The sequence below is a fragment of the Marinomonas rhizomae genome, from assembly GCF_003315485.1.
Lineage (GTDB): Bacteria > Pseudomonadota > Gammaproteobacteria > Pseudomonadales > Marinomonadaceae > Marinomonas > Marinomonas rhizomae.
The window spans coordinates 1-43,920 of the sequence record NZ_QNSE01000023.1 but is presented as its reverse complement, the minus strand read 5'-3'; the positions used below and the strand labels follow the sequence as shown (position 1 = coordinate 43,920).

The following is a 43,920-nucleotide window of genomic DNA, read 5'->3' as shown; positions in this document are numbered from 1 at the left end:
CCACCTGATCCCATCCCGAACTCAGAAGTGAAAAGCGCCATCGCCGATGGTAGTGTGGGAGATCCCATGTGAGAGTAGGTCGTCGTCAAGCTTTATATTAAGAGAAACCCCATCCTACTGAGTAGGGTGGGGTTTTTTCGTTTAAGAGAAGTAACGAAGTAACAACGCTTCCCACGTGTGGGGCTCTTTATCAAAGACACGCATGTGAGAGTGACGCTGTTATCAAGCTTTACATTAAGAGAAACCCCACATGACAATGTCATGTGGGGTTTTTTCGTTTAAGAGAGCTAACAATCCTTCCCACGTGTGGGGCTCTTTATCAAAGACACGCATGTGAGAGTGACGTTGTTATCAAGCTTTACATTAAGAGAAATCCCATCCTACTGAGTAGGGTGGGGTTTTTTCGTTTGAGAGAGGTAACAACGCTTCCCACGTGTGGGGCTCTTTATCAAAGACACGCATGTGAGAATGTCGCTGTTATCAAGCTTTATATTAAGAAGGCCCTGATAGGTTATCCTGTCAGGGCTTTTTTACGTCTGTACTTTTTCGTTTGTAGACAAAGCACTTCATTACCAATCATCCCTTTTAGGGAGGTACCGGGTACGGTACAGTCCGATAAAGTGTGTCTTATTCCATTAAAACATGTTCTCTGACCCGTTAATAAAACAGGTGACTTTTTAAAAAACGACTCGCTGGATATTGATAAGTCGGACTGTTCATGTCAATCGCTACTTTACTCAATAGAGTCAAAACAGAGTCTACGTTAGGCATAGAATTTCGAATTTTTAGAATGCGTCTGAACGATTTGTTGAGTCGCCCAATCCAGTTTTTTGCGTACATCATATTTTGAACCTAGGGCTCAAGCTCTAAGTAAGTGGCGTAATATCATAAGATTAGGCGTTTTCTTCTGCATGTCTACCCAAGGGTTTTATGCGTATCCGCGAGTATAGTTATGTATCGAATACCATAAAAAAGTGATCCTTGAAGAGAGCCAAACGACAGAGTGATAAATGAAAAGAGAAGGTGGAAAATGGGTCAGGTTGAGAGGTCTGAGAGTCGAGTATTGCCTAATGCCCAAGATTCGAGTAAAAAGTGTTATAAAAATAAACGTAGATTCATCCTAAATCTTAGAAACATTCTTTATAAGAGTCATGGTTTTGACACGGTATAACCGCTTAATAGTTATGCAATTTAATGGAGTAGTATGATTAATATAATGTTTGCAGAGCATTCACACCTTGATAATCTTGCTGAGATTATGAGAACGACTTTTCATTTGGCTTGCCCAGAGAATTCTAACCATGACTTGCAAGATTTGTACATTTCAAAGCACTTGAATGCAAAATGTTTTGAGCAAATTTTAAATTCAGAAAAGGATAAAGTTTGGGTAGCTCTTTCAGGGAAAAAGGCAATCGGCTTAGCTGTTTTGGAGCACGGCTCCAAAGATATTGCTATTCTCTCAAAGCTTTATGTAATGCCTGATTATCAAGGGCAAGGAATAGCCTATAATCTTTATAGTTCAGTGTTTAATTACGTTCAAGAAACTGGCTATAGTCACCTTCAGCTGTTCGTTTTTTCGGGTAATAATCGTGCAAAAGCATTTTACAAGAAGCAAGGCTTTAAGCTAATTGGGACAGATGAATTTACAATGGAGTCTGAAGTGCATCATGATGAAATTTATGAAATATCCGTTGTATAAATTGCATTCAGATTCTAATTCGATTCCGATGCATAATGACGATTGATTACGTCATTATGCCTTCCTGTTGATATCGTTTTTGTTTTAGGTAATCGATACTATTCCGCTACAATGGCCGCTTAGTATTGAGGCTGAGAAAATCATGTCGCCAGAGATTTTTATTAAGCGGACGTTAGCAGCGACTTCCGTACAACGAGTCGAGCAGATTCAAGCCTTATGGAGTGGATATGGCGAGATTGTTCGTTATCAGGTTACTACTCGAGATCAGTCATACTCATCTGTTATCTTGAAGTCGATTCGTCTAGATCAAGTCATGGCTCATCCACGTGGCTGGCAGTCAGAATTATCTCATCAGCGAAAGTTAGAATCCTACCGTGTTGAAGCTCATTGGTATGCTCATTGGCGTTCTCAAGTAAAAGAGGTGGCGAGAACCCCTCATTGTTATGCTGTGCACCAAACGGAAGACTTGATTTACCTTTTGCTTGAGGACATGGATGAAGCAGGCTTTCCTAGCCGCCACACACGTTTAGAGTGGGACAGCTGTTTGCCTATATTGGATTGGCTGGCGAATTTCCATAGTCGTTTTATTGGAGTCCAATCCACATCTGAATATAGGCTGTGGCCTCGTGGGACGTATTGGCATTTGGCGACTCGTCCTGACGAATGGCAGGCCATGGAAGAGAGTGAGTTGAAGGATTCAGCAAGTCATATTGATCAGACCTTATCACAGGCGCGTTTTCAGACCTTGTTGCATGGTGATGCTAAGGTCGCTAATTTTTGTTTTTCTGAATTGTGCGATCAAGTCGCCGCGGTTGATTTTCAGTACATAGGCAAAGGTGTTGGGGTACAAGATGTGGCGTATTTTCTGGGTAGTTGTCTGGATGAAGCCAGCTTAGCGAATCATCTTTCCTATTTATTAGAGTATTACTACGCAGAGCTCGCTCGTTGTTTAGTGGCGCAAGGCGAATCGGCCGATTTGGCTTCCGAAGTTTGTATGGAATGGCGTTCATTATTTGATATGGCTTGGGCCGATTTTCATCGCTTTATCTTAGGCTGGAGCCCAACTCACGCGAAAAATACGGCTTTCAGCCAAATGGTCTCAGCGCGGGCTTTGGCGTTATTGAGACGCTCGTAAGGCTCGATTGGTTTTAGCCGTGGCTTGAGCAGTGATTGGATCATCGGGCCAAGGGTGTTTTGGATAACGTCCGCGCATTTCCTTTTTCACTTCAGGGTAAGCTTCTCGCCAAAAGAAGGGCAGATCATGGGTGACCGCTAATGGACGTTGGTTCGGAGACAGTAATTCTAGGGTTAAACTTTGTCCTAACACACTGGGCGTTTGTGTCATGCCAAACACTTCCTGTAATTTAACACTGAGCTTTGGCGGTTGCTGGCGGTAGTCAATCTTATGTTGGTTCCCTGAGGCAACGGCTAAGCGATCCGGTACGTATTCATTCAATCTACGTTGCTGCTCCCATGACAAGCTGTCCAGCAAAATCTGTTTAAGCGGTAACTTGTTCAATGCGCCTTGTGTTGTGATGTTGGCCAGATAAGGGCCTAACCATTCCGCTAGCCTATCGAGCAAGCCTTGTTCTGTCATGTCTGGCCAGTCCTGAGAGTCATGATGGGCGGCAAATTGAATGCGTGCTATCAGCTGCGAACTGTCGTCTTGCCAAGGCAAGATGTCGAGCCCCGTCTGGCGAATGTGCTGGAGCATAGCATCGGTGATTTGTTGAGGGTCGAGCTGAGCGGACTTTTTACGATGGAGGCAGAGTTTACCTATCCAAGTTTGTTGTTCACTGATCAGGCGCGCCTCCGATTTGGACCAGGCCAGATGCGAACGAGTTTTCAAAAGGTGCGGCAAGGCTTGTGATAAAGCCGACATATCCAAAGCCTGAGCCAGAAAAATACGATCTTCTTGTTGACCCTGATGACCGCCAATATCCAACGCCAGAAGGTAGTCTACTTGAGCATTTGAGTCGCGATTGTCCAACGTCGCAATGCGACCATTTGCCAATTTAAAACGCGTGCTATGGGAGTCATTTTTACCTTGTGACGGTAAGCGTTGAGCAATTCGATCAGCATACGCGCCTGCCAATAATGTTCCCAATACAACACTTTGTTCAAGGTCAATTTGATGCTTTGTTAGCTTGAGTGTTTGGCTGCGACGTTGCCATTGTTTTAGCGATTGCTGATAAAAATGTTTTGATTTTTGAGCGGATAGAGAGCTTGCGTTGGTTAGCCATTCTAAGCGCATGGAAAAGTCACTATCCTGTTGAGAGAAAGGATCGCCTTCTGACAATATGGCACAGGCTTGGCAGGCCAGCTCGGTCTGTCCCCATTGTTTACCCAACAAGAGAATTTGCGCCAGCCTTGGCTCTAAGTTCAGCTTGCTCATTTGTTCGCCATGAGGCGTCAACGTTAGGTTCGTCGCTTCGATGGCATTTAAATGGCGCAATAGATCAATGGATTGTTGAAAATGGCTTTCGGGTGGTGGCGTGATCCAATCCAGCTCTAAGCGCTCTTGTACGCCCCATTGAGCCAGATTAAGCGTCACCGCACTGAGGTCGACACATTCGATTTGAGGTTGGGCTTGTGGTGCTAAGCGGTGCTGTTGCTCTTCACTCCACCAACGATAACAAACGCCCGCTTGAGTTCGACCGGCGCGTCCCATGCGCTGAATGGTTTCGGCTTGTGTCGCGCGACGAGTGTGCAACCGCGTGGTGGCGGTATTGGCATCAAATCTGGCTTCACGGCTCAGACCACTGTCGACCACCACACCGATCCCTTCAATGGTTAAGCTGGTTTGTGCAATGGCCGTGGCCAGCACTATTTTACGTTCAGGCGGCACAGTGGCTTGGATGACCTTTTCTTGTTGTTCCAAGCTAAGGTCACCGTACAAGGGCAGAATACTTAAATGTGGTTGCTCACTGAGTCGTGCCTGAAGCTGTTTATGGAGTTGTCGAATTTCTTTTTGACCCGGTAAGAAGACAAGAATGTTACCGCTTTCTGCTTGGTAAGCGGTCAAGGTTAAACGGGCCACTTCGTCCATGACCTCGACGGTTTTCAGGGTTTTATTGGCGTAATGCGCTCTGACGGGAAAGCTGCGACCGGTACTGGTCAGACTGGTACAGTTAAGGCGTTGTTCTAATAATGTCGTGTCGAGAGTGGCTGACATGACCAGCAGCTTTAACGGATCTTCATCGCGATACAGTTCGCGTGCCTGTAAACATAAGGCAAAGGCTAGGTCGGAGTGAAGGTTGCGTTCGTGAAATTCATCAAAAATAACAAGTGAAATATCACTCAAAGAAGGGTCGTCTTGCAGCATTCGAGTAAGCACGCCTTCGGTGACCACTAAGACTTGGGTGTGCTTGCTTTCTTTGGTGTCGTGGCGAATGCGATAACCTATGCGTTCCCCCACAGGCTCTTTTAAGGTGTCTGCTAATCGTTTGGCGGCCGCTTTCGCCGCCAAACGGCGAGGTTCCAACATGACTATTTTACGTCCTTGATTCCAGACCTGATCCATCAACGCCAATGGCACCACGCTGGTTTTGCCTGCGCCAGGGGCTGCTTCCAAAATGGCTTGGTGGTGATGCAATAGTTGATGTTTTAGCTGAGGAATCAGTTGGTAAATTGGCAGTTCGCTGGACATAAGACGGCTCATTAATTTGCTGTGCTTATGATAACGTTTTTGGGCTGTTGGCGCAGTCTCACTTTAGGTTTGTCGATGGCGATATCGCTTTTACACGTTGCGATACAAGGCAAAAAGTAGCCTTCGGCTTGTTCTTTGGCGGTGAGGCCTCGTGGTGTTTTTGTACCGTAGAGAATCTCACCCGCTAACAATTTTGTGAGGCAGACTCCGCAGACGCCATTGTCGCAGGCGTGTTTAATGGGCACATGCTGAGCCAATAAGGTAGCGAGGACAGTATCGTCTGATCCACACTCCACCCAGCGAGGCGGGTGTAAAAAGCGGAGCTGGATGCGTTTCATCTGGGGCAAGATGCTTTTCCTTCTGTTAATCTTCTATTAACTTTAACATGATAAAAATACGGCGGTGTCGCAAGGCGATTGTGCCCCGAATCATAATGACAACGGATCCTAACCAATACAATGACAGAGCCAAGTAAAAAAACCTTATTGGTCGTTGATGATGACCAAGACATTCGTCAGCTGTTGTGTGATGCGTTATCACAGAAAGGCTATCAAGTGAGAGAAGCCGAGGATGGTCGCCAGATGTGGGCGCATCTTGAAGCGGAAGCTGTGGATCTGGTGTTAATGGACTTGTACTTGAAAGAGGAAGATGGCCTGAATTTGGCCCGTGACATCCGAGAGCGTTTTGCCATGCCCATTATGATGCTTACAGGGAAGGGCGATGAAACGGATCGAATTTTGGGACTAGAGTTGGCGGCTGATGATTACATGATGAAGCCCTTTAACTTGCGTGAGCTGACGGCTCGCATTCACGCATTACTACGTCGTTCTTATCAAGCACCACCGGTGTCGGCCAGCAGTATTAATCAAGACCATGATTGTCTGAGGTTTGGGCATTGGATGTTGGATTTAACTGCACGCTTGTTGCATGACCCAAGCGGCAAACTAGTAACCTTAACGTTAGGCGAATTTTCTCTGCTGGAAGTGTTGGCTCGTCATCCAGACCGCATTTTTTCTCGCGAACAGTTGATAGAGCAAAGTCGAGGTTTAGAAACGGAAGTGTTTGATCGTACGGTTGATGTGTTGATTCTTCGACTCAGACGGAAAATAGAGGCCAACCCGAAAACACCAGAGTTTATTAAAACTCAACGTGGGCTTGGTTATTTTTTCCAAGGGCCTGTGCGGGTGAATTAAATGCGTTTTACGAGTATTCGGCAAAAAGCTTCTGTGTCTATTTTAGCGATTAGCTTAGTGGCGTTTTTTATGGTCGGTATCGGTTGGCAATCTATGCGAGTCAGTGAAGCCTCTTTATCCGAATTTGAGTCAGAAACCTTACCAGAAATCAGCACCTCTTTAACATTAGCCGAAGGTGTGGCTCAGTTAGCAGCCATTGCTCCTTACACCGCAGGGTCTGGTCGTCCTTTTCAATTACAAACTGAATCTGAACGTATCCATCGACGTATTCTTGAACTTCGTGGTGTTGCTGATAGTTTGGCAGATTCTGTCTTTCAGCGAGACATCGATGACCGCTTAGATGACCTACAAACTACGCTTGAAGAGCTTGTTGCCTTGGTGCGTGAAGAGCTGTATTTGCGTGAAGACAGTTTGGCGCAGCAATTTCGTATTCGTCAGCTGCCGCTTAATGATGCTGTTGCCAGTGTGGGCAGCCAGCAAGGTTTAGTCTGGTTGTTACAGTTATTGGAGTCACCTAGTTTGGTGCCGGAGAGCATCTTGAAGAGCTTAAAGTTATCAGAGCAAAATGAGCAAGTCGCGAGTATTGCTGATGACTTATTAATGGCACATCGACGATTGAATCAGATCCAAGAGCGTAAGAACTATCTATTAATTTCGATTCGAGCCAAATCTGAACAGTTGAGTAAACAAGTTAGCGATTTCGTGGGCGGATTACAAAAGAAAGTGAGTCGTCAGCGACAAGAAGTGTCTTCGTTTGTGGCACGCGGTCAAAATTGGATTATCGGCATTTCTGTATTTCTCTTGTTGGGTTTGACTCGCTTGTATTGGTATAGCCAACGTATGACGAAAGATTTAGGCGTCGTCACCAACGACATGGAACAGCTCTCCTTTGGTCGAGTCGATTCAAAACACACAGGAATACGCCGCAATGATGAAATCGGCACCTTAGCAGATACGTTTGAAGTTTTTCGTCGTGATGCGTTAAGACGCTTGGAAGTCACTGCTGAATTGTCGGAGCAAAAACGTTTGCTCGAAACTATCTTTGATAACATGAACGATGGCCTGAGTGTGTTCTCCTCAAAAGGCACCTTGATTGCTTGGAACTCGGGTTATCAGAAATTGTTTGATTTATCGGATGATGATTTGAGTGTTGGTATGCCCATAGACGAAGTTCAAAGCCTGATAAACCAAGGACAACATAAAAACCTCAATTTAGAGAATCAGCAAGTTCATATGGAAGAAGTGAATGTTTCCCGGCATTTACGCTTTCAAAGTTTCGAGCGTCACTTTGACTCAGGAAAAATTGTTGAATTTCGCTCTAAGCCAATGCCAGAAGGCGGCTTTGTAACCTTATACACGGATTTAACGGAACGTAAAAGTGTGGAAAGTCAGTTACGACAAGCGCAGAAAATGGAAATGTTAGGGCAGCTGACGGGCGGTGTTGCTCATGATTTTAATAATCTATTGGCGGCTATCATGGGAAATTTGCAAATGCTATCTGACTCGCGGCCACAAACCGAGGATCAAGCGCGATACATAGAGCGAGCCTTGGTTGTGTCAGAGAAAAGTAGCAACTTGGTGCAGAGGTTGTTGGCCTTTAGTCGTCGTCAGCAGCTTTTTCCTGTGTCGATTGGTATTGATGATCTAATCGAAGGCATGTTGGATTTGGTTGAATACAGTGTTGGTTCGCATATTGTCGTCGAAAGCGATTTGCAATGCCCTGATGTGATGAGCTTGATTGACCCTTCCCAGCTAGAAAATTCTCTGTTGAATTTATCGTTGAACAGCGCCAGTGCGATGCCAGATGGTGGCCGTTTGGCCTTTTCAACCAAGTTATGTACTTTACCTGACAGTGATATCCCTGCAATTTGTATTCGTGTGGAAGACTCGGGTGAAGGTATTGATGATGAAGTGATTGGTCGTATCTTTGAGCCTTTCTTTACCACTAAGCCTGTTGGCAAAGGCAGTGGTTTGGGCTTGAGTATGATTTATGGCTTTGTCAAACAAAGCGGTGGTGAAATCAAAGTTACCTCTGAAAAAGGTAAATGGACTCGTGTCTGCCTGTTCTTACCTCAACAAGAGACACCACTTGACCTTTTAACAGACGATAGCTCTGCAGTAATAGAGAAAACAAGTAAACAAGACTCTATTCTCTTGCCTGAGTTCAGCTTGGTATGGCTGGTGGAAGACGATGAAGAAGTGTGCCGAGTGATGCGTGAGCAATTAGAAAAAATGGGCTTTATAGTACAAACTTTTGATTGTGCTGAAGCCGTCATGAAGGCGTTGGATAAGGCCATTCTCCCTGATGCTATTGTTTCAGATGTTAACCTTGCTGGTGCTGTGAGTGGCGTTGGGTTAGCACATAGCCTTCATTCTGACTTGTTTGGTTTTACGGGGCCAATATTACTGATGTCTGGTTTGCCCAAAGACGAATTAAAACAAAAGCATCAATTAAAAGACGATGATTTATTTATTTCAAAACCATTTACTATCAAAGAGTTAAGGAAAATATTTCAGATTAAATATTGAATTGTTACAAATATTACAAAAAAAGATTAAATGATGAAATTATTCATTAGTTTTTTATCTTCATAGTGTTTTATTAGAAACAGAGTCGGGGCTTGTTCTGTTTCAATGGCGTTTTTGAATAGCATCAATGTCAATAATAAAAACAAAAACTGGAGTTATAAAAACAATGAAATTTATGCATCGTATTCCGTACAAAAAATTGGCGTGTCTGGTTGCCGCTGGCACACTGTCTACTGTCGCTATGGCAGAAACCCCTATCATAGGTTTAATCACCAAAACCAATACCAACCCATTTTTCGTAAAAATGAAAGAAGGCGCGCAGCAAAAAGCTGATGAGCTTGGTGTTGAATTGCGTACGTTTGCTGGCCGTTACGACGGCGATAATGAAACGCAAGTTCAAGCGGTAGAAAACTTAATTGCCGCGGGTGCCAAAGGCATTCTTATTACACCAAGCGATACGGCTGGTATTGTTCCGACGATTCAAAAAGCACGCGATGCAGGTTTGCTTGTTATCGCGTTAGATACTCCTTTAAGTCCTGCTAGTGCGGCAGACATGACATTCGCGACGGATAACTTTAAAGCTGGCGAAATGATTGGTATGTGGGCAAAAGAAAAAATGGGCGATAAAGCTAAAGATGCAAAAATTGCTTTACTTGACCTGAGCACGAGCCAAATTACCGTAGACGTCGCTCGTGACCAAGGTTTCTTGAAAGGTTTTGGGATCGACCTTAAAGATCCAAAACGCATGGGTGATGAAACGGACTCGCGTATTGTGGGTAACGACGTGACGCAAGGTTCGGAAGAAGGCGGCCGTCGTGCGATGGAAAACCTACTGCAAAAAGACCCAGAAGTGAATTTGGTTTATACCATCAACGAACCCGCTGCGGCTGGCGCATATGAAGCATTGAAATCGTTCGGCCTTGAAAAAGACGTGTTGATTGTTTCTGTTGATGGTGGTTGTCCTGGTGTACGTAATATCAAAGACGGCGTGATCGGCGCTACTTCTATGCAATTCCCTCTTAAAATGGCCTCTGAAGGTGTAACAGCGATTGTAGATTTTGCCAAATCTGGCTCACGTCCTTCTGCATCAAATGGTCTAGATTTCTTCGATACAGGTGTTCAGTTAATTACTGATGAACCCGTGAAAGGTGTTCAATCTGTGTCGTCTAAAACTGGCTTGAGCATGTGTTGGGGCTAATCAATCTCTTGTGATAGATGGGTGTGAAGGCGCCCTTATTTGCCGTTAGTCGAACTTTTGGCTAACGGCACTTTTTCTATCTAGCGCAATGTTTCCTCTCTGGAGTAGTCTATGAGTTCTACCGACACAAAACCGTCTACAGCGGTGCTTGATCATGACAAAGTCGCGGATCAAGCCAGTAGCTATGTTGCCAAGTTCGAGCGTAAAGAAACGCTTGTGCAGCGTTTTCAAAAGTTTCTTCATCATTATCCCATTGCCGCACCAAGTATTGTACTGATCTTGGCTATTGTTGGCTTTAGTATGATAGTTGGTGGACGTTTTCTTCATCCATTCAATCTATCTTTGATCCTGCAACAGGTCACTATTATCGGTGTGATTGGTGTTGCCCAGACCTTAATTATTTTAACCGCGGGTATCGATTTATCCGTGGGGGCCATTATGGTATTGACCTCCGTCGTAATGGGACGGATGGCGGTAAATTATGGTATTGATCCGAGCTTATCTATTCTGATTGGTATTGCGGTGGGTGCGTTGGCTGGCTTTATTAATGGCTTGCTTATTACCCGATTAAAAATCCCGCCTTTTATAGCGACACTAGGATCTTGGAATGTTTTTTTTGCTTTGAACCTATGGTACTCAAAAAGTGAAACGATTCGTTCTCAGGATATTAGTAGCATCGCGCCATTATTACAGTGGACGGGCCAAACTATCGACTTCTTCGGCGCAAGATTGACTTATGGTTCCCTTTTAATGCTAGGGATATTTTTTCTGATCTGGTATGCCCTAAATTGGACCGCTTGGGGGCGTCATGTATATGCAACAGGCGATGATCCGGAAGCCGCGAAATTAGCTGGTATTCGTACAAATCGAATCTTAATGTCAGTCTATGTTCTGGCTGGCGTTGTATGTGCTATTGGGGCATGGGTTCTTATTGGTCGTATCGGCTCGGTGAGTCCACAAGCAGGCACTATGACTAACCTTGACAGTATTACTGCGGTGGTTATTGGTGGGTGTAGCTTGTTTGGTGGACGAGGTTCTATTTACGGTACGCTCATTGGTGCACTAGTTGTTGGTGTATTTAGAAATGGCTTGGCTTTAGCTGGTGTAGATGTTCTATGGCAAGAGTTTACAGTGGGGATATTGATTATTTCGGCTGTGGCTATTGATCAGTGGATCCGAAGAGGGACAGCATAATGGTAGCTCAATACGATAAGACACCTGTGTTACAAACAAAAAACTTGGTAAAACGTTATGGCAGTGTGACCGCGATTGATCATGCCGATTTTGAACTCTATCCCGGTGAGATATTAGCGGTCATTGGTGATAATGGTGCAGGCAAATCCTCCTTGATCAAAGCCTTGTCTGGTGCTTTGATCCCCGATGAAGGTGAGATTTTTTTAGATGGTAAGCCGGTAAGTTTTTCTTCACCGATGGAGGCTCGAGCATTAGGCATAGAAACGGTTTATCAGAACTTGGCGGTGTCGCCTGCGTTAAATATTGCTGATAACTTGTTTTTAGGGAGAGAGTTATTGAAGCCTGGCATTCTAGGTTCTGTCTTCCGTATGCTGGACAAGAAAGAAATGGAAAAACGCGCCCGCAATAAGATGGCTGAGTTGGGTTTGATGACGATTCAAAACATTAGTCAAGCGGTTGAATCGCTTTCTGGTGGTCAGCGCCAAGGTGTGGCGGTTGCTCGTTCAGCTTTGTTTGGCAGCAAAGTGGTGATTATGGATGAGCCAACTGCGGCGCTTGGTGTAAAGGAGTCGCGTCGTGTCTTGAACTTGATCAAAGAAGTTCGTGATCGTGGTTTGCCTATTATCTTGATCAGTCACAATATGCCACATGTGTTTGAAGTTGCAGATCGTATTCATATCCACCGTTTAGGTAAGCGAGCGGCGACTGTCACGCCTCAAACTCATACCATGTCTGATGCTGTTGCCATTATGACCGGGGCGATGGAAGTTAGCGGGTCAGAGGAAGAGGCTGCCTAGGAAAAAACTAAACCGCTATTTTTATCTTCCATCAGGTAGGGCAAAATAGCGGTTCTTTATGCTCTTGTGGCTTAAGATATGTTCATTGGCCATCAATGACGAGCGCGCGATTATTGGGAGAAACAGAATGAGTCTATTTAAAGCGCCCGTGTCGTGTTTACATAAAGTACGGCAGTGGTGGAGGTCCTATCGGCTAATGCCCAGTATTTTGGCGATTTCTATTGTCGCCGTATCGCTGTCTCCCTTGGTGTCACAATCCTCTGAGCCCCAACCCTTAAAATCGATTGGTATTAGTGTTGCCGATTTGGGTAACCCATATTTTGTTCAATTGGTAGATACCGTTTCCTTAAAAGCAGAGCAGTTAGCGGGTCAGCCTGTTAAAATGATCATTCGCTCGGATGCTTATGATTGGCAGCGACAAATCGGTCAAATCAATGATTTTATTGAGCAAAAAGTCGATTTGATCGTATTGACCGCCGCGGATGAGTATAAGGTGGCCGCTGTTGTTGCCAAGGCTCAGCGAGCGGGTATTAAAGTGATTGCGGTGGACGTGAATGCACAAGGTGCAGACGCAACTATTACCACTGATAATGTGCAGGCTGGCGCAATAGCGTGTGAAAAATTGGCGAAGATGATAGGTTATCAAGGCAAATTCGTTATTATTAACGGTGTCTCAGTGTCCTCTGTGATTGAAAGGGTCGCTGGCTGTAAATCAACATTAAATAAATACCCCGATATTACCTTGCTAAGTGACCGCATGAATGGCACTGGCAGTGTGGAAGGTGGAATGGAAGCCATGACGTATTTGATGGAAGAATACGGTCATATTGATGCGGTGTTCAGTATTAATGATCCAACGGCATTTGGAGCTTTGCGAGCGGCGCAACAAGCTAATCGCAATGAGTTTATATTAGCCTCGGTTGATGGGGCGCCATTTGCAACCGATATTATCAAGCAACAGGACAATTCTTGGGTTGCCACTGCCGTTCAACGGCCTATTCCCATGGCTGAAAAAGCCATTGAGATTGGTATGGATTTATTAAAAGGTAAAGAGGTTGCTCAGCGTTTTATTTTGATCCCTTCAACGTTAATTGAGAAAAACTAATTTTCAATCTATCTTGGTCTTTTATGGCAAGACCGTTAAGCTATCGCCTTCTTAAAAGAGGCTATTAATGGATACTTCTACGTTATTCTTACAAATCTTTAATACGGTTTTTCCTCTGGCTAGCATTGTGCTGGTGGCTTTTTTCTACGCACGCGTTCGGCCTACCGATATGACGGTGGCGAACCGTCTCAATATCAGTGTGTTTTGTCCTGCGCTGATTTTTTCTGTTATGGCATCAAAAGAGTTTCATATAGCTCAATACGTTGACTTGATTATTGCGGCCACGGTCGTTGTTATAGGCTCAGGGCTCCTCGTTTGGCCTCTTTGTAAATGGCTAAAAATATCGCCAAAGACGTTGGTTCCGCCAATGATGTTTAACAACAGCGGTAACTTGGGTATTCCTTTGATTGTGCTGGCGTTTGGCGAACCCGCTTTGCCTATCGCCGTGGTGTTGTTTCTAACCGAAAACTTGCTTCATTTCACGGTAGGCATGTATTTGCTTAACCCAAAAGCCAATCTTCTTAATGTGTTGAAGATGCCTATGATCATTGCAACGATTCTGGGCTTAATTTGGAGTTTACAAGGCTGGACTGTCATGCCTGCAGTAAAAGTGTCCGTTGATATGATGGGACAAATAGCTATTCCTCTGATGCTCTTTGCTCTTGGTGTTCGGATGACGAATGTAGACTTTAGTGAATGGAGACTTGGTGTGATTAGCGGCTTTTTGTGTCCGTTAAGCGGCCTGGTTATTGCGGGGATTTGGTATTATGTTGTTGGAATGTCTCCGGAAAATTTTGCCTATTTATTGATCTTCGCTTGTTTACCTCCTGCTGTTTTGAACTACATGGTGGCCGAGCTTTATCAACAGGAACCTCATAAAGTAGCGTCGATTGTATTAATTAGTAATTTGATGAGTGTAGGGATTATCCCTTGTGTATTGTTCTATGTTTTATAAACCCGTATTAGGAGAAAAAGCATGATGGTACAAATTGGCTTAATCGCTTTATTAGTGTTCGCTTATGTCATTGTTTCTCGCATTCTGAAATCCAGTGTCACGTTATTAGGGCAAAAAAAATTCGCCAATGAAGTGCGTATTACCTATGTTTCGAAAATGCTAAACCTAGGTTTTACTGCAATTTTAATTTTATTAATCTGTTTAGTTCTTGGCATTGGGTATGGTCAACTAGCAATCTTTTTTTCGTCTGTATTTGCTGTTGTTGGTGTGGCGTTGTTTGCTCAATGGTCTATTTTAAGCAACATAACTGCCAGCTTGATTATCTTTTTTGGTTTTCCTTATCGAGTAGGGGATTGGGTCAAGGTTGTTGATAAAGATGATGAGATTCTTGGGCAAATTATGGAAATATCGACTTTTCACGTGATTATCCAGAGGTTTTCTGGGGATGTAGTGACTTATCCAAACAGTTTGATCTTACAAAAAGCGGTTGTACGTTTTGAAAGTCGAGAAAGGGCACAAGCAATGAGTCAATACAAAGAGCCTGCAGTGCCAATAGGAGAATCTGAGAAGCAAAGCACTTCTGTCTGATGTTGATTGAAAAACAATCAATTTTTTAAGATTTTAGATATTTGTGTCATACTAAGAGGCCTTCATCTTTAAGAAAGGAAGTCTCTTGTGAAATCCGATCCTGAGTCTTTGTTAAAAAATAATGATGCGCTTATTCATTCAGATGCGCTGAAAGTGAAATCTCATGCCCAACGTCCCCAAGAAGACTGGGTACTGCACACTTTAATGATTGAAGGTTATGACGTTCCTTTTCGTTTTAAGCGCCAAGGAAAATACCGCACTTTGCGCGGAGCTCGCGTCAACCTTACTTATTACCCAACCCAAGAAATGGTCGCGGGAATTCCTGTAGAAATCATGAAAGTGGTACGAGTGAAGCGAACCTAGCCATCAAACGTTATCACTTAGCCTACTTCTGCTTTTCTTCTGCACAATATGAACTTAAGATGGCGTCCCCTGTCTTTATTGCAGGTTTCAAGATTGCTTATTAGGTGTAGAAAATAATGGAAATGAGTCGTTCTGGAAGTTGGTTTGCCACCATGAAGCGCATTGAGCGTAGTGCGTGGTTCCAAGGTTTTATTATCAGTATTATCGTCATTGCTGCTTTGACCGTTGGCGCAAAAACTTACTCTTTACCTTATGGCATTGATAAAGCCATTAATTACTTAGACAACTTTATTACTGTCTTTTTTTTAGTCGAACTTTCTCTACGTTTTATTGCTTGTGATGATAAGCGTCGTTTCTTTAAAGACCCTTGGAATATTTTTGATACCGTTATCGTCATCGGTAGTTTGATGCCGATATCAGAGGCTGAGATGATTCTTATCGCTCGCTTGTTACGCGTATTTCGAGTGTTACGTTTGGTTTCTATTATTCCAGACCTACGTTTTTTGATTAACGCCTTGCTTAAAGCCATTCCCAAAATGGGTTACATTGCTTTATTGATGTTTATTATTTTCTACATCTTCGCGGCCGTTGGATCTATCTTTTTTCATCAAGTAAATGAAACGCTTTGGGGAGATATTGCTATCTCTATGCTGACATTGTTTCGCGTTGCAACGTTTGAAGATTGGACTGATGTAATGTATGAAACGATGGAAGTGTACCCATTTAGCTGGGTCTTCTACATTATCTTCATTTTCTTAACCGCCTTTGTGTTCTTGAACATGATGGTGGGTGTGGTGTTGGATGTCATGACTCGAGAGACGGCCCAAGAAGAGCACGAAAACCAAGAAAACCATCACCAAGCTTTGGTCACCCAAATTGCCGAATTGCAGGCTCAAGTGGCTCGTTTGGCGGATAAAATCGACGAGCAACAAGATCGAAAAGATTAGTGGTTCATTTTTACATGACTTTTAAGTGGCGTGCTGGTTAACTTTCTTTAGCCAGCGGCCACCGAATGTATTCAGCATCAAACCAACAAGCACAATGAAAATCCCCGCCCATTGCATCATACTCACGGTTTCAGACAGAAAAATTTCCGCTGATGTTAATCCGACAACAGGTACACCTAAGGTGAGCGGAGCAACCGTTGCGGCTGGATAGCGAGACAATAAATGACTCCACAAACCGTAGCCAGCTAATGTCGCAAAGATGGACAAATAGGCCAATGACGCTATGGATTTGAAGTTCAACCCAATGAGATTATTCCACATAACATCACTGCCATCGATGAAATACGCACAGATAAAGAAAGGGACAGGCGGCACCCAGCTAGACCAAACGATAAGATTTAAATTGGCATCGTAACCTTTTCGACTGATGATTTTGGTGAATATATTACCCAACGCCCAACTAGACCCTGCGGCTAAAGTTAATCCAAAGCCAAGGGCCGTCATGGTGGTGTCCTCATTGTCTAATCCGATCACAGCTAAACCGCCAATGGCAATGCCAATTGCGAGTACTTGGTAGGGACGAACCGTTTCTTTCAACAATAAAATAGCGAACAGCAGGGTGAAAATCGCCTGAGATTGCAGTACCAAAGAAGCCAGTCCAGCAGGCATCCCAAAAGACATGGCGCTGAATAAAAACGCAAATTGTCCGAAGTTCAATGACAAAGCATAGCCAATACACCAAAGCAGTGGTGTGTTGGGGCGAGCAAAAAAGAAGCAACCAATCATACCGATGACGAGAAAGCGCAATCCGCCTAACATCATTGGCGTGAGTTCATCTAAGCCCCAACGCATGACGATAAAGTTAAAGCCCCAAGCGACGATAATAATTAACGCCAAAAACATATCTTTGCGAATCATGTTGAATCCTTAACTTTGCAATGGTGGGGCGAAAATAAGCCAACCACTTTACGTGTTTTCGACAAGTTTGCACATGGACAGATAACAAAAGAATGAAGGACACAGATCGAGAATGTTCTCTTTAATTGCCAAAAGCAGCGTATTCATTTTCCATTTTATGTATTGATAGAAGAGATATCCCATTCTTTCACGCCGTAATATAGGCTAAATTGATAAGTTCTTAATGAAAATCGAATATCAGCCTTCATCTGACTGACAACAATACAACGTCACAAGAGCCTCAATATTATGCGTATTTTAGTAGTGGAAGATGATCGTATTTTAGGCGAAGCCATCAGTCAAAGAATCAGTCGAATGGGTCATGGTCTTGATCTTGCTCAGACCGGTTTACAAGCCACTCAGATGTTGGCTTTGCAAGAATACGACCTTATGTTATTGGATCTAAATCTACCGGATATGACAGGCAATCAAATTTTACAAAATCTGCGCAAAAAGCACTCTAATACGCCTGTAATTGTACTGACTGCACGTGATGGAATTAAAGATCGTATTGAGTTATTGGATTTGGGGGCTGATGACTATATGACGAAACCAGTGGACTTTGGCGAACTGGAAGCCCGTTGTCGTGCCTTATTGCGTCGTAGCCAAGGACAAGCGCAGAATACGATAGAATATGGCAATGTGAGTTTAGATCTTCAAGCATGCTCGGTGACTGTTGATGGCAACCTTATAGAGCTAAAACAACGTGAGTTTCGTTTGTTAGAGGTGTTTATTAGCCATACAGGTCGAGTGTTAAGCAAAGAATCCTTAATCGAACATATTTATAATTTTAATGAAAATCCAAATTCAAGCGTGATTGAAATCTACGTAGCACGCCTGCGGAAATCTCTGCAAGACAGTGACATCAATATCAGAACCATTCGCGGCTTAGGTTATCTGTTGGAAAAACATCATGGCTAAAGCGACTACATCGATTCGTCGGCAATTGATCCTAATGGTTGCGGCGGTGCTGATCGTCATTAACATTATTGCGCTTTGGAGTGCTCATATCTATGCGAATCGTGCGGCAAAAGAGTCTTATGATCGGCTTTTATATGGTTCAGCTTTGCAGATGGCTGAAAACATCACTATTTTAGACTCGCAAGTTTTTATTGATTTGCCCGTTTCCGCTTTTGAAACCTTAGCCCTGTCTGCCTCTGATCGTGCATTTTATGCCATTATGAATGGGCGATATCAGGTGCTGACAGGCTATAAAGACCTTCCCAATATTCCATTTACTCAGTTACTTCAACAATCTAGCGAAAAAGAAAAATTTATCCCCATTTATTATGAAACCATGTATCACGGTGAAAAGGTGCGTTTTGTTGCGTTAGGGAAGCGTTTGTTAGAAGCGGACAGTGTAAACGATGTCTTTATAATCGTCGGGCAAACATTGGACGCACGCCGCGCAGCCGCGACGGAAGTCAGTCACATGGCATTGCAGTTTGTGGCCTTATTTTTCGTTATTACTTTGCTCTTATTGCTTTTTGTTATTTGGCGAGTATTACAGCCATTACAAGCGATTAAACAAGCTATTACCGAGCGCTCTCCCCAAGAGTTATCGCCGTTGGAGGCCAATGTTCCCAGTGAAATAGCGCCTTTATTAAAGAGTATTAATTACTTCATGGCTCAGTTGGATAATACCTTGAGCCGTTTACAACGCTTCACCGCAGAAGCCGCTCATCAGATACGAACTCCTTTGGCTGGCTTGAACTCGCAAGCACAAAATGCGATCGATGAAACCGATGAAACGCTACGTCAAAAACAACTACAACATATTTTAGAAAGCAGCAATGTGTTGACTGGTACAGTCAATCAGCTTCTTAGTCGCGCGACGCTGACACATCGTTATCAGAGTCATCCTTTTAGCCCTGTGTCTTTGGATCATGTCGTCAAAGAGACATGTCGTGAGCTGGTGGTTTGGGCGCTAGAGCGACAGGTCGAAATTGAATATTTAGGCAACATCCAGGTGACGATTAAGGGCGATGAATTTGCGCTAAAACAGATGCTGCAAAATATTATTGAAAATGCCATCAAATATAGTCCGAAGGGCGGCGTTGTTGAAGTTGAGCTAATGGTGATGAACGAGCTGCCTGACACTTCGATTAGGTTACAAATTCGAGATCAAGGTGTTGGTGTTCCAGATAAAGATAAAGAACACATTTTTGAGTATTTCTATCGTAGTCCTGATAATTTTGCCTCTGGTTCCGGAATTGGTTTATCCATTGCCAAAGATGTCGCAGAGCACCATGATGCTAGATTTCATTTAAAAGATAACCTGCCGTCAGGGTTGATTGTAGAAGTGATTTTCCTTCAACAAAAAGGACTTTCTTATGAAAGTTAATTGTCGACTGGGGCTTTGTTTAATCTTGTTTAGTCACATGGCATTGGCTGGTGCGGCACAATCAGGAACGTCTATTATTTTTCCAAGTTTGAATAAACAGCCAAAGTTTGAAGGGGAAGTGCTAACTGTTTATGGTGCTGTAAATCATCGGGTAATCTCACCTTTGTTTAAGGCATATCAAGAGACATACACGAATGTAGCTATACACTATACCGAATCGAACACTCGTCATCTCTATGAGCAATTTCTTTCAGAGCCTAATGCTCGACCGGACGTGATGCTTAGCCCAGCCATGGACTTACAGTTTAAGTTAGCAAATGATGGCTACGCCTTGGTTTATGACTCACCAGAGCTTGGTCATGTCCCTAAGGATTCACATTGGCGAAGTGAGTTATTTGGTTTTACTTACGAACCAATCGTGACGGCGATAAACACAGATATTTTAGCTAGAGAAGCGTTGCCGCAAAGTCGTGAACAGTTATTGAATTTGATCCGCAGTAAGAATCATCTTCTAGACGAGAAAATTGGCTTGTTTGATATTCAGCAGTCAGGATTAGGGTATTTAGCGTGGGCCTATGATGGACAGCAATCTCGTAGTTATGGACGATTGTTAGAAGCGTTTGGAACGCATCAAGCTCAGCTTTATACAGACACGGCATCTATGCTCGACGGGCTTCTGAAAGGCCAAATTTTCATCGCTTATAATCTGGTTGGTGCTTATTCCTATCAATGGACACAAAAGTATTCATGGATAAAAACCATTATGCCGACGGATTATACGACGATCATTATGCGCACGGCATTCATTCCTCGTGATGCTCAAAAAGTGACATTAGCGAAACGTTTTATCGACCTTTTATTATCCCCTGAAGGGCAGCATATACTGGCGAATCAATCCGCTCTTACGCCAATAAGTACAAAGGTTAAAGGCCCATTTAGTCGTGATGAGTTGAGTAAACTACCGCATGGAATTTTTCGTCCTATACCTTTAGGGCTCGAATTGCTGATTCAAACCGACGATGCGAAAAAAAGGCTTATTTACTCAGAATGGCGTGATGCTATCCAACCAGTATTGAATCGAAAAAAATAGAATTCATTGTTTTGTTGATACCTATGAAAGGTTCATGAAAGGTTTGTTGATTAAAGTGCTAATGCAAACAACAAAAATAACAATGGAGAATCCCATGTTGAGAAAAATCTTTGTAGCAAGTGCTTTGTGTGTCTCTCTGGCGTCGACTGCTGTTGTTGCCGCTGAGCGTGTCTCGATCGGAACGGGTGGAACGGGTGGTTTGTTCTATGTGATTGGCGCAGGTATTTCTGAGACGCTGAACAAGCACATGGAGAACACCACCGCACGGGCGGAAGTAACGGGGGCTTCCGTTGAGAACAACCATCGTGTTGCGGCAGGTCAAATGACACTCGGGCTGTCTTCTTCCTCTACTCTCTTTGAAGCTCAGAGTGGTGAAGGCCCATTTAAAGTGAGTGGCCCATTAGATGTTGCTGGTATTGCTTATTTATATCCCGCTGTACTGCAAGTGGCGACGATCTCCGGTAATGGCGTCGACTCTTTTGAACAGTTAAAAGGCAAGCGTGTCAGCATGGGTCCTCCGGGCAGTAATGCGGCTGTATTAGCCACACGTTTACTACAAGAATATGGTGTATTTGAAGACATTACTCCGCGCTTTCTTTCTTATAATGAAGGTGTAAAAGCCTTGGTTAATGGCCAAGTAGATGCAACGGTTGTTCTAGCGGGTGCACCAACTTCTTCTTTGATTGATCTTGACTCACAAACAGACATGAAACTCTTGTCTGCGAGTATTGAGAAGTTAGACCATTTGATCCAGAAGTATCCCTTTTATCAAGCTTACTCCTTACCTGTCGGAACCTATCCAGATCAAACAAAACAAGTTGTGATGATTAACGATCCAGCGATTTTGTTTACGAGTGGTAAAGAAGATCAGAGTAAGATCTATGACATCACTAAAACCATTTTTTCGAATCTAGAAGAGCTGGGTAAGATTCATCCTCAAGCAAAAGCAATATCATTAGACACGGCAAGACATACTCCCGTTGCTTTGCACCCAGGTGCGAAAAAATATTACGACGAAGTAAGTGGCAAATAGGAGCGTCATTATGTTGAACTCAGGTTCCAGCAATGGCTTTCAAAGCTTGCTACTTGAATCAAAATTCGCTGGTGGCAAGGAACGTCTAGCAGTCTCTTTATTGTTTAGTGTGATCGCCGCTGGAATTGCTGGGCTTGTGCTTTATGGTGCCTATTATGGTGGCATTACCGCGTTGCTATTGAGGTCGTCGTTCTTTTCTCTTGTTGCCGCGGCGGCCATGCTGTTTTATGCGTTGAGGTACAAAAGTGTCGTTGGCCGAGGCGTATTTTATCTACTTGCATTATTGGCACTAATACCTGGCCCTTATTTATGGCATCACTACATTGATATTGTGATGCGTGGTGCTATGTCAGTTGAGCAAGATCGATTTATCTTTATTGCTCTCATTGTGGTGGTGTTTGCCTTTGTTCGTATCGCGGTGGGTCGGGCATTAATTATCTTAATGGCGCTGGCTTTTCTTTATGCGTGCTTTGGCTATTTGGTCCCTGGTAAATATGGTCACGGTGGCTATGATATTAGTCGTTTAACCTCAACTCTGATGTTATCGACTGAAGGCGTTTATGGCGTGCCAATGGGCGTCGCCGTTGAGTATATTTTCCTATTTGGTTTGTTTGGAGCCATCTTAACTAAGATTGGTACGGGTGAGGTTTTTGTTGATTTAGCTCGGGGTTTGACGGGACGCGTGCAAGGTGGCCCTGGTCTGTCGGCTGCTTTGTCTAGTGCCTTGCTTGGTTCGCTTAATGGTAGTGCGGTTGCCAATGTCGTTACTACCGGCACTTTTACGATTCCATTGATGAAGCGTGTTGGATACAGTGCGAAATTAGCGGGTGCGATTGAAGCTGCTGCATCCTCCGCAGGGCAAATTATGCCTCCAGTTATGGGAGCCGCTGCTTTCCTGATGGCGGAAATGATTGGTATCCCGTATGCCGAAGTGGCCATGGCGGCCTTAGTGCCAGCGCTTTTATATATTTTGGCCTTGATGATTTCGGTTCGCCTTGAAGCTGGACGACTTAACCTAGCTCGAGATACGGAAGCAGGTTTGCAGTTGTTGCTAAGAACACTAAGAACGAAGAGTTATCTTTTGCTTCCATTGGTTGTGTTGATTGGTCTGATGATTTCAGGCAAGTCTCCAACTCAAGCCGCCGTTATGGGGATTCTCGCTGGCTTGCTAGTGTGCCCATGGAAAAAAGCCACTCGTATAAATGTGTTCGATTTGATATCAGCATGTAAGGAAACATTATCTTCCACTTTACCTATCGTGGCTGCCGTGGCTGCCGCAGGTGTGATTATTGGCATATTAAATCTAACGGGCATGGGATTAATGCTATCTGGTTTAATCATTGAGCTGGGCGACGGTAATTTGTGGGCCGTATTGTTGCTTACCGCATTGGCCTCTTTTGTTTTAGGGATGGGCTTACCGACATCAGCTGCGTATTTATTACTTGCGGTGTTAGTAGCACCTGCGATGACGCAGCTAGGTATGGAAATCTTATCGGCACATATGTTTATTTTCTACTTTGGTTTGGTGTCTGCCATTACACCGCCTGTTGCATTAGCAGCTTATGCGGCGGCGACAATTTCTGGTGCGGAACCAAATGAAACCGCGGTGGAGTCTATGCGTTTGGGCTTTGTGAAACTCTTAGTGCCGTTTTTGTTTGTTACCATGCCGGGTGTGTTGTTGATTGGTTCTACCGCCAGTGTTATTGCAGCAATCTTGTTTGCGACCTTGGCGACTGCTTCAATGAGTATCGGCTTTTCAGGTTGGTTACGTGAAAACTTATCTTGGCCAACTCGATTGACCTATGTGGTCGCAGCGGTATTAATCGCTTGGCCAGCGTCCGCAACGGACACGTCTATCGCGATAGTGGGTGCTCGTATTATTGGTGTTGTGTTATTTGCTGGATTGTTGTTCAAAGCAAGCATGCAAACAAAGCCCGACGCCATGAAAGCCGACGCTTAATAGTTTAGGAAACTAAGCAAACGACATAAAAAACGCACATTTCTCTGCATGAAATGTGCGTTTTTTTCAACAGCTTCCGTGGCAGTTTTGACTGTCTAAGGCAGCCCATTCATTAGTAACTTAATGCCATATGACGCAGTGAATACAGCAATAAAGCCGACACCGTATAAGAGTAAAAACCACTGCCACGACTTGAGTTTGGCGACTTTTTCTTTCAGGTTTTTTAATGGCATTAGTAACCCTCCTGATAATCTTCCACCTTGCCAGAAAAAACGCGATAACCCCATAAGGTATAAGCACAAATTAATGGAACAAAGATGCAAATACCGGGCAGTAAGAAGAGTAAGCTGCTGTCTGGTGATGCGGCCTCCATAAAGGTTAATTGTCTTGGTATCAGGTATGGAAATAAACCGACGACAAGACCAGCAAAGCCCAGTAAAAATAAGGTTGCGGCATACCAAAAAGGTCGACCTTCATGATGAACGGTTCCGGTAGCGTGACTGTTTAGATCTCTCCAAGCCAAAACCGCGACGATTAAGGTGATAATAGGTAAGGGCGATAGCCACAAGAAATTCAAACCAGAAAACCAACGTTGACGAATGTCTACTTGGCTCGCTACTGTCCATAAACTCACGATTATCATGGCTAAAATAGTGATCAACAAGAGTCGTTTTCCTAGCTTGGCTGCATGATCTTGAATACGGCCACGACTTTTCATAAACAGATAACAAGCGGCCAACAAAGCATAACCTGCCATTACAGAAAAGCCTGTTAGGATAGAAAAGGGCGTTAGCCAGTGTAGGCTAGATAAGCTATCGACACCGACTGGCACGCCTTGAACAATTGATCCTAGCAACATGCCTTGGCAAAACGCCGCGATAGCCGAACCCGCGCTAAAGGCGAAATCCCAATAAGGTCGTGAGGTATCGGATTTAAACCGATACTCGAATGCCACACCACGAAAGATCAAGGCAAATAGCATCAGCATGATAGGCAGGTAAAAAGTCGAAGTAATGCCAGCATAAGCAGCTGGAAACGCCGCAAACAACACGACACCACCAAACACCAACCAAGTTTCGTTGCCATCCCAAACATGTGAAATAGAACGCATTAAGTGATCTCGTTCGCCTTCTTGGTTAAACCAAGGGTAGAGAATGCCAATCCCAAGGTCAAAGCCATCGAGTAACACGTACATAAAGATGGCAAAGCCTAAGACAAGGAAGTAGAAAAGAGCCAAATCCATCATTTATCTCCTTGTTCTATTGTTGGGTGATCTTTTGTTTTTAGCGACTTCACCCAAGCTAATGCGTAGCCCGGCGCTTTCATACCAATCAGTTGCTGCTCTAATGTTTCCATTGATGGCGGCCCTTTCTTAATCAGCTTGCGCATGAAATATAGGTAAACGCCAATGAGCAAACTGTAAATGATCACAAACATCGTTAAGGTAAACAGCACGCGTTCTGGAGGTAGCGGCGATACAATCTCCGAGGTTCTAACAAGGTTATAGACAATCCAAGGCTGACGACCGATTTCCACCACATACCAACCTGCCAACACTGCAATGACACCCATAGGGGTAAATAATGTCACAAGAGACAGGAAGGCTTTGTTTTCATACAAGCGGCCTTTACGACGTAATAACAGGGCGAGTATCGCGATGCCAATCATGCCAAAGCCAATGCCCACCATAACGCGGAAAGACCAAAACACTAAGGGGACATTGGGTCTGTCTTCTGGTGGAACGGCTTTCAGGCCTTGCACTGCGCCATCCCAAGAGTGAGTCAAGATCAGGCTACCTAGGTTGGGAATCCCGATTTCATAATCGTTCGACTCGCTTTCCATATTTGGCATGGCGAATAACAATAAGGGAACGTTTTCTTCTTCCGCTGGCCAGATGCCTTCCATCGCTGCCAACTTAGTTGGCTGATGCTCTCTTACGTTTAAACCGTGCATATCACCAATCCATGCTTGTAGAGGCGTTAATACCAAGGCAAACCACATACACATGGACAGGCCTTTTTTGGCAAAAGGAACGTGCTGCTTTTTCAACAAGTAATAAGCACTGATACCAGCCACCACGAAAGTCGCGGTAATTAATGATGCCACCACCATGTGAGTAAGACGATACGGCATAGATGGGTTGAAGATCACTTCCATCCAGCTGGCGACTTCAAACTTGCCATCGATGATCTTGTAGCCTGTTGGTGTTTGCATCCAAGAGTTCGCCACAATGATCCAAAACGCTGAAATCCAAGTACCTACCATCACGGTGAGCGTCGCGAAGAAATGCAGCTTACGACCAACACGTTGCCAACCAAACAGCATGACGCCAAGGAAACCGGCTTCCATGAAGAAAGCGGTCAGTACTTCGTATGCCATCAATGGCCCAAGCACTGCACCGGTAATTTCCGAGAATTTGGAAAAGTTAGTACCAAATTCATAGGACAAAACGATGCCAGACACCACGCCCATGCCAAAGGTAATCGCAAAGGGTTTGATCCAAAACTTGGCCAGTTGTAAGTAATAAGGGTTGTGAGTTTTAAGCCATAAGCCTTCCCAAATGGTAATCAGCGTCGCCAAACCAATGGTGATGCTGGGGAAAATAATATGAAAGCTCACCGTAAAAGCGAACTGTATGCGAGATAAAATGGCGACATCGAGATCCATGGCAACTCCTGCTTTAAATATAGGTGGATTTAGGAATTGTTTTTTATGCGTAATGTGCGCATCTGCTGCAAAGCCAGTGGTAACAGCGCTAATCCTATAATGCTGAAGAGTGCGATGATTTCAGTCATTAAAAAGCCAGTATTCATGATGCCTGTCCTATAAGTTGATAATAGTTTGATATAGATCAAAGGTTGATTTTAGTAGAGCAAAGGATAGGCCAACTATTTATGATTTTTATATATCTGATTTTAAAGGAAAAATTTATATCTTTGCTTGAAGTGTAAAAAAGGTTTACGATTTTCTCACTTTTTGGTGTAAACGAGGTTTACGGTTTTGACGCTTTCGTTGATGTTTGAAGTTGCTATGCTGGTGACCAGTGTGTGCGGCGTTTTGGTCGCTGTTTGGCTATTGTGGCGAGCAAGAAAACAAAGTGATCTACAAGCCTTGGCTGGGTTTGCCATTATGATGGCGATTTGGTGCTTCGGGCATGTGGTTTTGTTTCAGGGCTATGAGCAAATTGGCATTCATATCATTTTAGCTAACCCCTTGATGCCGACCTTCTTCTTACATTTTGCGATTCGTTTTGTGAATTCTGGCTCAGTTAAAGAGCCGATGTTAGAGCGTTTATACCAAGCAGTACCTTGGTTTTATCTGACCAGTTTTGCGGTGGTTTTACAAAGCTGGTGGATCGGAGCAGGCGATGCCATCAGTACGCTAGATACGCGCTCCTTTTTTATCTTTACCGAGGCTGGGACATGGAATCTTGCCTATACGGTGTTGATCGGAATTTTGGCTCATGGCGTACTGTTGTTTGGTTGGTATCGACATTCTGGCAATAAAAAACGCTCCATTCTTGCCATGTTTGGCGTCGGGGCTTGGGGGTTATTGTTGGCGACCAGTTTTGTCTTTCCTTCTTTTGGTATTAGTTGGTTTCCTTATCCCATGTTACTGCTGCCGACCTATTTGCTGTTGTTGGTCTACGCAGTGGTGCGTTATCAAATTTTGTCTGTAAATGCGTTTGCCAATCGGGCTTTGCTTTGGGTTGCCATGATGCTGGTGATTCTCTGTGTTATTGCGGTGATCAGTGTGGTGTCTGGGCGCATAGGTTTACAGGCGTTAGCCAATGTTCCCAGTTGGCAGCTTTGGTTGTATTCCTTGTTTATCTTGGTCGTCGCTGCCCTTATTTATCAGCCTTTGAGTCGCTTGGTATCGCGTCTTATTTACCCCGGAGCCTCGTTGAATGAAGCGGTTTTGGACAGATGGTCAACGCAATTAAAAGAAGCACAAGACTGGCCGCAATTGGTCGTCATTGGTGAGCGTTTACTCTCATCTCAGATAAGACGTAACGTGGCAATTCAACTAAATAGTTCTACTTATCCTGTTAAAGAGCAAAATGACGCCTTAGCAATACGAGTGTCTCGATCAGATTCTGATTGGCACTTTGTTTTGATTGGTTGGGAAGACGCCAGTCCTGGAATGCGTTTGACGGCGGAAGTGTTTGCCTCTTTGTTTTCGACCAGCTGCGGTTTGCTTGAAAGGTCGCTGGCCTTGGCGGTGGCAGAACGAAAACGCATGGACGAGCAGCACTTAGTTGAGCTGGGTAGCTTGTCTGCGGCGATGGCTCATGAGCTTCGCAATCCTCTAAATATTATTTCTATGGCAGCCTATGACACACCTGCTGAGACTCGCCAGCATATTCAAACTCAGCTTAAACGCGCCGATCGTTTGGTAGGTGATATGCTTGTGTATTCCGGAGGCTTGTCATTGCAAATCGTTTCTACACCATTGCGACCATTGGTGGCGAGTATTCTGGCGCAGGCTCAGTTAGAAGGCGTGGCGTTTGAGCTTGATATCGATGAAAGAATGGAGCTGGATGCCGATCCACAACGGTTGCAACAGGTGTTTATTAATCTCATTGATAACGCCGTGTCTTTTTTGCGCAATAGGTCAAATGGCAAATTATTTATTGAAGCCAAAGAACAGGGTCAACACATGGTGATTCAAGTGCATAACAATGGGCCAGCCATCGACTCAAGTTTGCAAGGCGAGGCGTTATTTCAACCCTTTGTCACCAAACGGGCAGGCGGCAGTGGCTTGGGGCTCGCTATTGTGCGTCGTATTGTGGATGCCCATGGTGGAAAAATTAGACATCGTTCTGATTCTACTTGGCCGGTGACATTCGAGCTTATTTTACCTTGCCACTTTTCTGGCACTGCGATTTCGAATAGAGAATTTCATGACACAAAATAAAATATTACTGGTTGATGATGAACCGGCTTTCCGTGAACTGGCTAGTCGCTGGTTGGCGAACCAAGATTATCATGTAAAAACGGCGGGCGGTTTAGATGAAGCCCGAAGTGCATTAGTGTCGTTTGATGCAGACTTGGTGCTGCTGGATTTGTCTATGCCGCCGCATTTTGATCCGCAAGTTACCCTGGAGGCTCTGGGTGACTTTTCTGGCCGCCCAGTAATCATTATAACTGGTCACGCAGATCGGGATTTGGCGCTTAAAGCCATTGAACTTGGCGCATGGGACTTTATTGCCAAGCCGATTGATCCAGATATGTTGGCAGTTGTGGTGCGTCGAGCGATTACCAAAACCACCTTAGAAAAAGAAGTCGCCCACCTGAAAGAAAACCGTCAGCAGATTGAAGGGGCCGCCGCTTACATTGGGCAATCAATAGGGGCGCAAAAAATTAGGGCGCTGATCGAGCGTATTGCGCCGACTGATGTTCGAGTGCTAGTGACGGGGCCATCTGGGACAGGGAAAGAAGTCATTTCTCGGACATTGCATGACTTGAGTCACCGAGCCGCTCAAGCGTTTGTGTCGGTTCATTGTGGCGCGATCCCAGCTGAGCTACTGGAAAGTGAGTTGTTTGGTTATATGAAAGGCGCGTTCACAGGGGCTGAGAAAGACAAAGAAGGGTTATTGAGTTTGGCCGATGGTGGCACCTTATTCCTTGATGAAATCGGTGAGATGCCATTGCCAATGCAGGTCAAGCTGCTGCGAGTATTGCAGGAAGGTACCTTTTATCCCGTAGGAGGGCGAACGCAGAAGCAGATCGACATTCGAGTTGTGTCAGCGACCAACGCCGACTTACTGGAAAAAGTGAAAGAAGGAAGCTTTCGAGAAGATCTATATTATCGAATCAAAGGCGTCAATATTGAAACGCAAGCGTTGGCGGAGCGCTTGGAAGATGTGCCCGTGTTACTGCAAGCATTTCTCTCTCGCTTGCAAATGTCTCAAGATAAACACTTGCAACTGAGTGGCGAGGCGTTGCAATGGTTTCGGCACCAAACATGGCCCGGTAATGTGAGAGAGTTAAAAAATGCCCTTGAGAGTGTGGCGTCGATTTGCCCGAGTGGCAGTTTGACCATGGAGGACATTGTGCTGTTGTTTCCTCAAACGCCTGAATTTCCAAACAAGACCCAAGACGACATTGAATCCTTTGAAGGGACATTGGAAGAAAGAGTGCAGGCGCTAGAGATCCAAATGATTCAAGCAGCCTTGCAAAAGACGGCTGACAATCGCACGCAAGCCGCGAAAAAACTGGGCTTATCTCGACAAGGTTTGATCAAGAAAATAGAACGCTATGGGGTGTGAATACTCTGTAAATTGGCCGTGTTTTTATTCTCAAGGCGCGGCCTTCGTAATTGGGTGTTCACGTCGTACTTGCCCCGGTAGTAGGCCAAAATGTTTTCGAAACGCATTAGAGAAATGGCTGATGTTGCTGTAGCCAATTTCTGTTGCAACTTGGGTGACATTTGCTTCGGAGTGCAAAAGTTTATGATGGGCTATTTCCATTCGCTCTCGTTGTAGCATTTCATGAATGCTGCATCCAAATACTCTACGAAAATTACGGGTTAGGGTGCTCGCACTAAAGCCATACGTTTTGGCAAGCTGGGCAATGGTTGGTGGGTGACTAAGATTGGCGAGTAAATCGTTTTTTAAGGTGAAGAGTCGGCATTGGTCTGACATAGAAATACGATGTACATTGGATTGAGGTGACAGGCAGTCCATGAAAAGGCTAGCGAATACGAGTCCCTTACCTTGGAACCATAAATGATTCCGAATGGAGTCAGCGGTTCCCATTTCATCGTAAAGTTGTCTCGCCGTAGCGTATAGCTCTGGAAGGTATAAATTCGCTATGTAGCCTTCTTGAGTGCTTAGCTGTGATAGTAATTGCTCATGATTGCTAATCAGTTCAGGCAGTGTTGTCTTGTCGACAATGAGCGTTAGATTTTCCAATATTCCTTCTTGTATGTAACTTCCCCTGTGTGTCGGGTGGTAGCTAATGACACCGCAACCTTGAAAGACATCGTATTCAGCATAGTCATTTGACTGCTTAAATCGACATTGAGCCATGCCGTCTAAGTTTAGGTTAAAGCTAAAATAAATATTATCTGAGTCGTCCTCCAACTGCATATCGTGCTCCTGAGCGAATTGGCTGTACCAATACATCAGCTGAATACCATCAAATAATTTTAGGATGGCTATTTGGCAGTGATTCTTGCCCGACCAAGTAATGGACGAGGAGGTTTTAATCAGCTCTGTGACTAGAATTGGTTGGTTTTCTGTTGTGATGAACTCATGGGAAAGCATTCACTTAAACCTAATTTGACTCATTGGAGGTGAAAATTGACTGTAATCAGGTATTAGATTAAATGCAACTCATTATCATTTGATTTAGATCCTCTGTAGACATGGAGGGGCGGTTTATCTAAAGAGGATATGTGAATGAGTGACAGACGACTTGTAGGCTTAGGTAAAGGTGGATTTGTTCTTAGTAATAGTTTGGTTTTGGCATTATTAAGTTCTTTTTCTTATGCCAAGAAGGATTTAGATACTAGCGAAGACGTTCTGGAGCCGATTTATGTTTCAGCCAGACAGGAAGGTGAGCAGGCTAAAGATTTGGCATTCAGCGTAGAGGTGATGGATTCAGATACGATTGAAGAGCTGCGCTATACGAATTTAGAAGACGTTTTATTAAGTGAGCCAAGCGTAAACTTGAATACATCAGGTGGCGCGAATGTTTCCAGTATTTATATTCGAGGGATCGGCTCGCTTTATCCTATGAGTATGGATGATAGCTCTGTGGCCGTTATGTTAGATGGAAGCCCAATTTCAAGCCGAAATATTTCTTTAGGCACCTTAGATGTAGAGCGAGTTGAAATTCTTAAAGGCCCTCAAGGTACATTATTTGGAGGGCTTGGTGAAGCGGGTGGTATTAATATCGCCAGTCGTAAACCAACCTCATATCAAGATGGTTACTTTCGTGCGGAATATGGCGATGATAATCAGCACTTACTGGAAGGTGCATTTGGCGGTGCTTTAACGGAAAGCCTAAGTGGTCGTTTCGCCGTTAGAAAATCAGGCTATGATCATTGGGTGACGAATGATCAAACAGGTGCCCCAATGAGTAGCCCTGAAAATGAAGCATTCAGAGGGAGTTTGCTATGGGAAAAGTCTGAGCGTACGAGTGTGCTTGTATCGGTTGAGCAGCAGACCATTGAAAATATGGCAGAGATGTTTGTGCTTCGCCCCTATTCATCTAATCCCTCGGTTAGCCTGACCCCTGGGCTTTATGACGATGATGAAAAAGAAGTAAAACGTTATTCAGTAAAACTTTCTCATAACTTAGACAACAGTCAATTTACCGCCTCTTCCAGTTATACGGACTCGTACAATATCGCTCCTGTCGCATATGACCGATACTTAAATAAGTTACTGAATGATCAGTCAGAAGAATACTGGCAAACAGATGAAAGCCATGAAAAGGTGTTTACTCAAGATGTCCGTCTTTCTTCACTGCCTGGTGCCGATGTCTTTTGGGTAACTGGAGGCAGTGTGTCTCAATCGGATCGCTCTTATGATACGCCTTATAACAGTTCTGGAACGAGTAGAGCACGTCAAAGGGACTTTGAAACAAACCGATATGGCGTTTACGGCGAGGTAACGTTTCCCGTTGCGCAGCGTTGGGACCTGACTTCTGGTTTAAGGTATTCATGGGAAGATCGTGAATATGATGGCGCTTATTATAACAGTGGTAATGTCACGACAGAGCATCGAGAACTAGACGATCATTTTTTTACTGGGCGTCTGGCATTGGGGTATGAGTTAACAAATACAACACGGCTTTATGCGTCTTTTGCTCGTGGTTACAACCCAGGTGGTTTCAATGACTATGCAACGCAATCAGTCGAGAGTGAACCGTATAAAGCGGCAAAAGTCGACTCATTCGAATTTGGCGTGAAGAAGGCCTCAGCGGACAGACGATATACTGTCAACGGTGCGGTTTTTTATAATGAAGTAACAGACAATCATCTTCTTTCCTATGATTCTCAGACCTTTATTTCGAGTGTCGTCAATGCCGATACTCGCAGTTTAGGCGCTGAATTGAGCACCACATTAGCATTGAAAAATAACCTCACCCTTAAAGGTGGTGTTAGCTATATCGATGCGACCATTCAGAGTGAGTTAGTTGGGATTGGTGGTGGTGATGTGAAGAAAGGTAATCAAGTCCCTGATGTGTCGCCTTGGTCAGCTAATGTATCTGTTTCTTGGAAGAGACCCTTACAAATATCAGGTTTAAGTGCCCCTATGTTGAATACTCGATTAGGTTGGAAGTATACCGGTGTGCGTTCGGCTGATCCTCAAAACCATTTTGATCTCAATGCTTATAACAAAATCGATATGCATATTGGCGTCAGTATTGAAAATGCCGAGCTTTATTTCTGGGGCAATAATTTGTTAGACGAAGAATATGACTTGTATGGATATTATGGCTCTGCAACCGCGATTTATGGTGCTCCAGGCAGAGGAAGAACATTGGGTTTAGGGGTTCGTTACGATTTGTAGAGATTGAATAAAGTGTCATAAAAAATGGTGGCAGTGATCAATGTGGTTGATCACTGCATTTTTAGTGTGGCGGATAGGGCTTAAATATAGGCCGAGGTATTGGTTCTTGTGTATGCAGTTAATATGAGAGAACGTCAACAACCGATGAAGGCGTCCGAGTGGTGCTTGTTTATCAGTTTATATACAACCCAGTCATTGGGAATTGGCTTTTTGGTTGTCGCCTTAGTGGCGATTTTGAGATCCAAGGGCGGGTCTTTTGAAATGCTTAGTATGGTGTATGCGCTAGGTTTAGTGTGGCCATTTAAATTTCTATGGGCCAGTTGGGTTGATCGTATCTCGTTTGGTCGATTGGGTCATTACCGAGCTTGGTTGATTTTTATGCAAACTGGCATGATTTTAGTCTTCGCATCATTAATGCTCTTTGATGTGCTGAAGGATTTCTGGTGGGTATATGGTTTGTGTTCGTTATTGGCTTTGTTCTCGGCCACTCAAGACATTGCCGTTGATGCGACAGCATGTCGGCGGTTGAGTTGGCAAGATAGAGGCATTGGTAACGGTATTCAGATATCAGGTGGCTTGTTAGGGGATCTGCTTGGTGCGGGTGTTGTGCTGGTGGCCTACAGCTGGATTGGTTGGCATAGTTGTTTGATTATTTTGATGATGATAACGAGCATTTCGCTGATTCAACTGATGTTTTACACAGAATCCGGTGGCGATATTAAACATGAGACAGGATGGGTTGTTTTAAGGCAAATAAAGCGCTTGTGGAAAAGTCCAGGTGGTAAGTATTGGCTATCTATTTTGATGGTCTATCCGATTGGTAGCAGTTTAGCGTATAGCCTGATTACTCCCATGTTAGTCGATCAAGGTTGGACGCTTGAAAAGATCGGCTGGTCCGTCAATGTGGCTGGTTCTGCTTTAGGAGTGCTCTCTGCATTACTGGCGGGTTGGTTGATAAAGAAGGTGACGCGTCGAAAAGCCTTGGTCTTTGCGGCGCTGTTTCAGTTGCCCGGTGTCATCGCGATAGGTTTCTTGGTCAATGGTGTCAGTGACAGTGTGTCCGTTACGATTGCGGTTGGTGTGTATTTTATTTGTTATAACCCTGCCGCAACGGTCTTAGCGACTTTTATGATGGATCGTGTTGCTCAGGAAAGTGGTTCACCAGGGTCAGAATATACTATGCAGTACAGCATTAATCTTTTTTTTAGTATGGGGGTTATCTCGGTGGGAACCGCATTTGTTGGCATGATAGGGTACGTTGGAGTGCTATATCTCGCATTAGCCATGACCGTATTGGCCATCTTGCTGGTATTACCCTACAAGTTAGTTGATGCGCCTGAATAATCGTTATTTGAGTCATTCAAAAAGAATATCTATTGACTGAGTGGCAGCCTGACCATGGTGCTTCTATGGTTAGTCGAATGAATTGTTCGACAGTGTCAAAAAAGACATCGAGGCCTTTGAGGGGACACTAGAAGAAAGAGGTAAAGGTTGGAGATAAAAATGATTCAAATCGCCTTGCAGAACAAGGCTGATAATCGCACTAAGACGGCGAAACCATTTGGATTATCACGACAAGGCGCTATTTGAAAATTCTAGGGTCAAACTCAAAATTGAGTTTGACGGCCGATGCTAAAACAGCCTTCATAGCAGGATGATATGGGTTAACTAGATAGTTGCAATCTCTAGGGGAAATCACAGATGGTACTTGTAACGCGGCAAATTCATCGTCGGCTAAAGTGAGAAACTCATCGCCAATGGCTTGTGTACTTTCAGAAAAGGGAATGGCGCGCCATTGAGTGGGTAAGTCTTCCTTTTCTAATCGAGCAATCAAATGATCTGGCAATTCAATACAGTATAAGTTGTATTGATTCATAATGTTAGGATGGCTGTTCACATGAACAAACACTTCTAATGTGCTCAAGGATTCAGACTCAGAAAAGTATAGAGCGTCTGTGCCTTTGGTGTTCCAGCGGCCACCAAACCGACGTGCGCCTAGAGGGCTGAATGGGTCATCTGAGAATTTTTTCTGGGTCAGTCGAAACAGCTTCATTATTAAGAAAAGACACCGTGTTCGATTCGGCCAATTAGGTCTCTTACTTGTTCAAATTCTACCGTCGTCGCAATCATATCCAATGGACGTTTACCACCTAAACCATAGGTCGCTTGCTCCATCCACGCCAGTGCCGCGTCTTCATCGTCAAACATGTCTGATGCTAATTTCGTCAACAAAGCTAAGCGATACATTACATCGCTTTCTTGAGTGCTGAAACGTTCCTGTTTTTCTAAGCGGCGCTTAATCGTACTGACAGGAATATGGGTAAACTGTTGAAACTTAGTGCGAGACAGCTTAGTGCGCGCAAGAATTTGATCGTAAGCGTAAGTGGTAAACCCTTCGCGAACAGAGTTGCCCACCAACGCATCAGACTCAGCAATCCCCAAGCCTTCCCAAAAGCTATAGGCTTTTGACTTTTGAGGTTTAAACGCTTTAACGACAGACATAACATCACCTCGGCTCATTTGGTTTTTATAGTTTAGCTCAAATGGACTTTTTAGCAAGCAGGGATTTGTAAGGTAGAAAAGAGCTTAGTTGGCTTCGGTATCGCCATCGATCCAGTCTAAAGGCGCGGCCTTCGCAATTGGGTGTTCACGTCGATTTATCTGAGTGTCATACTGACTATGAAAGACAATGAAATCTTTGAGAGAGCATTGAAAGAAAGGGTTTTACTTAAAAAAACCGTCGAGAATGGTCTCCAAGACGCTAGTCTTGTCTTGGATCAAGTTTGATTAGGCCATTTATTTTCCAATTTTTCCGAGATGAGTGTGTTTAAAACCTTTGGTATATTTGAGTCCGTAGCCTAGGCTTCGATCAAATCCTATGTGTGCTGACCAGATTAATCCTATTGCCATTTGAGTATGGTGGTCTGTAAGAATGCTGACACCAATGCAAATGGTAGGGCCGATTATGGAGTGGGTGGCGTTATATGACATCGCTCCTGCTTTACTTCCAAGCAAATAGCCTATTAGGGAAAGGTCTGGTGCCAAGAAAAGTAGAGCAAAGAGTATCCAACTGGTCTCACTGTATGTAAAAGCGAGAGCCGATAATATGAGAATGGCTAATCCTTCACACCTTAGTACCTTTCTGAGATTACCCGTAGCTTGATTCATTCAAATGATCTCCATGAGCTTTGTCATTTTATATGGTTAAAATTTCCAGCCCAAGTGTACGGTTGGAAATAAAGAAATAGGGCTGCTATCGAACTTCTGTCCGTTGAGAGAAACGTCGTCATGGTCGAGGTTAAAATCGATGCCTATCCATGGTGTGATAGTGATGTTTTTGCTGTACATGATACGGTAGCCAATTCTTGGCCCGAGAGATATTTGCGTACGAGTGGTTGTTTGATTGGTCGATTTTAGGGTGTATTTTACTTTTGACGAATTGGCTTCTAAGCCGATAAATGCACCATAGTAACGGCCAAATAAGTAATCTAATTTAACGCCATAACCGTCAAAACGTAAATCGTAGCGTTCGTCTCCATGGAAGGCTTCTGGTGCGTCTAATCCAAATACTCCTATGTCAAAGCGAAATTGATTCTCGCCAAAACCAAAATGCACTGAATGGCCGTTCAGTGCATAGGCCAAAGGGTCTATTTCAATATCTAGGGCGTGAACTTTGCCTATGGATAAGCACATAGCGCAACCAAAGAGGGCGTTTTTAGTGACGGGTAAGAATGGCGTCATAGTAATTTCCTTTTTCAGCGTGAAGGATCAAGAGGCGTTGATTATGAGAGGATTATTAACAAATAAATAACAGTTATTTTTTGCTCTTGATTAAAAAATATTTGTGCTAAATTTAAGCGTTTAATGATCTTTTTGACGGGAGTGGTTGTGCGGAATCTAAATAACTTGGCGACATTCGTTCAGGTTGCAAAGCATGGAAGCGTAACGAAGGCGTCTAAAAAACTTCATTTAACGCAGCAGGCGGTTTCTTATCAAATTAAGAAATTAGAAGATGAGTTAGGTGTGTTGCTGTTTAAAAGAGAGCATCGAAAAATATATTTAACTCAAGAAGGTCGGACATTATTAAAGACCGCCGAAAAACATTTATCAGCATTAGAGCATGATGTCTTGAGAGTGAAGTATGACCATGCCGCGATAGTGGGTTCTATCAAGATCGGTACCACTATGGAATTGGCGAATTTGATGTTAGTGCCAATCATTGTGAGCTTTAAGAAGCGTTATCCACAAGTTTGTGTCGAGCTGGCGTTACAAGATGATGCCATGACAGTAAACAACATTATTCACGGTGATTCTGATTTGGGGCTGGTGGTTTTTTCTCAGAAGCCCCACTGTTGAATATTACCTCCTTCAGGAAAGAGCGATTTATTACCTTGGCGAGTACCGAATTTATTAAGGAACACGGCCCGTTTAATCATTTTATGGATATTATCGAAAGCGATATTGTTGACTATCACCCTGATTGCCCGTCAATGAAAACCTGGCTCAGTAAAAACGATAAGAAAATGGTGAAACAATTAGAAATGACGACGGCATCCATGTCGGCAAATGACGATAGGTTGATTAAGCAGCTGGTGATGTCGAATCTTGGTATTGCCAATGTACCAGAGATATTATTTGAAGAAGAGTTAAAGCAAGGTACTGTGACAGAATTACTTCCTCAGGCTCAATCTATCTCGGCAGGTATTGATCTGGTTTCGATGAGAGATCGAGTCTTACCCCTTCAAGTTGCTGCTTTTGTAGATCATCTAAAAGCATTTTAGTGGAAGAGGGCATTGTCTTCGAGGGCTCTGACGCTTCTTTGTTATAGGAAATGACTTCGTAAAGGTGAGAGCAGGCTTTTATCCATGTGGGTTGGATTTGGTTGTGTTTACTGCGCAGTTGATCTCGCCGTCTTGAACTCGGACGTTTATCACATCGCCTTCCTCTACATCCTTGATTGAACGAATAACTTGTTCATCTTTGGTGGCAATGGCGTAGCCTCTGGCTAAGGTGTTGAGCGGGCTAACAAGGTTGAGTTTGTCGATGATTCGGGCAAAGGCTGTCTGTTTGTTGGTTAAGGTGTTGCTTAGTGCGCGTGCAAGGCGGGCATCTATCTCTTGGAGCTTCTTTCTGTCTTGATCGATACGGCGAGTCGGGCTGTTTCTTTCCAGTCGATGAGTTAGGTTAGCGGTTTGTGTTTGTTGCTCCAACATCTTGCGCTGGATGCTTTGCTGCAAACGACGTTTGAGTTGTTCTAGTTGGTTTTGCTGTTGCTCGATTCGCTCTTTGGGGTGACGAATGCGCTTGGTCATAAAGTCGAGTTGTTGCTGACTTTGTTCAAGAATGCGCGACATGCGTCGAACCAGTTGCTTTTCTTGTTGCTCAATTTGTCGAAGCAGTTGGTTGCGATCTGGGCTAAGCAGTTCGGCGGCGGCCGTTGGAGTGGCCGCACGAACATCGGCGACAAAATCCGCAATGGTAAAGTCGGTTTCATGACCGACAGCTGACACAATAGGCGTTTGGGCAGCAAAAATTGCGCGTGCTAATGTTTCGTCGTTGAAGCTCCATAGGTCTTCCAAGGAGCCGCCACCACGCCCTAGAATAATCGCATCAAAGTGTCCGCTGTCATCGGCTCGTTGTAGCTGCCTTAAAATGTTTTTAGCAGCGTCTTGGCCTTGCACTAAAGAAGGCAAAATGGTCAGTTCGGTTAACGGAAAGCGGCGACGAAAGGCAATTATCATATCGCGAACAGCGGCACCGACAGGAGAGGTTATGATGGCGATGCGCTCTGGCTTGGTTGGAAGTAATTTTTTATGTTCCGGCGTGAAAAGGCCTTCCGCTTGTAAGTTGTTTTTCAATCGTTCAAATGCTTGTTGTAATGCGCCTTCTCCTGCGGATTCCATGCTTTCTACGCTGAGTTGGCAGTCGCCTCTTGGGCCATAAAAAGTGACGCGAGCACGCAAGCGGACCATATCGCCATCTTTGGGCTTAAAACGTACCGCAGCATTTTTTCCTTTGAACATGGCGCAGCGGATTTGTGCCTTGTCGTCTTTGAGGGAAAAGTACCAGTGGCCTGATCCTGGTTTGGCGAGATTGGAGATCTCTCCTTCAACAAGAATCCACGGTAAACTGGCTTCAAGTAGTTGTTGTATTTGTCTATTTAGCTGGGATACGGTAAAAGCCGTTTCTTGTGATGCAGAAGTTGTAAATTTTTTCATCAATCTCTCTTGGTTTTGATTTACCGAATGCAACTAAAGGAGTAGAATTACTTGCCATCTTAACACCCTTGTTGGCATTGGAAACTCCCCATTATGTTACGAATCGTGCAAGAAGCTTTAACGTTTGACGACGTATTGCTTATCCCCGGCTATTCCGAAGTTCTTCCTAAGGATGTTAGCCTTAAAACGAAAATCACTAAAGACATTGAGTTAAATATACCGCTTACGTCTTCAGCGATGGATACCGTTACTGAACATCGCATGGCGATTGCTCTGGCTCAAGAAGGTGGCATTGGCATTGTGCACAAAAACTTGACCATTGAAGAGCAGGCTCGTGAAGTGCGTCGTGTGAAAAAATTCGAAAGTGGCATTGTTCGCGACCTTGTTACTATAAACCCTGAAGCCAGCATTCAAGAGCTAATGGATCTGACGGCAGCGAATAGCATCTCAAGTGTGCCTGTTGTTCAAGGCTCTGACTTGGTTGGTATCGTAACAAGCCGTGATGTGCGCTTTGTTAAAGACTTCGACAAAAAAGTCTCTGACATTATGACACCAAAAGATCGTCTTGTTACGGCGCTTGAAGGTGCATCATCTGGTTCTATCCGTAAGTTGCTGCATGAGAATCGCATTGAGAAAGTGTTGATTGTCAATGAGCAGTTTGAATTGCGTGGCATGGTTACTGTTACCGACTTTAATAAAGCCACAACTTATCCTCACGCATGTAAAGACGATCAAGGTCGTTTGCGTGTTGGTGCTGCTGTTGGTACTGGTGCGGATACAGGCGAACGAGTGAAAGCTTTGTCTGATGCTGGTGTTGATATTATTGTTGTTGATACCGCCCATGGTCATTCTAAAGGCGTGATTGATCGCGTTCGTTGGGTAAAAGAAAACTTTCCTCACGTTCAAGTCGTTGGCGGCAATATTGCAACAGCAGAAGCGGCGATTGCCCTAGCTGATGCTGGTGCTGATGGCGTAAAAGTGGGTATCGGCCCTGGTTCTATTTGTACAACTCGTATCGTTGCTGGTGTGGGTGTTCCCCAAATCAGTGCGGTGGCAAATGTTGCCGAGGTCATGAATCCACGCGGTATTCCTGTGATCGCTGATGGCGGCGTGCGTTTTTCTGGTGATATCAGTAAAGCAATTGCGGCAGGCGCGAGCGTTATCATGGTAGGTGGTTTACTTGCTGGTACCGATGAAGCGCCTGGTGAAGTAGTGCTTTTCCAAGGGCGTTCATTCAAAGCTTATCGTGGTATGGGTTCGTTAGGAGCCATGTCTCAATCTCAAGGTTCAAGCGATCGCTACTTCCAAGATTCAAGCAGCGTTGAGAAATTGGTGCCAGAAGGTATTGAAGGTCGTGTCCCATCAAAAGGACCAATGGTTGCGGTTATTCATCAGCTGATGGGTGGAGTGCGTTCTTCTATGGGCTACACTGGATCTGCTGATATTGAAACTATGCGTACTAAGACTCAGTTCTCTAAGATCACTGGTGCTGGTATGCGTGAAAGTCATGTTCATGATGTGACTATTACGAAAGAAGCGCCAAATTATCACGTTGGTTAATCGCGAGATAATTTGACACTGAGATGGGGCGTACAACACGCCCCATCTTTATTTATTGCTCTTACTATTTATTGATTACTTCTACGAAAAGATTTGTCTCTTAAGTAGAGTGAAAGGAATGGCTAATAATGTCGCAAGATATCCACGCTCATAAAATTCTTATTATTGATTTCGGTTCTCAGTACACTCAATTGATTGCGCGTCGTGTTCGTGAAATCGGTGTTTACTGTGAAGTTCGCGCTTTTGATATGGATGATCAGGAAGTTATCGACTTCGATCCAAAAGGTATCATTCTTGCTGGTGGTCCTGAATCCGTTCCTGAGCCGGGTTCTCCACGTGCGCCAGAAGCAGTATTTACATTGGGCGTGCCAGTATTTGGTATTTGTTACGGCATGCAAACCATGGCGGAGCAATTGGGTGGTAAAGTTCAGGGTTCTGAGATTCGTGAGTTCGGCTACGCGCAAATCCGTAAGCACGAAGGTCCAGCGTTGTTTGATGAAATTCAAGATCACATTGCTAATAATGGCGTTGCTTTGCTTGATGTTTGGATGAGTCATGGTGATAAAGTTAGCACCATGCCTGAAGACTTTACTTTGATGGCATCGACGGATAGTTGTCCAATCGCAGCAATGGCGAATGATGCGAAGAAGTTTTATGGTGTGCAATTTCACCCAGAAGTAACGCATACATTACAAGGCGGACGTATTCTGTCTCGCTTTATTGTCGATATTTGTGGTTGTGACACCTTATGGACACCTGCAAACATTGCTCAAGATGCTATCGAGCGCATGCAAGAGCAAGTGGGCGATCGTAAAGTGTTGTTGGCCTTGTCTGGCGGTGTGGATTCCTCAGTTGTTGCAGCCTTGCTTCATAAAGCGATTGGCGATCAGTTGACTTGTGTATTTGTGGACAATGGCTTGCTCCGTTTGAATGAAGGCGACCAAGTAATGAAAATGTTCGCAGATAACATGGGGGTGAAAGTTATCCGTGTTGATGCAGAAGATCTATTTCTTGGTAAGCTGGCTGGCGAAAATGATCCTGAGAAAAAGCGTAAGATCATTGGTAACACCTTTATTGAGATCTTCGATGAAGAGTCGTCTAAATTAGATGGTATTGATTTTCTTGCTCAAGGCACAATTTACCCTGATGTTATTGAATCTGCGGCATCTAAAACAGGCAAAGCGCATGTTATCAAGTCCCATCACAATGTTGGTGGTTTGCCTGATGATATGAAAATGGCTTTGGTTGAACCACTGCGTGAATTGTTTAAAGATGAAGTGCGTAAGTTGGGTCTAGAGTTAGGACTTCCTTATGACATGGTTTACCGTCATCCATTCCCAGGGCCTGGTCTTGGTGTTCGTATCTTGGGTGAAGTGAAAAAAGAATACGCCGACATTCTGCGTCGTGCAGACGCTATTTTCATCGAAGAGTTACGTCGCTCTGGTTGGTACGACAAAACAAGCCAAGCTTTTGCTGTCTTCTTGCCAGTAAAGTCCGTTGGGGTTGTCGGTGATGGTCGTCGTTACGAATATGTGGTTGCGCTTCGGGCTGTAGAAACCATCGACTTCATGACGGCTCGTTGGGCTCACCTTCCTTACGAATTGCTAGAAACCGTATCTGGTCGCATCATCAACGAAATCGAACACATCTCTCGAGTGACTTACGATGTATCATCTAAGCCACCTGCGACAATAGAGTGGGAATAATCCTCCTGCGTTAATGGTCTAGTGAAACGGCTCTCTTTATTTAAAGAGGGCCGTTTTTGTTTGTCTCAAACCTTGAAGAAAGTTCTGGAGCATTGTTGTGAAGTTTTCAATGCCTTTAATAGAAGGGAAATTAATTAAACGTTATAAACGTTTTTTGTCCGATGTTGAGTTGCCAAATGGTGAGGTCGTGGTGGCTCATTGCCCGAATACGGGATCAATGAAGCGCTGTCAGCAAGATGATGCTCGTGTTTGGTTATCTAAAAGCGATAATCCAAAGCGTAAGCTTGCCTATACATGGGAGTTGGTTGAGGTTGATGAAAGATATTTGGCTTGCATTAACACGGGTTATCCAAACAAATTAGTAGGCGAAGCAATTGCCAATGGCGTAGTAAAAGAGCTTTCGGGTTACTGCGAACAGAAAGCAGAAGTGAAGTATGGCGAGAAGAGTCGTATTGATTGGTTGTTAACCAGCAGTGATGGGCGCAAGTGTTATGTAGAAGTCAAAAACGTCACCTTGTTAGAAGAAGACGGTTTGGGGTATTTTCCTGATGCCGTGACAGAGCGTGGGCGCAAGCATTTGTATGAGCTGGCTAATATGGTCGAAGAAGGGCATCGTGCGGTAATGTTCTTTTGTGTGAGTCATACAGGGATTGATTCTGTTACGCCAGCGGCTCATATCGATAAAAAGTATGCACAGGCTTTTATAGAGGTGGTTGCAAAAGGTGTTGAGGTAATTGCTTACCAAGTGGCCATCGACACTCAGGAAATGAAAGTGGTGCGTTCTGTTTCTGTGAATATGCCTGAATTGACAGATTGATCATGCTCGAGCTCTCTTGGTTTGGTTGCTTTATAACCAAAAAGAGTGGTTTTTGACGGTTTTATGAACGAATTCGCTTTTATTTAAAATAAATCGAAAGAAAGTGTCGAAAAGGGTTGCACAAAATCTGTAGATCCTTAATATACGCCCTCGCTGACACGGACAAGGCTTCAGAGCAACGAAGACCAAATTCAACTAACTAAATCAAGGTTTGGTTAGTCATTCAAGTTAGCACGCTCTTTAAAATAGATAATCAGATAATTTGTGTGGGCGCTCGCTGGAGGCTTCAGAAGATTGTCCGGATGGTTTAGATCATTCGAGACGATCAAAAAAATTGAAGTCTTGCGAAACGTCTAACACGTCAATTCGCTTTATGTTGATTGATTGTTCTTCGGGACAATGAATTGATTAAGTTATTGTTAGTGTAATAGATTTTGAGTAAGCAAACTTTTTAACTGAAGAGTTTGATCATGGCTCAGATTGAACGCTGGC

At 44.1% G+C, this 43,920-nt stretch carries 38 protein-coding genes, 1 rRNA gene and 1 pseudogene; 27 read left to right on the top strand and 13 right to left on the bottom strand.

Translation table 11 applies throughout. The annotated features are described in order from the left end of the window. Positions 1–91: ribosomal RNA gene (gene rrf, locus DFP80_RS20180) — 5S ribosomal RNA — on the top strand; the annotation flags it as partial. Between the two features lie 566 nt (positions 92–657). Here rrf and DFP80_RS21125 read toward each other — a convergent pair. Beyond that, positions 658–885, bottom strand: a pseudogene (locus tag DFP80_RS21125) (transposase); the annotation flags it as partial. Positions 886–1,204: 319 nt separating this feature from the next. On the opposite strand from DFP80_RS21125, the gene DFP80_RS20170 reads away from it, so the two are divergent. Both DFP80_RS20170 and DFP80_RS20165 read left to right on the top strand, forming a co-directional pair. Then, positions 1,205–1,699 carry a GNAT family N-acetyltransferase gene (locus DFP80_RS20170; protein ID WP_113918588.1) on the top strand — a complete coding sequence of 165 codons (495 nt, stop codon included), beginning with the start codon at positions 1,205–1,207 and terminating at the stop codon, positions 1,697–1,699. Between the two features lie 142 nt (positions 1,700–1,841). Further along, a complete protein-coding gene (locus tag DFP80_RS20165) occupies positions 1,842–2,834 on the top strand; it encodes a phosphotransferase (RefSeq protein WP_113918587.1) in 993 nt (330 codons plus the stop codon). Here the strand turns inward: DFP80_RS20165 and hrpB are convergent. Next, on the bottom strand, positions 2,817–5,348 hold the full coding sequence (gene hrpB / locus DFP80_RS20160; RefSeq protein WP_113918586.1) for an ATP-dependent helicase HrpB: 2,532 nt from the start codon (positions 5,346–5,348) through the stop codon (positions 2,817–2,819). The two genes, DFP80_RS20165 and hrpB, sit on opposite strands and share 18 nt — an antisense overlap. 11 nt (positions 5,349–5,359) lie before the next feature. Further along, positions 5,360–5,686 (bottom strand): 2Fe-2S iron-sulfur cluster-binding protein, encoded by a 327-nt coding sequence (locus tag DFP80_RS20155; RefSeq protein WP_241560335.1) that lies wholly within the window; start codon positions 5,684–5,686, stop codon positions 5,360–5,362. A gap of 120 nt (positions 5,687–5,806) precedes the next feature. On the opposite strand from DFP80_RS20155, the gene DFP80_RS20150 reads away from it, so the two are divergent. The 10 genes from DFP80_RS20150 to DFP80_RS20105 all read left to right on the top strand — a co-directional run bounded on the left by DFP80_RS20150 (position 5,807) and on the right by DFP80_RS20105 (position 16,217). After that, positions 5,807–6,541, top strand: a complete 735-nt coding sequence (locus DFP80_RS20150; protein WP_113918584.1) for a response regulator — start codon at positions 5,807–5,809, stop codon at positions 6,539–6,541. Further along, positions 6,542–9,070, top strand: coding sequence for a PAS-domain containing protein (locus DFP80_RS20145; RefSeq protein WP_113918583.1), 2,529 nt, complete (start codon positions 6,542–6,544; stop codon positions 9,068–9,070). A gap of 166 nt (positions 9,071–9,236) precedes the next feature. After that, positions 9,237–10,268, top strand: coding sequence for a sugar ABC transporter substrate-binding protein (locus tag DFP80_RS20140; protein WP_113918582.1), 1,032 nt, complete (start codon positions 9,237–9,239; stop codon positions 10,266–10,268). A 111-nt stretch (positions 10,269–10,379) separates the two neighbouring features. Continuing rightward, the gene (locus DFP80_RS20135; RefSeq protein ID WP_113918581.1) at positions 10,380–11,462 is read left to right on the top strand and encodes an ABC transporter permease; all 1,083 of its coding nucleotides are present in this window, start codon (positions 10,380–10,382) and stop codon (positions 11,460–11,462) included. After that, positions 11,462–12,259 carry an ATP-binding cassette domain-containing protein gene (locus DFP80_RS20130; protein ID WP_113918580.1) on the top strand — a complete coding sequence of 266 codons (798 nt, stop codon included), beginning with the start codon at positions 11,462–11,464 and terminating at the stop codon, positions 12,257–12,259. Before DFP80_RS20135 ends, DFP80_RS20130 begins: the two co-directional genes overlap by 1 nt. A gap of 127 nt (positions 12,260–12,386) precedes the next feature. Then, positions 12,387–13,364 carry a substrate-binding domain-containing protein gene (locus tag DFP80_RS20125; protein WP_113918579.1) on the top strand — a complete coding sequence of 326 codons (978 nt, stop codon included), beginning with the start codon at positions 12,387–12,389 and terminating at the stop codon, positions 13,362–13,364. A gap of 67 nt (positions 13,365–13,431) precedes the next feature. Then, on the top strand, positions 13,432–14,319 hold the full coding sequence (locus tag DFP80_RS20120) for an AEC family transporter (RefSeq protein ID WP_113918578.1): 888 nt from the start codon (positions 13,432–13,434) through the stop codon (positions 14,317–14,319). A gap of 21 nt (positions 14,320–14,340) precedes the next feature. Beyond that, positions 14,341–14,907, top strand: coding sequence for a mechanosensitive ion channel domain-containing protein (locus DFP80_RS20115; protein ID WP_113918577.1), 567 nt, complete (start codon positions 14,341–14,343; stop codon positions 14,905–14,907). A gap of 87 nt (positions 14,908–14,994) precedes the next feature. Further along, a complete protein-coding gene (locus DFP80_RS20110; RefSeq protein WP_072842024.1) occupies positions 14,995–15,270 on the top strand; it encodes a hypothetical protein in 276 nt (91 codons plus the stop codon). Positions 15,271–15,386: 116 nt separating this feature from the next. Then, complete coding sequence (locus tag DFP80_RS20105; RefSeq protein ID WP_113918576.1) at positions 15,387–16,217, top strand: ion transporter; 831 nt, start codon at positions 15,387–15,389, stop codon at positions 16,215–16,217. A gap of 21 nt (positions 16,218–16,238) precedes the next feature. On the opposite strand, the gene DFP80_RS20100 is transcribed toward DFP80_RS20105, so the two are convergent. Continuing rightward, positions 16,239–17,135: an EamA family transporter gene (locus tag DFP80_RS20100; RefSeq protein WP_113918575.1), complete on the bottom strand. Its 897-nt coding sequence runs from the start codon at positions 17,133–17,135 to the stop codon at positions 16,239–16,241. 288 nt (positions 17,136–17,423) lie between these two features. On the opposite strand from DFP80_RS20100, the gene DFP80_RS20095 reads away from it, so the two are divergent. From DFP80_RS20095 to DFP80_RS20075, 5 genes are all read left to right on the top strand, one after another. Then, entirely contained in the window at positions 17,424–18,095 is a 672-nt protein-coding gene (locus DFP80_RS20095) for a response regulator transcription factor (protein ID WP_113875829.1), read from the top strand. Continuing rightward, positions 18,088–19,518 (top strand): sensor histidine kinase, encoded by a 1,431-nt coding sequence (locus DFP80_RS20090; protein ID WP_113918574.1) that lies wholly within the window; start codon positions 18,088–18,090, stop codon positions 19,516–19,518. Before DFP80_RS20095 ends, DFP80_RS20090 begins: the two co-directional genes overlap by 8 nt. Then, positions 19,508–20,608 carry an ABC transporter substrate-binding protein gene (locus DFP80_RS20085; RefSeq protein WP_113918573.1) on the top strand — a complete coding sequence of 367 codons (1,101 nt, stop codon included), beginning with the start codon at positions 19,508–19,510 and terminating at the stop codon, positions 20,606–20,608. The genes DFP80_RS20090 and DFP80_RS20085 overlap by 11 nt, the downstream gene beginning before the upstream one ends. Before the next feature lie 94 nt (positions 20,609–20,702). Then, positions 20,703–21,641: a TAXI family TRAP transporter solute-binding subunit gene (locus tag DFP80_RS20080; protein ID WP_113918590.1), complete on the top strand. Its 939-nt coding sequence runs from the start codon at positions 20,703–20,705 to the stop codon at positions 21,639–21,641. 10 nt (positions 21,642–21,651) lie between these two features. Beyond that, positions 21,652–23,601 (top strand): TRAP transporter permease, encoded by a 1,950-nt coding sequence (locus DFP80_RS20075; protein WP_113918572.1) that lies wholly within the window; start codon positions 21,652–21,654, stop codon positions 23,599–23,601. A 95-nt stretch (positions 23,602–23,696) separates the two neighbouring features. Here the strand turns inward: DFP80_RS20075 and DFP80_RS20750 are convergent, their stop codons facing one another. From DFP80_RS20750 to DFP80_RS20065, 3 genes are read right to left on the bottom strand one after another with little or no spacing between them, the layout of a single operon-like run. Further along, positions 23,697–23,834: a hypothetical protein gene (locus DFP80_RS20750; RefSeq protein WP_158601393.1), complete on the bottom strand. Its 138-nt coding sequence runs from the start codon at positions 23,832–23,834 to the stop codon at positions 23,697–23,699. Further along, on the bottom strand, positions 23,834–24,844 hold the full coding sequence (gene cydB, locus DFP80_RS20070; RefSeq protein WP_113918571.1) for a cytochrome d ubiquinol oxidase subunit II: 1,011 nt from the start codon (positions 24,842–24,844) through the stop codon (positions 23,834–23,836). Before cydB ends, DFP80_RS20750 begins: the two co-directional genes overlap by 1 nt. Continuing rightward, positions 24,844–26,268 carry a cytochrome ubiquinol oxidase subunit I gene (locus DFP80_RS20065; protein ID WP_113918570.1) on the bottom strand — a complete coding sequence of 475 codons (1,425 nt, stop codon included), beginning with the start codon at positions 26,266–26,268 and terminating at the stop codon, positions 24,844–24,846. Before DFP80_RS20065 ends, cydB begins: the two co-directional genes overlap by 1 nt. Before the next feature lie 333 nt (positions 26,269–26,601). Between DFP80_RS20065 and DFP80_RS20060 the strand changes: the two genes are divergently transcribed. Both DFP80_RS20060 and DFP80_RS20055 read left to right on the top strand, forming a co-directional pair. Further along, complete coding sequence (locus tag DFP80_RS20060) at positions 26,602–28,518, top strand: sensor histidine kinase (protein WP_241560332.1); 1,917 nt, start codon at positions 26,602–26,604, stop codon at positions 28,516–28,518. Further along, positions 28,505–29,872: a sigma-54-dependent transcriptional regulator gene (locus DFP80_RS20055; RefSeq protein ID WP_113918568.1), complete on the top strand. Its 1,368-nt coding sequence runs from the start codon at positions 28,505–28,507 to the stop codon at positions 29,870–29,872. Before DFP80_RS20060 ends, DFP80_RS20055 begins: the two co-directional genes overlap by 14 nt. Positions 29,873–29,902: 30 nt before the next feature. Here the strand turns inward: DFP80_RS20055 and DFP80_RS20050 are convergent, their stop codons facing one another. Continuing rightward, positions 29,903–30,871 carry a helix-turn-helix domain-containing protein gene (locus tag DFP80_RS20050; protein ID WP_113918567.1) on the bottom strand — a complete coding sequence of 323 codons (969 nt, stop codon included), beginning with the start codon at positions 30,869–30,871 and terminating at the stop codon, positions 29,903–29,905. 135 nt (positions 30,872–31,006) lie between these two features. Between DFP80_RS20050 and DFP80_RS20045 the strand changes: the two genes are divergently transcribed. Then, positions 31,007–33,127: a TonB-dependent receptor gene (locus tag DFP80_RS20045; RefSeq protein ID WP_113918566.1), complete on the top strand. Its 2,121-nt coding sequence runs from the start codon at positions 31,007–31,009 to the stop codon at positions 33,125–33,127. 123 nt (positions 33,128–33,250) lie between these two features. Further along, positions 33,251–34,471, top strand: a complete 1,221-nt coding sequence (locus tag DFP80_RS20040) for an MFS transporter (protein ID WP_113918565.1) — start codon at positions 33,251–33,253, stop codon at positions 34,469–34,471. A 238-nt stretch (positions 34,472–34,709) separates the two neighbouring features. On the opposite strand, the gene DFP80_RS20035 is transcribed toward DFP80_RS20040, so the two are convergent. From DFP80_RS20035 to DFP80_RS20020, 4 genes are all read right to left on the bottom strand, one after another. After that, positions 34,710–35,180, bottom strand: coding sequence for an RES family NAD+ phosphorylase (locus tag DFP80_RS20035; RefSeq protein ID WP_113918564.1), 471 nt, complete (start codon positions 35,178–35,180; stop codon positions 34,710–34,712). Positions 35,181–35,182: 2 nt separating this feature from the next. Further along, positions 35,183–35,629, bottom strand: coding sequence for an Xre family toxin-antitoxin system antitoxin (locus tag DFP80_RS20030; protein WP_113918563.1), 447 nt, complete (start codon positions 35,627–35,629; stop codon positions 35,183–35,185). A 294-nt stretch (positions 35,630–35,923) separates the two neighbouring features. Further along, positions 35,924–36,295 carry a DUF4260 domain-containing protein gene (locus DFP80_RS20025; protein ID WP_113918562.1) on the bottom strand — a complete coding sequence of 124 codons (372 nt, stop codon included), beginning with the start codon at positions 36,293–36,295 and terminating at the stop codon, positions 35,924–35,926. A 36-nt stretch (positions 36,296–36,331) separates the two neighbouring features. Further along, entirely contained in the window at positions 36,332–36,868 is a 537-nt protein-coding gene (locus tag DFP80_RS20020) for a hypothetical protein (RefSeq protein WP_113918561.1), read from the bottom strand. 147 nt (positions 36,869–37,015) lie between these two features. On the opposite strand from DFP80_RS20020, the gene DFP80_RS20015 reads away from it, so the two are divergent. Together DFP80_RS20015 and DFP80_RS20010 are read left to right on the top strand one after the other, a co-directional pair. Then, entirely contained in the window at positions 37,016–37,483 is a 468-nt protein-coding gene (locus tag DFP80_RS20015; RefSeq protein WP_158601392.1) for a LysR family transcriptional regulator, read from the top strand. A gap of 35 nt (positions 37,484–37,518) precedes the next feature. Further along, the gene (locus DFP80_RS20010) at positions 37,519–37,908 is read left to right on the top strand and encodes a LysR substrate-binding domain-containing protein (RefSeq protein WP_258546995.1); all 390 of its coding nucleotides are present in this window, start codon (positions 37,519–37,521) and stop codon (positions 37,906–37,908) included. A 78-nt stretch (positions 37,909–37,986) separates the two neighbouring features. On the opposite strand, the gene xseA is transcribed toward DFP80_RS20010, so the two are convergent. Then, positions 37,987–39,345, bottom strand: a complete 1,359-nt coding sequence (gene xseA / locus DFP80_RS20005) for an exodeoxyribonuclease VII large subunit (RefSeq protein ID WP_113918558.1) — start codon at positions 39,343–39,345, stop codon at positions 37,987–37,989. A 93-nt stretch (positions 39,346–39,438) separates the two neighbouring features. Here xseA and guaB point away from each other — a divergent pair, with 93 nt between their 5' ends. From guaB to sfsA, 3 genes are all read left to right on the top strand, one after another. Beyond that, positions 39,439–40,905 carry an IMP dehydrogenase gene (guaB, locus tag DFP80_RS20000; protein ID WP_113918557.1) on the top strand — a complete coding sequence of 489 codons (1,467 nt, stop codon included), beginning with the start codon at positions 39,439–39,441 and terminating at the stop codon, positions 40,903–40,905. Between the two features lie 128 nt (positions 40,906–41,033). Continuing rightward, positions 41,034–42,611, top strand: a complete 1,578-nt coding sequence (gene guaA / locus DFP80_RS19995) for a glutamine-hydrolyzing GMP synthase (RefSeq protein ID WP_113918556.1) — start codon at positions 41,034–41,036, stop codon at positions 42,609–42,611. A 97-nt stretch (positions 42,612–42,708) separates the two neighbouring features. Beyond that, positions 42,709–43,428 (top strand): DNA/RNA nuclease SfsA, encoded by a 720-nt coding sequence (gene sfsA / locus DFP80_RS19990; protein WP_113918555.1) that lies wholly within the window; start codon positions 42,709–42,711, stop codon positions 43,426–43,428. The last annotated feature ends 492 nt before the right edge of the window (positions 43,429–43,920 follow it).

Excerpts from the sequence above, each read along its gene's own strand:
- DFP80_RS20170 (WP_113918588.1), top strand. The coding sequence starts at position 1,205 with ATGATTAATATAATGTTTGCAGAGCATTCACACCTTGATAATCTTGCT.
- DFP80_RS20165 (WP_113918587.1), top strand. The coding sequence starts at position 1,842 with ATGTCGCCAGAGATTTTTATTAAGCGGACGTTAGCAGCGACTTCCGTA.
- hrpB (WP_113918586.1), bottom strand. The coding sequence starts at position 5,348 with ATGTCCAGCGAACTGCCAATTTACCAACTGATTCCTCAGCTAAAACAT.
- DFP80_RS20155 (WP_241560335.1), bottom strand. The coding sequence starts at position 5,686 with ATGAAACGCATCCAGCTCCGCTTTTTACACCCGCCTCGCTGGGTGGAG.
- DFP80_RS20150 (WP_113918584.1), top strand. The coding sequence starts at position 5,807 with ATGACAGAGCCAAGTAAAAAAACCTTATTGGTCGTTGATGATGACCAA.
- DFP80_RS20145 (WP_113918583.1), top strand. The coding sequence starts at position 6,542 with ATGCGTTTTACGAGTATTCGGCAAAAAGCTTCTGTGTCTATTTTAGCG.
- DFP80_RS20140 (WP_113918582.1), top strand. The coding sequence starts at position 9,237 with ATGAAATTTATGCATCGTATTCCGTACAAAAAATTGGCGTGTCTGGTT.
- DFP80_RS20135 (WP_113918581.1), top strand. The coding sequence starts at position 10,380 with ATGAGTTCTACCGACACAAAACCGTCTACAGCGGTGCTTGATCATGAC.
- DFP80_RS20130 (WP_113918580.1), top strand. The coding sequence starts at position 11,462 with ATGGTAGCTCAATACGATAAGACACCTGTGTTACAAACAAAAAACTTG.
- DFP80_RS20125 (WP_113918579.1), top strand. The coding sequence starts at position 12,387 with ATGAGTCTATTTAAAGCGCCCGTGTCGTGTTTACATAAAGTACGGCAG.
- DFP80_RS20120 (WP_113918578.1), top strand. The coding sequence starts at position 13,432 with ATGGATACTTCTACGTTATTCTTACAAATCTTTAATACGGTTTTTCCT.
- DFP80_RS20115 (WP_113918577.1), top strand. The coding sequence starts at position 14,341 with ATGATGGTACAAATTGGCTTAATCGCTTTATTAGTGTTCGCTTATGTC.
- DFP80_RS20105 (WP_113918576.1), top strand. The coding sequence starts at position 15,387 with ATGGAAATGAGTCGTTCTGGAAGTTGGTTTGCCACCATGAAGCGCATT.
- DFP80_RS20100 (WP_113918575.1), bottom strand. The coding sequence starts at position 17,135 with ATGATTCGCAAAGATATGTTTTTGGCGTTAATTATTATCGTCGCTTGG.
- DFP80_RS20095 (WP_113875829.1), top strand. The coding sequence starts at position 17,424 with ATGCGTATTTTAGTAGTGGAAGATGATCGTATTTTAGGCGAAGCCATC.
- DFP80_RS20090 (WP_113918574.1), top strand. The coding sequence starts at position 18,088 with ATGGCTAAAGCGACTACATCGATTCGTCGGCAATTGATCCTAATGGTT.
- DFP80_RS20085 (WP_113918573.1), top strand. The coding sequence starts at position 19,508 with ATGAAAGTTAATTGTCGACTGGGGCTTTGTTTAATCTTGTTTAGTCAC.
- DFP80_RS20080 (WP_113918590.1), top strand. The coding sequence starts at position 20,703 with ATGTTGAGAAAAATCTTTGTAGCAAGTGCTTTGTGTGTCTCTCTGGCG.
- DFP80_RS20075 (WP_113918572.1), top strand. The coding sequence starts at position 21,652 with ATGTTGAACTCAGGTTCCAGCAATGGCTTTCAAAGCTTGCTACTTGAA.
- DFP80_RS20750 (WP_158601393.1), bottom strand. The coding sequence starts at position 23,834 with ATGCCATTAAAAAACCTGAAAGAAAAAGTCGCCAAACTCAAGTCGTGG.
- cydB (WP_113918571.1), bottom strand. The coding sequence starts at position 24,844 with ATGGATTTGGCTCTTTTCTACTTCCTTGTCTTAGGCTTTGCCATCTTT.
- DFP80_RS20065 (WP_113918570.1), bottom strand. The coding sequence starts at position 26,268 with ATGGATCTCGATGTCGCCATTTTATCTCGCATACAGTTCGCTTTTACG.
- DFP80_RS20055 (WP_113918568.1), top strand. The coding sequence starts at position 28,505 with ATGACACAAAATAAAATATTACTGGTTGATGATGAACCGGCTTTCCGT.
- DFP80_RS20050 (WP_113918567.1), bottom strand. The coding sequence starts at position 30,871 with ATGCTTTCCCATGAGTTCATCACAACAGAAAACCAACCAATTCTAGTC.
- DFP80_RS20045 (WP_113918566.1), top strand. The coding sequence starts at position 31,007 with ATGAGTGACAGACGACTTGTAGGCTTAGGTAAAGGTGGATTTGTTCTT.
- DFP80_RS20040 (WP_113918565.1), top strand. The coding sequence starts at position 33,251 with ATGAGAGAACGTCAACAACCGATGAAGGCGTCCGAGTGGTGCTTGTTT.
- DFP80_RS20035 (WP_113918564.1), bottom strand. The coding sequence starts at position 35,180 with ATGAAGCTGTTTCGACTGACCCAGAAAAAATTCTCAGATGACCCATTC.
- DFP80_RS20030 (WP_113918563.1), bottom strand. The coding sequence starts at position 35,629 with ATGTCTGTCGTTAAAGCGTTTAAACCTCAAAAGTCAAAAGCCTATAGC.
- DFP80_RS20025 (WP_113918562.1), bottom strand. The coding sequence starts at position 36,295 with ATGAATCAAGCTACGGGTAATCTCAGAAAGGTACTAAGGTGTGAAGGA.
- DFP80_RS20020 (WP_113918561.1), bottom strand. The coding sequence starts at position 36,868 with ATGACGCCATTCTTACCCGTCACTAAAAACGCCCTCTTTGGTTGCGCT.
- xseA (WP_113918558.1), bottom strand. The coding sequence starts at position 39,345 with ATGAAAAAATTTACAACTTCTGCATCACAAGAAACGGCTTTTACCGTA.
- guaB (WP_113918557.1), top strand. The coding sequence starts at position 39,439 with ATGTTACGAATCGTGCAAGAAGCTTTAACGTTTGACGACGTATTGCTT.
- guaA (WP_113918556.1), top strand. The coding sequence starts at position 41,034 with ATGTCGCAAGATATCCACGCTCATAAAATTCTTATTATTGATTTCGGT.